The following is a 54012-nucleotide window of genomic DNA, read 5'->3' as shown; positions in this document are numbered from 1 at the left end:
GCCTGCACCGACCTCACCGCCTATGACCTGGCCGTGATGCATTCCGCCTGGTCGTTCGACGCCGCCGGCGCGCCGCTCGATCCTGCGATCGGCGCCGCGCTGCTGGCGGGCTATGCCGCGGCCGCGCCGCTCTCCGCCGCCGAGCGCGCCGCGCTGCCGCTGCTCGCGCGCGGCGCCTGCGTCCGCTTCCTGCTGAGCCGCGCGTGGGACTGGCTGCACACCCCCGCCGACGCGCTGGTGACGCGCAAGGACCCGCTCGCCTATCTCCACCGCCTCGCCTGGTACGAGGCCCATCCGGACTGTTTCCAATGACCGAACTCACCCTCGTCGAGATGTTCACCGACGGCGCCTGCAAGGGCAATCCCGGCCCCGGCGGCTGGGGCGTGGTGATCCGCAGCGGCGCGCACGAGAAGGAGCTCTCCGGCGGCGACTCGGTCACCACCAACAACCGCATGGAGCTGACCGCCGCGATCGAGGGGCTCAACGCGCTGACCCGCCCGTGCCGCGTCAAGCTGATGACCGACAGCCGCTACGTCATGGACGGGCTGACCAAGTGGATTCACGGCTGGCGCAAGAACGGCTGGAAGACCGCGGACAAGAAGCCGGTCAAGAACGCCGAGCTGTGGCAGGCTTTGCTCGCCGCGGCCGAGCCGCACCGGGTCGAGTGGGAGTGGGTCAAAGGCCACGCCGGCCATCCCGAGAACGAGCGCGCCGACCGGCTCGCCAGCGACGCGGCGGTGGCGGCGGGTCGCACCAAGCGGGCGTGACGGCCGGCGCGCGGCGGGTCGACGTCGCCCGCGATCCATCCGGGTCGTGCTCCGGCGAACGCCGGCGTCCAGGACCGCGAGGGAAGCGCTCGCTACGCCGTGGTCGGTGGCATGCGCGCGCACCGCTCCCGGCCCGCCCTCCGCCACCTGCCGCCTGACACCCGCCGCTGATCGCAAGCGCATTGACGGGTGAAGCGAAAGCCGCGAGCCGCGCCAGACCCTTGAGCCCCCTTGTTGGCCGCGCGCCGCCGACATCATCGAGAGAACGGTGCCCGTGCGCTTACCCTCCATCCTCGGCCTCCGCTCGCACGACCTCGCGGTCGACCTCGGCACGGTCAACACCCTGGTCCATGTCGCGGGGCGCGGCATCGTCATCGACGAGCCCTCGGTGGTGGCGGTCGAGGAGCGCGACGGCGTCACGCGCGTGCTCGCGGTCGGTGCCGACGCCAAGCTGATGATGGGCAAGACGCCCGAGCATATCCGCACCATCCGCCCGCTGCGCGACGGCGTGATCGCCGACCTCGACGTCGCCGAGCAGATGATCAAGCACTTCATCGACAAGGTTCACGGCGGACGCGGCCGGCTCCAGCGCCGCCCCGGCATGGTGATCTCGATCCCCACCGGTTCGACCCAGGTCGAGCGCCGCGCGATCCGCCAGGCGGCGCTGAGCGCGGGTGCCTCCGAGGTGCGGCTGATCGAGGAGGCGCTCGCCGCCGCGCTCGGCGCCGGGCTGCCGATCACCGCGCCGACCGGCTCGATGGTGGTCGACATCGGCGGGGGCACCACCGAGGTCGCGGTGCTGTCGCTGAGCGGCCTCGCGTACAGCAGCTCGGTCCGTGTCGGCGGCGACAAGCTCGACGACGCGATCGCCTCGCACGTCCGCCGCCGCCACAATCTGATGATCGGCGAGGCGACCGCCGAGCGGATCAAGCTGACGATCGGCGCCGCCAGCCGCCCCGGCGAGGAGGCGGACCGGCCGATGCGGGTCAAGGGGCGCGACCTCGTCAACGGCATCCCCAAGGAGATCACCATCACCGAGGGCGAGATCGCCGACGCGCTCGCCGACCTGGTCGGCCAGATCGTCGAGGCGGTGCTGCGCACGCTCGGCCATATCAAGCCCGAGCTCGCCGCCGACGTGGTCGAGCAGGGCATCGTCATGACCGGTGGCGGCGCGATGCTGACGCGACTCGACGAGGTGCTCAGCGCCGCGACCGGGCTGCCGGTGGTCGTCGCCGACTCGCCGCTGCTGTGCGTCGCGGTCGGCGCCGGGCTGGCGCTGGAGGACCCGCGGCTGCGCGACGCGCTGTCGCAGGGGTGATGGGGATGGGGGGCCTGTCGATCCTCCCCTGCGAGGGGAGGTGGCAGCCCGCAGGGCTGACGGAGGGGTGACCCGGGCGGCGAGGGCCGCGCCACTCACGACGGGCGACACCCCTCCGTCGCGCTCCGCGCGCCAGTGCGGGCGAGATGGTGTCCCCCGGACACCATCTTGGCTTGCCGGGGGCAAGCCAAAGCCCGCACTCCCCTTACAGGGAAGGATGAGGTAGCCACTGACGCTCGAGACGGCGCCCCCTCGGCAACGCTATGCGCCCCCCCTACCCGATCAGCAGCCGCGCGCCGAGCGCCGCCGCCAGCGCGGGGATCATCGTCACCGCCCCGACCTTGAGGAAGCGCCAGAAGCCGACGTCCTCGCCCTCGCGCCGGATCGCCTGCAGCCACAGGATCGTCGCGAGGCTGCCCGTGATCGAGAGATTGGGGCCGAGGTCGACGCCGATCAGCAGCGCGTCCACCACCAGCCGCGGCGGGTGCGCCTGCGCCACCGCGGTGCTGGCGACCAGCCCGGCGGGCAGGTTGTTCATCAGGTTGGAGACGAAGGCGAGCACCGTCCCCGCCAGCGCGGCGCCGCGCACCGGGTCGGCCGCGGTGGTGCGCAGCGCCGCGGCGACCTGCGCGATCACGCCGGTACGGTCGAGCGCCTCGACCAGCACGAACAACCCGGCGACCAGCGGCAGCACGCTCCACGAGACCTGCCGTGCCAGCGCCAGCGGCGAGCGCCGCGCCAGCGCGCCCACCAGCAGCAGCGTCGCCACGCCGGCGACGCAGGTCGGCAACCCGAGCGGCAGGTCGCGCGCCGACATCACCAGCAGCAGCAGCGCGGTCGCCGCGATCCCCGCCAGCGCGGTGCGACCGCCCGCGGACAGGGGCGTCCGCGCGACGTCGGTCGCACAGCTGCCGGTCAGCCGCGCGCGCTCGGCCCAGCGCAGCGCGACGAAGGGCACGCCGATCGCCGCGAGCGAGGGCAGCGCGAAGGACCCGAACCATTCGCCCAGCGGCGGCATCTTGCCGCCGTACAGGACGAGGTTGGCGGGGTTGGAGATCGGCAGCACGAAGCTGGCCGCGTTGGCGATCAGCGCGCAGGCGAACAGCAGCGGCAGCGGATCCGCTTTGGCCTTGCGCGCGGCGGCATAGACCGCGGGGGTCAGCACCACCGCGGTGGCGTCGTTCGACAGGAAGGTGGTCGTGACGATCCCGGTGGCATAGACCAGGGCGAACAGCCGCCGCGGCGAGCCGCGCGCGTGCGCCGCGGCGGCGGCGGCGACCCAGTCGAACAGGCCCTGCTCGCGCGCGGTCTCGCTCAGCAGCATCATGCCGATCAGGAAGAGGTAGACGTCGCCGCCCTTCGCCACTGCCCCCAGCGCCGCCTGCCAGGGCATCAGCCCCAGCGCCAGCAGCAGCGCGGCGCCCGCGACCGCCCAGATCGCCTCGGGCCAGCGGAACGGGCGCGCGATCACCGCCGCGGTGGCGGCGGCGCAGATCCCCCAGGTCGCCCCGACGCCGAGGATCACCGGTGCCGATCCAGGGGACGAGGCCGCGGCAGGTATCGAGCCGGCGCGGCGCGCCCGCGCGTGCCGGCGCGACGGCGCGCCCTTCCCGCGCCTCCGACGCTCCCGTCGTCCACGGCGATCAGCACGCCGCGACCGGCGCGGCCATGCGCGGGGTGTCGACGGTCATGCTGCACGCTCTCGGCATCGCGCATGTGTCGCCCGACACGAAGGCGGAGTCGATGCCCTCCGCCCGATCGGCGGCTGCGCGCCGACCCACGTCGGCCGGCCGATCGCCATGACTCGGCCCCCCTGCCGCGCGGCGACCGCCTGCGTGGCGCGCGGGCGGTCAGCGTCACCGTGCGCGTGCTCCGCTAGCGCGCCTGCTGCCGTCGTCATCACCACCTCCGGGTTCCGCCCCCCAACCCGGCGATCGTGCGAGATATCCGAACCGGCACTGATTTATATCAGGGAGACGCCTGCCTCACAGCGCGCGCGTGAGCAGCCGCGCCCGCCCGACCACGACGAGCGCGCGCGCCGCGACCCGCAGCGTCGGCCAGTCGGGATGGTCGCTGTGCACCGCGACGGTCGCGCCCTCGGGCACCAGTCGCTTGACCGCCAGTTCCTCGTCGCGGCGGATGACGTAGATCGCGCCGCCCGCGGGCGGGCGCCGGTCGGCGGTGTCGACGAGCAGCCGGTCGCCGTCGCACAGCGTCGGCGCCATCGACTCGCCCGCCACCGTGATCAGCGAGGCCGCCGCAGGGGCGATGCCGGCGGCGCGCAGCAGCGCGCGCGGCACCGGCTCGGCGCGGAGCAGGCGCTCCTCCGCGACCCGCCCGTGCCCCGCCGCGGCGCGCACCGCGAGCCACGGCACCGCCACGTCCTCCTCGCGCGGGGCGGCGCCGAGCGCGGCCTCGTCGAGCGCGAGAAAGTCGGCGAGCAGCCGCCGCTCGTGCTCGGGCAGTCGTCGCGGCGAGCCGCGCAGCACGAACTGGCTGAGATAGGCCTGGTTGCGCCCGATCATCCGCGACAGCGCGGAGAGCGCCACGCCGCGTTCGGCGGCGGCACGCGTGAGCGCCTGCTGCGGGGTCTCGGCCATGCGCGACCCTAGCCTGAGGAATTTTCCTCGACAAGTTGGAAAAGTGAGAACAGATGAGGAACAGGTGAGTCGAGGGAGATGTATCGATGAGTCTGTTGCTGGAGATCGAGCGCTACCTGCGCCGCACCGGGGTCGCGCCGACCACGTTCGGGCGGCGAACGGTCAACGACCCACGGCTGGTCCGCGACCTGCGGTGCGGCCGCGTGCCGGGCGAGCGGATGCGGCGGCGCATCGAGGCCGTGCTGCGCGCGGGCGCGCGATGAGCGCGGGGCGGCTGCAGCGCGCGCTGACTCGCTCGGCGGCACGGGCCGGCGCGTCGGTGGCGATCGAGCGGCATCGCGCGGTGGCGTGGCACAGCGCCACCTTCACCGGCGACCGCCACGAGCTGGTGCTGGCGGGTCGGGACGACCCGCGGCTCGACGCCTGGCTCGACTCGCTCGACGCCGAGTCGCTCGCGCTGCCGGGTCATGTGCTGGCGGAGCTGCGCGTAGTGGCGCGCGCGCGCGACGCGGGGGCGACGCACGCGCGGTTGGAGGGGGTGACGGTGGCGGCGGGGTGAGATCACGCCGCACCAGCGCGCGCCATCTTCGCGCGCCTCCCATCGTGCTCCCGCGCGCGCGGGAGCCCAGGGGTCGTCAGGTCATCATCGTTGCCCTGCCTGACCCTGGGTTCCCGCGTTCGCGGGAACACGTGCGATCAGAGGAGGCCGAGAGGACCCCGCCGAGCGGTCGTCGCCGCGCGGGATCGCGACTCCCTCACGCCACCAGGCGGCGCAGCCGTTGCAGGGTCTCGTCGAGCAGCAGCGGCTCCAGCGCCATCGCGCGCGGGGCGGGCGCCGCGCCGGCGGTGGCGCGCGCGAGGGCGGCGGGGTCGAACAGGCGTAGCGGCAGGTCGAGATCGCTCGGCAGCGGGCGCTCGGGCGGCGGCGTCAGCCGCACCGGCACTGCCTCCGCCGCGTCGCGTGCGCGCGCATGGCGCTCGTCGCGGCGCCGTAACCGGCGCCACGCGCCGGCGAGACCAGAGAGCGGGGCCGCGGCGAAAGGGGCGGCGGCGGAGCGGGTGAGGACATCGGCGACCATGCGCCTATCCCTAGCCAGTCAATGGTAAGTCTATGGTTAATGCGCTGAAAAGGCGAGCTCTCCGTTCGCCGGCGCCACCGCCACCTTGCCCTCGCGCCGCGGATCGTAGCCGCCGTCGAGCCGGCCATCGCGGACGATCACGCCGTGCAGCCCCGAGTCCTCGCCCTGCCCCGGCCGCACCGTCACGCCGCGCGCCGCGAGGCCCTCGCGCACCGCGGGTGCGAACTTGTCGGCCTCGCCCTGGAACGAGTCGCCGCGCGCGATCAGGTTGGGCAGCGCCAGTGCCTGCTGCATCGTCAGCCCCCAGTCGACCGCGCCGACCACCGCTTTGCCGACATAGGCGAGGATCGCGTTGCCCCCCGCCGAGCCGACCGCGCCGGCGAAATGGCGCCCGCGGTCGAGCAGGATCAGCGGCGTCATCGACGAGCGCGGGCGCTTGCCCGCGGCCACCGCGTTGGCCGCGGCGCGGCCGTCGCTGTCGCGCGGGCTGAAGGAGAAGTCGGTCATCTGGTTGTTGAGGAAGAAGCCGTCGACCATCCGCCCGGAGCCGAAGATCGACTCCACCGTCGTCGTCATTGACACGACGTTGCCGCGCGCGTCACCGACGACGAAGTGCGAGGTGCCGGTCGGCTCGAGCGTGCGGTCGACGCCGCGCGGTGCCGCGCCCTCGGGCTGGCCGGGCACCGGCGCTGCGCCGGCGCGCTCGCCGATCAGCCGCGCGCGGCGGTCGAGATAGGCGGGGGCGAGCAGCCCGGCGACGGGCACGTCGACGAAGGCGGGGTCGCCGACGTAGCGGTCGCGGTCGGCGTACATCAGCCGGCTCGCCTCGGCGAAGAGGAACCAGCCGCGCGGGTCGTCCGCGCCGTAGCGCGCCACGTCGGTGCGCTCGAGCAGGCCGAGCAGCTCGAGCAGCCCCACGCCGCTCGCGGGCGGGGGCGGCGCGCAGACCAGCAGCACGCGATAGGGCGCACACAGCGGCTGGCGCACCACCGGGCGATAGGCGGCGAGGTCGGCGAGCGTCATGCTCCCCGCGAGCGGCCCTTCGTGGACTCGCGCCACGATCCGCCGCGCGGTCGCGCCGGCGTAGAGCGCGGCCGGCCCCTGCGTGGCGAGCCTTCGGAGGAAACCGGCATAGGCCGGGTTGCGCAGCCGCTCGCCGGGGCGCAGCAGCCCGCCGCCCGGGCGCGCGAAATAGGCGAGCACGTCGGGCGCGTTCGACTCGGGGAAGCGCCCGCCCGCCAGGAAACGGCCGAGCCGCGGCGAGACCAGGAAGCCGTCGCGCGCGGTGCGCGCGGCGTCGCCGAAAAGGTCGCGCCACGGCAGCGCGCCGTGGCGGCGGTGCGCCTCGGCGAGCATCTTGACCGCGCCGGGCACGCCGGTGGCGCGCCCGCTCAGCACCGCGGTCGCGAAGGGCAGCGGCTTGCCGCCGTCGTCGAGGAACATGTCGGGCGTGGCGCCCGCCGGCGCGGTCTCGCGCCCGTCGTAGACGGTCACCTGCGTGCTGGCCGCGTCGTAATAGGTCATGAAGCCGCCGCCGCCCATGCCCGAGCTCTGCGGCTCGACCAGCGACAGCATCGCCTGCACCGCGATCGCGGCGTCCACCGCCGAGCCGCCCCGGCGCAGCACCGCCATGCCCGCGTCGGTCGCGAGCGGGTTGGCGGCGACGACGAAGAGCTGCGGCTGGGTTGCCGTCGCGGCGGGGGCGGGCGCGGAAGCGGTGGCCCCGGGCCGCGCCTCCTTCGCCGCGGGCGGCGGCGTCGCGCAGCTGCCGAGCAGCGCCGCCAGCGCCAGCGCGACGCTTGTCCCCCACGAGCTCGCGCGCGCTGCCATGGCCGTTCCTTCCGCTATCCGAGACGGCGCGGATAGCGGCGGTCGGCGGCAGCGTCCACCGCGCGGCTCAGCCCAGCGCGATCGCCCCCGCCGCGGCGAAGCCCGCGAGCGCGAGATAGCCGAGCACGCGCGCCAGCGACTCCTTGCGATAGTCGGCGTAGCGGCGGCGGTGGAGCCAGTAGCGCCCATCCTCGGTCTTCTCGAGCGCGCCGAACGCGATCATGCGGTCGAACTCCTCCGCGCCGAGGCGCGTCGCGGGCCGCTCGAACGCGGTCGCGGTGGCTGCGGTGGTCGCGCCGGCCGAGAGGAAATGCCACGCGATCTTCTTGCGCGCCTTCATGATCACCGTCGCGGCGATGGTGCCGGGCATGTTGAGTCTCCTATGTCGATCATCTCCCTCCCCTTCAGGGGAGGGTTGGGGTGGGGCGTCTCCGCGAGCGCGACGCCCGCGGCGCGGCCCCACCTCCGGCTCCTCCCCTGAAGGGGAGGGAGAACCTCAGCGTTTCCCCTGGTGGCGGATATTCCCCGGCCGCCCGCGGCGCTTGAGCACGCGCGGCGGGCGGCGCTCACTCTCCCTCTCTCGCGCGCGGCCTCCCCCTCCCCCGCCCGCGCCGCCGTAGCGCCCCTCGGGCAGCTCGAAGCGCAGCGCGCCCGAGACCGGGTTGGCCTCCGCCAGCCGCAACTCCAGCCGCTGCCCCTGCGCATAGGTCTCGCCGCTATGCTCGCCGACCAGCCGGCGAGACGCCTCATCATAGCGGAAATATTCGCCGCCCAGGTCGCGCACCGGCATCAATCCGTCGCCGCCGACGCCCTCCACCGTGGCGAAGAAGCCGAAGTTGGTCACGCCGGTGATCCGCGCCTCGACCAGCTCGCCGACGCGCTCCGCCAGATAGGCCGCGACATAGCGGTCGATCGTCTCGCGCTCGGCCTCCATCGCGCGGCGCTCGAGCTGGCTGATCGTCTCGCCGGCGCGCTCGAAATCCTCGTCGCCCGCCAGCCCGCCGGGGCCGAGCGCATAGGCGCTCACCAGAGCGCGGTGGACCATCAGGTCGGCGTAGCGCCGGATCGGCGAGGTGAAATGCGCGTAGCTGCCCAGCGCCAGCCCGAAATGCCCCTGGTTGAGCGGGGCGTAATAGGCCTGGGTCTGGCTGCGCAGGATCTGCTCCATGATCTCGGGGCGGAACTCGGCGTCGCCGACGCGCGCGATGATATGGTTGAAGGTGGCGGGGCGGATCACCTGGCCGAGCGCGAAGGCGACGTCGAAGGTGGCGAGATAGTCCTTCAGCGCTACCAGCTTCTCGCGCGCGGGCGCCTCGTGGACGCGGTACATCACCGGCGCCTTCTTCGCCTCGAGCGCCTTGGCGGCGGCGACGTTGGCGGCGATCATGTAATCCTCGATCAGCCGGTGCGCGTCGAGCCGCTCGCGCGGCGCGACCGACATGATCCGGCCCTTCTCGTCGAGCACGACGCGGCGCTCGGGCAGGTCGAGCTCGAGCGGCTCGCGCCGGTCGCGCGCCGCGGCGAGCGCGCGCCAGCAGTCCCATAGCGGCGCGAGCGCGGTGTCGGCGAGGGCGGAGTCCCAGGCAACCTTACCGTCAGGCTGGACGTGATCCGGCGTCCCTGTCGCCGCAGGCGCCTCGGCCGATGCGTTCGCGGCGGCATGGAGCGCGGCCTTCGCCGGGGTGACGGAGGTGGAGCGTGCCACGCGCGCGTCGATCGCGGCCTGTGCCTCCTCGTACGCGATGTTCGCCGCGAGCCGCACCAGCGCACGCGAGAAGCGCCAGCTCTTTAGAGCGCCGTCCTTGCCGATGCGCAGGTGGCAGGCGAGCGCGGCGCGGTCCTCGCCCGCCTTGAGCGAGCACACGTCCGCCGACAGGATCTCGGGCAGCATCGGCACGACGCGGTCGGGGAAATAGACCGAGTTGCCGCGCGCGCGCGCCTCGCGGTCGAGCGCACTCTTCGGGCGGACGTAGTAGCTGACGTCGGCGATCGCGACGATCGCCTGCCAGCCGCCCGCGTTGGCGGGATCGTCGTCGGGCGCGGCCCAGACCGCGTCGTCGTGGTCGCGCGCGTCGGCGGGGTCGATCGCGACGATCGGCAGGTGGGTGAGGTCCTCGCGCCCCTCGCCGAGCGGCTGACGCGCGACGCGCGCCGCCTCGTCGAGCGCCTCCTGCGCGAACACGTCGGGGATGCCGAGCCGGTGGATCGCGATCAGCGAGAAGCTGCGCGGCGCGAACGGGTCGCCCAACCGCTGCACCACGCGCGCGGTGATCCGCGGCGGGCGCCCGGCCTTCTCGGCCAGCACCAGGTCGCCCGCCGCGGCGTCGCCCGCGTCGGACACGGCGTACTCGCGCCGCTCCTTCTTCTCGACGCCCTGGAGCCACAGCCGGTCGCCCTCGCGTCGCAGCACGCCGATCAGCTGCTCGGCGGCGGGGGCGAGCACCTTCATCGGGTGCGCGGTCCAGCCGTGGCCGGTCTCCTCGGTGCGCGCGAGCAGCCGCTCGCCGACGCCCAGCGCGCCGCGCTTGCGCTCGCGCACGCGGATCCGCGGCACGGGCGCGTCCGACTGCCAGTTCTCCGGCACCGCCCAGACATTGCCGCCCTCGTCGACGTCGGCGACGCGCAGCACGGTCACCTTGGGCAGCCCGCCCATCTTGTGGAAGGCGCGGCCGGGGGCGGAGTCGATCAGCCCCTCGTCGGCCATGTCCTTGAGCAGCGCCTTGAGCGCGATCTTCTGCTGCGCGGAGAGGCCGAAGGCGCGCGCGATCTCGCGCTTGCCCGCGGGCGTGGTGGACGTGGCGATGAAGTCGAGCACCTGCTCGCGCGTAGGCAGGCCGGGGGGCGGTTTCTTTGGCACGCCGCGGAGATAGGGACTCGCGGCGGCCGGCGCCATGGATCTGTGCGGGGTCGGTCTAAGCCCCGCCATGCGGGGAGGACCTTGCGCCCTCACCCCAGCGCTTCCTCCAGGAAGTACCGCATCGCCGCCCAGCTGCGTCGGTCCGCCCGTTCCTCATAGGCGACGCCGGGCACGGTCGAGCCGCGCCGCGCCTCGTCGGTGAAGGCGTGGCCGGCGTTGCCATAAGCGTGAACCTGCCAGTCGGCCCCGGCATCGCTCAGTTCCTGCGCCAGCGCGGTGACCGCCTCGGGGGGCCCGAGCGGGTCGTCCCAGCCGTGGCATACCAGCACCTTGGCCGTGATCGGCGCGACGCCGGCATAGTCGGGCCGGTCGTACACGCCGTGGAAGCTCACCACGCCGCGCACGTCGAGCCCCGCGCGCGCCATGTCGAGCACGCACTTGCCGCCGAAGCAGAAGCCGATCGCGGCGGTGCGTGCGGCGTCCACCTCGGGTTGCGCCGTCAGCGCGGCGAGGCTGGCGGCGAGCCGGTCGCGCAGCAGCGCGCGGTCGGCGTTGAGCGCGTCCATGTAGCGGGAGATGTCGGGGCCGGGCGCGGCGCGGCGGCCCTCGCCGTACAGGTCGCAGGCGTAGGCGGCGTAGCCGAGCGCCGCGAGCGCCTCGGCCTTGGCATTGTCGGCCTCCTTCTGGCCGAGGATGTTGGGCACGACGAGCACGCCGGGGCGCGGGCCGGCGATCGAGTCGTCCCAGGCGAACACGCCGGCGAAACGGCCACCGGGACCGTCATGGAGGAGCGGGCGGCGGGTGATCGGCATCGCTGAGTCTCCGGGCGAGCGCGGTTGTCTCGCACGCGGCATGCGCTAGAGCGATGGCGGGCAGGCGACAAGCGGGAGCGAGCGTGGACGGACCGGCCGAGACGAGGCGCGACTATCAGGTACGGCGCGGCGACCCGGCCGAGCCCGCGATCGCGGCGCTGCTCGCCGCGCACGTCGCCGACCAGCGCGCGGGCACGCCGGCGGGCTTCTCCTTCGCGCTCGACGCCGCGCGGCTCGCGGCGCCCGACATCGCGCTGGTCGCCGCGTGGGACGGCGACGCGCTCGCCGCGGTCGGCGCGCTCAAGCGGCTCGACGATGGTACGGGCGAGGTCAAGTCGATGCGCGCCGCGCCGGCCTATCGCGGCCGCGGTGCCGGCCGCGCCATCCTCGCCGCGATCGTGGCGGCCGCGCGCGACGGCGGCCTGACGCGGCTCTACCTCGAGACCGGCACCACCCCGGCCTATGACGACGCGCTGGCGCTGTACCGCCGCGCCGGCTTCGCGCCCTGCGCCGCCTTCGCCGACTATCGGCCCAGCCCGCACAACCAGTTTCTCACGCTCGCGCTATAGCATTCTCTCACGCTCGCGCTCTGAAGGAGTCTTCCCCATGCCCACGCTCGTCCTGATCCGCCACGGCCAATCGGCCTGGAACCTCGAGAACCGCTTCACCGGCTGGTGGGACGTCGACGTCACCGAGCAGGGCGCCGCCGAGGCCCGCGCCGCGGGCGAGTTGATGGCGGCCAAGGGGCTCGACTTCGACCAGACCTTCACCTCGCTGCAGACGCGCGCGATCAAGACGCTCGACCTCGCGCTCGAGGCGATGGGTCGGCTGTGGCTGCCGGTGGAGAAGGACTGGCGCCTCAACGAGCGCCACTACGGCGGGCTGACCGGGCTCAACAAGGCCGAGACCGCGGCCAAGCACGGCGACGAGCAGGTCCACGTGTGGCGCCGCAGCTTCGACGTGCCGCCGCCGCCGATGGAGGCGGGCAGCGCGTTCGATCTCTCGGAGGACCGCCGCTACGCCGGGATCGACGTGCCCGCGACCGAGAGCCTCAAGGACACGATCGCGCGCGTCCTGCCTTATTGGGAGCAGCGCATCGCGCCGGCGCTGCGCGACGGCCAGCGCGTGCTGATCTCGGCGCACGGCAACTCGCTGCGCGCGCTGGTGAAGCATCTCTCGAACATCCCCGACGACGCGATCACCGGGCTGGAGATCCCGACCGGCCAGCCGATCGTCTACGAGCTCGACCAGCAGCTCGCGGCGACCGATCGCTACTATCTGAGCGAGCGCTGAGGCGCGCGGCACGCGTGAGATAAGCGCGGCCGATCGGTACGGCGCGCCCGCCGCCCTCTACGATGAGGGTGGCGGGCGGACCGTCGCCGTCCCGCGCCGGCAGCTGCCCGCCCGCTCCTTCCGGGTCGCGAGCAGAGGTGCCATGTTTCGCCTGACGTCCAAGCCCGCGGTGATCCGGCTGCTGCTGCTGATCGCCGCGATGCTGGTCCTCGCCGCGCTCGCCTACGGGCTGCGCATCCATGTCGTCGGCGACCCGCCGACCCGCGACCTCGGGACCGCCGGCGGCACCGCCACCGCCACCGCCGCCGCGCCGCGACCGGTGCCGGGCCCGACCCCGGTCCTCGTTCCGACCGCTGTCGCGATGGATCCGCAGGTGACGACGCATGGCGGCGCGGCGCGCGGCACCGGCGATGTCCCGGCTCGCTCCGCCGTCGCGGCGACCGACCTGCCCTGAGCGGCGCCGTCGTCGCATCGCCCAGCTCGCGCGATCGCCGGCCGTGTCGCGGTGAGTGCGCGAGCCCAGCGGCACGCGGACGGCCGTCGCAGGATGCACGCGACTCTCGGCTACGGCAGGAGCGCCATGTTGCGCCCGGCCCCGCCGCGCTGGAGCCGGCGTCGTCGCGCTGCCCCTCCTGCCCCTCGTGCCATCGCGCCGCGCCGACACAGTCGCGTGCCGCGCGCCCACGAAGCCGCTTCCCCCGTGCCGCGCTTTCGGCCTAAGCGAGCGGGCATGTGGCAGCTCTACCAGTTTCCTCTGTGCCCGTTCACGCGCAAGGTCCGCACGCTCCTGAACGAGAAGGACGTCGGCTACCAGCTGATGCGCGAGAATCCGTGGGAGCGGCGCGACGCCTTCATCGACATGAACCCCGCCGGCCAGACCCCGGTGATGACCGACAACGATCGCGGGCTGGTGCTCGTCGACTCGATGGCGATCTGCGAGTTCTTCGAGGAGACGGTCGAGCGCGTCGCGATGATCAACGGCACCGCCGCCAACCGCGCCGAGATCCGCCGGCTGGTCGCCTGGTTCGACACGCATTTCTACCGCGACGTGACCCAGCCGCTGCTCGACGAGCGGATGATCAAGCGGGTCGTGCACCGCACCACGCCCGACGCGTCGCGGCTGCGCGAGGCGATGAAGTCCTCGGTCGGCCACCTCGACTACATCGATTTCCTGCTCGATCATCGCAAGTGGATCGCGGGCGCGACGATCAGCCTCGCCGACCTCGCCGCGGCGGCGCAGATCTCGGTCGCCGACTATCTCGGCGGGATCGACTGGACCGGCCACGCGCACACCAAGGCGTGGTATTCGGCGTTCAAGAGCCGGCGCAGCTTTCGCCCGCTGCTCGCCGAGCGCATCACCGGGATCGAGCCGCCGAGCTACTACGAGAATCCGGACTTCTGATGCACGTCACGCACGACCCCGCCGCCGCCGCCGCGCCCGAGATCGCGTTCGACGACTTCCTCCGGGTGGACGTGCGCGTCGGCACGATCGTCTCGGCCGAGCCCTATCCCGAGGCGCGCAAGCCCGCCTACAAATTGGTGATCGACTTCGGTGCCGCGATCGGGCGCAAACGCTCGTCGGCGCAGATCACCGAACATTACGCGGTCGAGGAGCTGGTCGGGCGCCAGGTCGCCGCGGTGGTCAACTTTCCGCCGCGCCAGATCGGCAAGTTCCTCTCCGAGGTGCTGACGCTCGGCTTCCCCGACCGCGACGGCAAGGTGGTGCTGGTGGCGCCCAGCGAGCGCGTGCCCGACGGCGGGCGGCTGTTCTGATGCACCAGGCGGTCGGCGAGTTCGCGGTGGCGACGCGCGGCGCCGGGCTGGTCGAGATCACGCGCGAGGTGGCCGCGTGGCTCGACGACGAGGCGATCGAGACCGGGCTGCTCACCGTCTTCTGCCGCCACACCTCGGCCTCGCTGCTGATCAACGAGAATGCCGCCCCCGCGGCGCGCCGCGACCTGGAGCGCTGGCTGGCGCGCGTCGCGCCCGAGTCACGCGACTATGAGCATGACGACGAGGGCCCCGACGACATGCCCGCGCACCTGCGCAGCGTGCTCACCGGCGTGTCGCTGTCGATCCCGGTGGCGCGCGGCCAGATGGTGCTGGGGACGTGGCAGGGCATCTACCTCGCCGAGCACCGCGCCGCGCCGCATCGCCGCCGGGTGGCGCTGCACGTGATCGGCGCGTGATGCCTTAGATCCTCCCCGCGGAGTGAAGAGGAGTTGAACTCCCGCCCGAGGATGAAGCTAATCCTCTGTTAGTTCTGCGCTGATAGCGATATCACCCAGGATAATAACAGGGGAGAGCGCCGCATGGCGGGGGCGGGAACGGCGTTGGTCGGGCATGTCGGGCGCAAGCGGATGCGCTTCGCGCTCACCGACGCGGCCGGGCAGGTGCGCCGCGACAGCGTGCGCAGCTTCACCGCCGACACCACGGTCAGCATCTCCGGCGCGATCATGGACTTCCTGCGCGACGCCCGGCCGGACGCACCGCCGCACCGCTCCGCCTTCGCGGTGGCCGGGCTCCCGCGCGGCGAGACCGTGTCGATCACGCGCGGGCGCTGGTACGTGTCGCGCTCGGGGCTACGCGGCATGCTCGGGCACGCGCCGCTGATCCTCAACGATTTCGAGGCGGAGGCCTGGGCCTTCCACGGCGCCGACGTGCGCGCCGAGGAGCGTTTCGCCGGCGACGAGCCCTCGCTGCGCCGCGCCGGCACCTATTGCGTGCTCGGCATGACCTCGGGCCTGGGCGTCTCGGTGCTGAGCCGCGACGCCGCGGGCGCGGTGCGGGTACTCGCCACCGAGGCGGGGCACGGCGGTTTCATCGCGGTGAACGAGGAACTGGCGCGGCTCGCCGGCGAGATCTTCCCCGGCCGCTACCCGGTGGTGGCGGAGGACCTGCTCTCCGCGCCGGGGCTGGTGCGCCTGTACGAGACGCTGGCGCGCCGTCGCGGCACCGCGCCGCGCTGGACCAGCGCCGAGGACATCACGCGCGCGATGGCCTCGGACCCGCTCGCGGGCGAGGCCTGCACCTGGCTGTGCCGCGCCTTCTGGAGCTACGCCGGCCAGCTGACGATCATCTACGGTGCGTGGGACGGGGTGATCGTCACCGGTGGCGTCGCGGCGGCGCTGCGCCCCCTGCTGCGGCTGGCCGAGATGGCGCCGCTGTTCGCGGGAGGCGGCAAATACGCGCGGCTGCTGGCGAGCGTGCCGCGGGTCTATGCCGCGCTGGACGACGGCGAACTGGCCGGCGCGGCCGAGGCGCTGCGTCACCTGGGGTGAGCGGGGCGGCGAGGACCGTCGATACGCGCGCTCGCCTCACCTCTGCCCGTCATCCCCGCGCAGCCGGGGAGCCGGACGCGCCGTCCTGCCCGCCGCTGCCGCGACGGTCGCGCGTCTGGGTCCCTGCCGACGCCGGGATGACGGTGTGAGACGCGCGAGCGCCGCGCGACCTTGACGCCCGCTCCCCCGCTACGCCGGCTCGGCCAGCGTCAGGATCGACACGCCGATCGGCATCGGCACCCGCCCGACCAGGTGGCGCTCGACGCGAAAGATACGCTCGAACAAGGCGTTGAGCGGCGCCGCCGGGGGCGAGTCGTCGCTGTCGTCGCGCCCGGTCAGCCGCCCCGCCACGCGCGCCGCGGCGGCGAGCGGGAACAGCAGCGAGTTGAAATAGGTCAGCCCGCGCTCCTTCAGCCCGGCGGCGCGGATCGCGCGCACCAGCGTGGGCTTGGAATAGCGGCGGTGGTGGTGGTTCACCACGTCGTGCGCGCTCCACATCCACTGGTGCGCGGGCACCGCGATCAGGATCTTGCCGCCGGGCCTGAGGCACGCGCGCATCGCCGCCAGCGCGGCGACGTCGTCCTCGATATGCTCGACCACGTCGAGCACCGCGACCAGGTCATAGGCGCCGCGCTCCACGCCCGGCAGCTCGGGCAGCGGCGCGGCGCCGACCGCGCGGCCGAGCCGCTCGCTCGCGATCGCGCGCGCGGCGGGGTCGATCTCGATCGCGTCGACCGTGCCGAACTGCGCCAGCATCGGCAGGTTGTGCCCGGTGCCGCAGCCGATCTCGAGGATGCGCGCGTCCGCGGGCAGCCGCGCCTCGCGCGTGAGGAAATCGGCGAGCACGTCACGGCGCGCGCGATACCACCAGTGGGTCGAGTCGTGCTCCGCCATGCGGTCGTAGACGCGGCGGTCCATCAGCGATCAGCCTTCATGTTTACGCGAACACCCAGTTGCGCTGGAGCCAGAAGGTCAGCAGCGGCACCACCGACACCGCGGGCACCAGCGGCCACCACGTCGGTCCGTGAAAGAAGGGGCCGGTCACCAGCACCCAGGTGAACGCCTGCTGGAGCAGGAAGCCGAACAATTGCACCAGGAAGAAGCGTCGCGCGGTGCGCGCGCCGCGCGTGCCATGGCCGCGGAAGCTCACCGCGCCGTGCGCGAAGCGCCCGATGAAGGTCACGCTGAGGAAGGCGACCACCACGGCCAGGTTCGGGTTCATCACATAGGTGGCGAGCGGCCAGTAGACCGCGGCGTAGAGCGCGGTCATCACCCCGCCCGTCACACCGAAGCGCACCAGCTGCCAGAACATCTCGCGCTGTGCCGCACGCGGCGACGGCGAGACCGACGGTGAGGAGTGAGACGCTGCCAAAACCTTGCCCTTTGCGCCGCCGGGGCTAGACGCGGCTGCGGCTCTATCGCGCGCGGCGGCCGGAAGGAAGCGTTTTGGATATGCAGGGGCGGGACGCCGGGCCGGGTGAGCGCCACAGCGCGCGTGACTGGCTGGAGCGAGCGGCGCGCGTGATCGACCGCGACTGGTTGCGGCTCTCGCTGCTCGCCTGGGTGGCGATCGCGGCCTGGTTCGTGTGGAAGCGCTGGGCCGCGATCCACTGGCTGTCGCTCGGCGACACCGACGACAACATGCGGCTGATGCAGGTGCGCGCGCTGCTGAACGGCCAGGGCTGGTACGACCTGCGCGACTATCGGCTCAACCCGCCGGGCGGGTTCGACATCCACTGGTCGCGGCTGGTCGATCTGCCGATCGCGGGGCTGATCCTGCTGTTGCGTCCGCTGGTCGGCTACGCGGAGGCGGAGCGGCTGGCGTGCGGCATCGCCCCGCTGCTGCCGGCCGCGGTGACGCTGGTCGCGCTGGGCGCGACGCTGCGGCGGCTGGTCCACCCGCTCGCCTGGGCGCTGGCGCCCGCGCTGTTCCTCGCCACCAACGTGACGCTCGGCATGTTCCTGCCCGACCGGATCGACCATCACGGCTGGCAGCTCGCGATGCTCGCGGTGACCGTCGCCGGGCTGTGCGACCCGCGGACGGCGCGCGGCGGCGCGCTGGTGGGGATCGCCACCGCGGTGTCGCTGACGATCGGGCTGGAGATGCTGCCCTATGCCGCGATGTCGGGCGCGATCATCGCGCTCGCCTGGGTGATCGACCGCGGCGAGCGCGACCGGCTCGCGGTCTACGCGCTGACGCTCGCGGGCGGGAGCGCCGTGGGCTATGCCGGGTTCGCCTCCTACGCCAACCGCGTGCTGCGCTGCGACGCGCTCACCCCGGTATGGCTGTCGGTGGTGGTGCTCGCGGGCGGGCTGCTGCTGCTGCTCGCGCTGGGCGACCCGCGGAAGCCGGCGGTGCGGCTGGTGCTGGCGCTGGCGGCGGGCGCGGCGGTGGCGGCGTTCTTCGCGCTCGCCTTCCCGCAGTGCCTCGGCCGGCCCGAGCAGGTGTCGGACGAGCTCTACACCACCTGGCTCGCCAACGTGCGCGAGGCCAAGCCGATCTACCGCCACCCCCTGCGCATCGCGCTGCCGATCGTGACGCTGCCGATCATCGGGCTGATCGGCGCGCTGTTCGCGACATGGCGCGCGCGGCGTACGCCGGCGCTGCGCGGCTGGGCCTGCGTCGCGCTGTTCGGCGCCTTCGCCGCGCTGATGCTGCTGTGGCAGGCGCGCGCGGGACCGGCGGCGCAGCTGCTCGCCATCCCGGGCGCGGCGGCGCTCGCCTGGGCGACGCTGCCGTGGCTGCTGGCGCCGCGCTACTGGCCCGCGAAGGTGTTCGCGGCGGTGGCCGTGTTCGTGCTGGTGTCGGGCAGCTTCACCCAGCTGGCGATCGACTGGTTCCAGATCGACCGCCCGAGCGCCTATGTCCGGCGCGTCAACAAGGCGACCGGGCGGTGCATGACCATTCCCGCGATGGCGCCGCTCAACCGTCTGCCGCGCCAGACGATCTTCACCTTCGTCGATATCGGCCCGCGGCTGATCACGCTGACCCACCACGATGCCATCGCCGGTCCCTACCACCGCAACGGCGACGCGATCCTCGACGTCCACCACGCCTTCAAGGGCACGCCCGAGCGCGCGCGCGCGATCATGAAGCACCACGGTGCGACCTTGCTGCTGGTGTGCCCCGACATGGCGGAGTCGACCAACTATCGCGCCAAGGCGCCGGGCGGCTTCTACGCGCGGCTCGCACGCGGGGAGACGTTCGACTGGCTGGTGCCGGTGCCGCTGAAGAAGGGGTCGCCGTTCCGGGCGTTCCGGATCGAATAGGGGAGCGTCCCGTCGTTGCCCCCGTTTTCCCGCGAACGCGGGAACCCAGGGTCAAGCAGAACAACGGCCTGCGACGTCCCTGGCGTCTGAGCTCGCGCGGGCGCGGAGCACGATGGGGGTGCGTCGGAGCACCGCGCGGCCGACAGCCTGTCGGCGGCGTCGCGCCCGCGGAGAGGCCCCACCCCCAACCCCCTCCCCTGAAGGGCAGGGGAGCACGTCCCGGCCAGGCTCTCTCGCTCCCCTTCAGGGAAGCGCCGGGGTGGGGCGTCGCCGCGGGCGCGACGTGTGCCTTACGCGCCCACGCTCAGCGCAGCTGCTCGACCACCCCGTCGATCACGAACTGCACCGCCAGCGCCGCCAGCAGCACGCCGAGCAGCCGCGTGATCACCGCCTCGATCTTGGCGCCGAGCACGCGCATGATCGGCCCTGCCGCCAGCAGCGAGCCCAGCATCAGCAGCAGGTTGGCGCCCAGCGCCGCCATCACCACCGCCGAGCGCTCGAGGCCGTTGCTGCGCGCCATCAGCAGCATCACCGTCGCGATCGAGCCCGGCCCCGCGATCATCGGCATCGCCATCGGGAAGATCGAGACGTCGTCGGCCTCCTCGGCGGTGACCTTGGCGGCGCGGTCCTCGCGGCGCTGGGTGCGCTTCTCGAACACCATCTCGAGCGCGATCAGGAACAGCATCAGCCCGCCCGCGATGCGGAACGAGGCGAGCTCGATCCCGAGCGCGTGGAGCAGCGGCTCGCCCGCGAGCGCGAACAGCAGGAGGATTCCCGCCGCCACCACCACCGCGCGGATCGCCAACGCGCGGCGATGCGCCGGGGTCGCGCCCGCGGTCAGCCCGGCGAAGATCGGCGCGCAGCCGGGCGGGTCGATGATCAGGAACAAGGTGACGAAGGACGAGACGAACAGCTCGACCATCTCAGAGCGACGCGTCCACCGCCAGCCCGGCGCGGCGCGACGCCGCCACCACGGTGTTGCGTAGCAGCACCGCGATCGTCATCGGCCCGACCCCGCCCGGCACCGGGGTGATCGCCCCCGCCACCGCCGCGACGCGCGGGTCGACGTCGCCGACCAGCCCGCCCTCGACGCGGTTGATGCCGACGTCGATCACCGTCGCGCCCGGCTTGACCCACTCGGGCTGGACGAAGCCGGGGATGCCGACCGCGGCGACGACGATGTCGGCCATGCGCACGTGCGCCATCACGTCGCGGGTGCGGCTGTGCACCGTCGTGACCGTGCAGCTCTCCTGCAGCAGCAGCGCCGCCATCGGCTTGCCGACGATGTTCGAGCGGCCGATCACCACCGCCTCCAGCCCGGCGAGATGCGGGTGGACGTCGCGCAGCAGCATCAGGCAGCCGAGCGGGGTGCAGGGCACCAGCGCGTCGAGCCCGGTGGCGAGCCGCCCGGCGTTGAGCGGGTGGAAGCCGTCGACGTCCTTGTCGGGATCGACCCGCGCGATCACCGCGCGCTCGTCGATGTGGCGCGGCAGCGGCAGCTGCACGAGGATGCCGTCCACCGCCGGGTCGGCGTTGAGCCGGTCGACCAGCGCGATCAGCGTCTCCTGCGTCGTGTCGGCGGGGAGGCGGTGCTCGAAGCTCGCCATGCCCGCCGCCAGCGTCGCCTTGCCCTTGGAGCGGACATAGACCGAGGAGGCAGCGTCCTCGCCGACCAGCACCACCGCGAGTCCCGGCTGGCGCCCGGCGGCCTGGGTGAAGGCGGCGGCGGCGGTGGCGACACGGTCGCGCAGCGCGGCGGCGAAGGCTTTTCCGTCAATGAGGCGGGCGGTCATGACTCGGCCGCATAGAGCGAAGCGGCGCGCTGTGCCAGCGCCGCGGGGTCGCCCTCGATCGTCAATCGCTTGAGCCGCCCGGTCTGGCCCGCGACCAGCGCCACGTCGCGCTTTGCCACGCCGAAGTGGCGCGCCACCAGCGCGACCAGCGCCTCGTTGGCGGCGCCGTCGACCGGGGCGGCGGCGAGCCGCGCGGCGAGATGGTCGTCGGTGCCGGCCGCCAGCGAGTCGCGCCCGCCGCGCGGCGTCACGCGCACCGCGAGCGCGATCCCGTCCGCGGTCGCGCGCCAGGCGCTCAGACGGCGCCGCCCACCAGCACGCTCGCGGCGATGTTGTTGAGGATGATGTTGAGGATCACCAGCCCGAGCAGCACCACCATCGGCGCGAAGTCGATCCCGCCCGTGGCGGGCAGCAGGCGGCGGATCGGGCGGTAGAGCGGCTCGGTCAGCCGGTCGAGCCCGTCGTGCAGCCCGCGGATGAACGGGCTGGAGGTGTTGATGATGTTGAACACGATCAGCAGCGACAGGATGAACTGGATGATGATGATCCAGCGCACGAACGAGATCAGCACCTGCAGGATCTGGATGATGGTGAGCGTCAGCACGCGCGGCGTCTCCGTGATGGTGTGTCGGTCATATAGGGCACTGGCGCGGCCTGTGCCAGCGGGGTGTGGGACGGGGTCGGCAACCGAGGAGCGCCTCTCTGCCGAACCGTGCTCCGGCGGACGCCGGAGCCCAGGTTCGCACGTGAGGGCCTTCGTGGCTCTGGGCTCCTGCGTGCGCAGGAGCACAATGGTGCTCGAACCGCCGCGGTCTCTCGCCCGCCCCCTCACCGCCGGATCAGCGTGCCCGCGCCGCGCCGCGTGAAGATCTCGAGCAGCATCGCGTGCGGCACGCGCCCGTCGAGCACCACCGCGGCGTCGACCCCGGCCTCGACCGCGGCGACGCAGGTCTCCAGCTTGGGGATCATCCCGCCCCTGATCGTCCCCTCCTCGCGCAGCCGCTTGATCGCGGCGGGGTCGAGGTCGGTGAGCAGCTCGCCGTCGCGGTCGAGCACGCCGGCCACGTCGGTCAGCAGGAAGAAGCGCGCCGCGCCCAGCGCCGCGGCGATCGCGCCCGCCATCGTGTCGGCGTTGATGTTGTAGGTGTGGCCGTCGGCGCCGATGCCGATCGGCGCGATCACCGGGATGATGCCGTCGCGGCTGAGCGAGTCGATGATGCGGCGGTCGACCGCGACCGGCTCGCCGACGAAGCCGAGGTCGACCTTGCGCTCGATCCCCTGCAGCGGGTCGGGGTCGCGCCCGCCGACCTTCTCGGCCTGGACCAGCCCGGCGTCCTTGCCGGAGATGCCGACCGCGCGCCCGCCGGCGCGGCCGATCCAGCCGACGATCTCCTTGTTGATCGATCCGGCCAGGACCATCTCGGCGATCTGCGCGGTCTCCGCGTCGGTCACGCGCAGGCCGTCGACGAACCGCGACTCCACGCCCAGCCGCTTGAGCATGCTGCCGATCTGCGGCCCGCCGCCGTGCACCACCACCGGGTTGATGCCGACCGCCTTGAGCAGCACCACGTCCTCGGCGAAATCGGCCTGCGCCTCGGGCTCCCCCATCGCGTGGCCGCCGTATTTCACCACGAAGGTCTTGCCGGCGTAGCGCTGGAGGTAGGGCAGCGCCTCGACCAGCGTCTCGGCCTTGAGCGACGGGGGCACGGCAGCGATCGGGGCGGCGGCGGGGGTCGGATCGGTCATCCGCGGCGCCATAGCGGCGCGGGCGCGGGGGCGAAAGGTCAGCCGTCGAGCCGTCGGCCGAGCGCGACCATCAGGTAGATCAGCGGCGGCACCAGCACGATCGACAGCACCACCTTGGCCAGCATCTGCCCCGCCATCAGCCAGCCCACCGCGGAGAGGCCGAAGGCGATCGAGATGAACAGCACCGAGTCGACGATCTGGCTCAGCGCGCTGGCGGTGGCGGCGCGGAACCACAGGAGCCGTCCGCCCTCGCGCCCCTTGAGCCAGGAAAAGATCGTGACGTTGAGCGTCTGCGACACGCCGTAGGCGACGATGCCGCCCGCCCAGATCCACGGCGTCGCCCCCATCATCTGCTCGAACGCGGCGAGATGCGCGCGGTCCATCTCGGGCGCGGCCGGCAGCTCGAGCACCACCAGCGTCAGCACCATCGAGACGAGCAGCGGCACGAAGCCCAGCAGCACCAGCCTGCCGGCGACCTTCTGCCCGTGCAGCTCGGCCACCGCGCTGGAGGTGACCACCAGCAGCAGGAAGGCGAAGATCCCCGCCTCCACCGCGAGCGGCGGCAGCCCGACCAGCGGCCCCAGCGCCGAGATCGGCCCGAGCGACACCTGCTTGTTGCCGAGCACCCCGGCGATGCAGACCATCCCGCCGTAGAAGATCGACAGGCCGAACAGAGAGCGCGGGATCGGAGCGTGGGGTCGGGAGGCCATCGGGGAGCGTCGTAGCGGGCGCGGGTGGTATGGGGAAGGTGCCGCGAGGGCGACGAGTTTTGCGGGTCGGGAGGAACGAGCGCCAGCGCGGCAAGCGCCAGGCCCAAGATCCTTCCCGCTCGCGGGTGAGGGGACCGCCCGACGCAGCCGGGTGGTGGAGGAGGGCTGCCACAGGCGGGGCGCGTCGTGGCAGGCGTGGGCGGTCCGTATCGCGTCATCCCAAGCCCTCGACAGGCAGCGCCCGCGGACAGCCCCCTCCACCACCGCGCTGCTCGCGGCGGTCCCCCTCCCCGCCAAGCGAGGAGGATCTCAGCGCTTCGCATCCGAGGATCGGAGCTACTCGCCCCCAACCCGTTGCGAATCCGGCACACCCTCGCCGACTCGCGCGAACATGGCTGGCGGCGCGCGGCCACCGCTGTATGATCTGCCCCCGCGTGCGCGCCCTCGCCGCGCGCCCTCCACGCGGCTCACATCAAAGAAGACGAATGCAGAGAATCCTGATCGGTCTCGCGGGCATCGCGGTGATCCTGCTGCTCGCGGTGCTGCTCTCCGCCGACCGTCGCGCGATCCGGCCGCGCGTGGTCGGCAGCGCCTTCGCGCTCCAGGCGCTGATCGCGGTGATCGTGCTCTACTGGACGCCCGGCCGCGCCGCGCTCGCCGGCGCCTCGGCCGGAGTCGCCGCGCTGCTCGGCTACTCGCAGCGCGGCACCGAGTTCCTGTTCGGCAACCTCGCCAGCCCCGCGGTGGGCGGGCAGAGCTTCGCCATCGCCGCGCTGCCGGTGATCATCTTCTTCGCCAGCCTGGTGTCGATCCTCTATTATCTCGGGGTGATGCAGCTGGTGGTGCGCTGGCTCGGCGGCGCGATCGAGAAGCTGATCGGCACCAGCAAGGTGGAGAGCCTGTGCGCCGCCGCCAACATCTTCGTCGGCCAGAGCGAGTCGCCGCTGGTGATCCGCCCCTATCTCGCCGGGCTCACCCCGCCGCAGGTCTTCACCGTGATGACCAGCGGGATGGCGGGCGTGGCGGGGACGATCCTGGCGGCCTATGCCTCGATGGGGATCAGCATCGACTATCTGCTCGCCGCCAGCTTCATGGCGGCGCCCGGCGGGATCCTGATGGCCAAGATCATCATGCCCGACCGTCGCCTCCCGCCCGAGGGCGAGCTGGCGCTGGGCGACGTGCCGGGCGTGCCGCGCGAGGTCGCGCTGGCGGACCATCGCCGCACCGCCGCGGGGATCGGGCCCGCGGCGCTGCCGAGCGAGGCGGCGCACCCGGTCGCGGGCGAGCCGCTCCCCGACGCGACGCACGACGAGGAGAAGCCCGCCAACCTCATCATGGCGGCGGCGCAGGGCGCGCAGACCGGCGTGAAGCTGGCGGTGGCGGTGGGCGCGATGGTGCTCGCCTTCGTCGCGCTGGTGGCGCTCGCCAACGGGCTGCTCGGCGGCGTCGGCGGCTGGTTCGGCCAACCCGAGCTGAGCTTCCAGGGGCTGCTCGGCTATGTCTTCCAGCCGGTGATGTTCCTGCTCAACGTGCCGTGGCGCGAGGCCGGCATCGCGGGCGGACTGTTCGGCGAGAAGATCGTGCTCAACGAGTTCGTCGCCTATATCGACCTCGGCAAGCAGGCGGCGCAGCTCAGCCCGCGCACCATCGCGATCGTCACCTTCGCGCTGTGCGGCTTCGCCAACTTCTCGTCGATCGCGATCCAGATGGCGGTGACGGGCAGCCTCGCGCCCAACCAGCGCCCGACGATCGCGCGGCTCGGCCTGCGCGCGCTGGCGGCGGGGAGCCTGGCGAACCTGATGAGCGCCGCGCTGGCGGGGCTGCTGATCGGCTGAGGGGCCGTTCCGTAGGCTTCGGAGCGGCGAGAGCGAAAAAAGGAATGTCCCCTCCCCTTGAGGGGAGGGTCGGGGGTGGGGCGCTTCCATGAGCGTCGCGTCAGCGGAGCGCCCCCACACCAACCCCTTCCCTGAAGGGCAGGGGCTAGAATCACGCTATATAAAGGATCGGGGAAGATCCTCCCCCGTCCTGCCCCTACCCCTTCATCGCCTCGAGCAGCAGCTTGACGTCCTGGCTGCGGCCGCGCGGCAGGATCAGGATGTCGTTGCCGCTCGCGACCACGATGAGATCCTCCACCCCGACCATCGCCACCTTGGCGCCGTCGCTGCGCACCAGGCAGTTGCGCGTGTCGAGCATGATCACCTCGCCCGCGACGACGTTGCCGCCGGCGTCGCCCGCGCTGATCGCGTGCAGCGCGTCCCAGCTGCCGACGTCGCTCCAGCCCATCGCCACCGGCACGACCGCGACCCGCTCGGCCTTCTCCATCACCGCATAGTCGATCGAGTCGGAGGGCGAGGCGGCGAAGGCCTCGGCGTCGGGATAGATGCGCGCGCCGTCGCGCCGCGCCGCCTCGAGCGAGCGCTTCACCGCCGCCAGGATATCGGGCCGGTGCGCCTCCAGCGCGGCGAGATAAGCCTCGGCGCAGAACAGGAAGATGCCGCCGTTCCAGGCATGGTCGCCCGCCGCCACCATCGCCTCCGCGACGTCGCGCTGCGGCTTCTCGACGAAGCGCGCGACGCGGTGGACGCCGGCGGCGATCTCCTCGCCCACCTTGATGTAGCCATAGCCCGTCTCGGGCGCATCGGGGGTGATGCCGAAGGTGACCAGCCAGCCCTGCTCGACCAGCGGCAGCGCGGCGTGGATCGCGGCGTGGAACGCCTCGCGGTCGGCGATGACATGGTCTGAGGGCATCACCAGCAGCGGGCTCTTGCCCTTCGCCACCAGCGCGGCGAGCGCGATCGCGGGGGCGGTGTTGCGGCCGGCAGGCTCGAGGATCAGCGCGCTCGGCGCGGCGCCGATACCGGCGAGCTGCGCCTCCACCTCGTCGGCGTGGGCGGCGTTGGCGACCACCACCGGCGCGGCGAAGGCGTCACCGTGCGCGCGTGCGGCGGTGAGCTGGAGCATCGTCTCGTCCGCGGTCAGCGCCAGCAGCTGCTTGGGCTTCTCGGGCCGCGACATCGGCCACAAGCGGGTACCCGATCCACCCGAGAGGATCACCGGCACGATCTCGGTCAACGTCTTTCCCCTTCCCCGGGGCGCACGCGTCGCCCACTTCGTCCGTGACAACACCTCGGCAGGCGCTCGGGTCCTCTACGGTCCTTTGTGCGGTGCGGCAATCTGCATTAACCGCGTAACTGTTCCACTTTCGCCCGTTCTCCGACTCGCGGCGGATCGGGTCTTAACGGAATTGCCATTGCCTCGGTCGCGACTGCCGACGCCCGCTCAGCGAGTCACCGCCCAGGCCCAGCAGGCGGCGAGCCCGGCGCACCCGATCAGCAGCTGGGGCACGCGCAGCCGCGCGAAATGCGCCGGCGCGTTGCCGCGCAGCGCGGCGCGGCGGTCGAGCAGCGCCGCCAGCGCATAGCCCGCGGCGAGCAGCGCGACGGCGGTGGCCGCATACGGTACCAGCAGCGCCAGCCCCGCGACCGTGACATAGGCCACGGCCGCGGCGATCTCGACCGCGGTGGAGGCGTCAGGGCGCGCGAAGCCGAAACCGCGCCGCACCCCACCGATGAAGGACAGGATCAGCGCGCCCCAGATGATCGCCAGTCGCACCGCGAGCACGCCCCAGGGCGCGGGCAGCACCCAGGTACCGACGCCGGCGGCGACGAGCGGGAGCATGGGGCCATAGCCGAAGACGAGGCTGTCGATCGGGATGGACCGGTCGGTGGAGTTCGGTGCGCGCGTCGCCATCGTCCCCGAACGCGCGAGCGCGCGATCAGTCGCGCGCGAACCTCTCGTCGGCGGGCAGCACGATCCCGGGCGACGGGAGCGCCACGTCGCGGCACGCGGGCACCGTGTCGATCCACCCTCCCTCGACGCGCTGGCGCAAACGGCACGGCTCTTGCTGATGGTGGGCCGTATCCTTCCACCAGCGCCCGGAGCCTGTCTTGACCACGATCGCGAGCCTGCTGCTGACCACCGCCCCGGGCGCGCTGGCGACCCCCGGCGCGCCCGCCGGCGAGTCGCTCGCCGCCGCGGCGGGCGGTCGCGCCAGGCTCGCGGTGGCGAGCGGCACCTTCCTCGATCTCGTCGCACCCGCGCTCGACGTCGCGGCGGCAGCCGCGGGCGGCGAGCGGCAGGCGCTTGCCGTTCCCGGCAGCGACTTGCCGCTCTCGCCCGGCGGGCTGGTGCCCGACGCGGCGGGTCCGACGGGCGAGGCCGCACTCGCCTGGCTCGCCGACGCGACCGGGTTGGACGTGCCGCCCGCGCCCTCCCTCGCCGACGCGGTCGCGGCGCCGGCGACACCGCGTCACACCCTGCCGCTGCCGTCCGGCGCCGTACTCGGTCGCACCGCCGCGGTGCGGCGCGCGATCGCGCCCGAGCTGCCCGCGCCCGCGCCGGCGCCGGCGAACGAGGCGACCGCGGCCTCAACGCCGTCGCGCCCGTCGGACCCCGCGTCGACGGCGGAGGAAACGGCGACGGCGGAGCCGATCGCGGGAGAGACCCCGGCGACGGTGCCGAGCGAGCTGCCGCCGGCGACGCCCGTCGTGGCAGCGGACCCGCCGCCACCTGTGCCGCTGCCGGTCGCGCTCGCGCCGGTCGCGGTAGCAGTGACCACCGACGCTGCCGTGATGCCCGCCGCGACGGAAATCGCCGCGCCGGCGCGCGCCGCCATGACCCGCGAGGCGGCGCCTACCCCCTCTCCCATCCCGCGCGACTCGGTCGCGGCCGAAGCTCGGCCGGGCAGCGCTCTGCCCGCCGGGGCGGCACCCACGACGGCGGCGACGCCGGCACCGGCGACGCCGACGGCGCAGCCGCAGGCGGTCGCCGCCGCCGACGTGCGCGCCGGCCGCGGCGGTTCGCCCACCCCCGCGGCCGAGTCGATCGCGGCGGCGCCGCCGCGCGACGCGGCAGGTGACGCCGCCCCGAGGCGCGCCACCGCGCCCGCGCCCGGCGCTGCCGCGGGGTCGCCGCTCGGCACGCCAGCCGCCGCCTCGTCCACCCCTCGGTCGCCGTCCGCATCCGATGCGGCCGGGCCGAGCGCTGCGACGACGCCGCCGGGCGACGCGACCGCGACCGTCAGCGCCGCGACCGACGCCGGCGCCGCGCCCTCACGCGCGACCGCGCGCCGCCCCGACTCGATTGACGCCTCATCGGGCCCCAACGGCGCCGCGCGACCGGCGCCGGCGCCGGTCACCGTGGCGGACGAGATCGCCCCGCGCGTCACCGCGCCGGCACCGTCCTCGATCGCGGTCGCCCCATCCGCCGCTGCGCCGTCGAGCGAGCCGGCCGGCGTTCGGCGAGCGCCGCAGCCCGCCGTCGCGACCGAGACCGCTCCCGCCGCGGCAGCGCGCGGCAGCGAACGCGCGCCGATGACGAGCCCCACCCCGCGCGCGGCCAACTCCCCCGCCGCATCGTCGACGGCGCGTCCGTCCGCCGCCGCCGCCCCGGTCGCCGCCGCGACGCCGGCCGCGCCCGCCGCCAGCGTCGCGCCCGTCATCGCGGCGGCGGCGCCGGCGCGGGTCGACGCACCGCTGGCGCTGACCACGCCCGCGCCGCTCGCCCCGGCGCCCGTCGCCGCGTCCGCCGCCGCGCCGGCCGACTTGGCCACGACCGCCGCGCCCGAGCCGGTCGCCACGCCAGCGCTCGACCCGGCCCAGCGCCCAGCTCCCGCCGCGGCCGCGACGCCGCCAGCGACCGTCCCCGCCGCGCCGGCGCCCGCGATCGCGAGCGCGGCGCGCACCTTCGCCGACGCGATCCACCGCGCCGTCACCGCCGACGAGCGCGCCGCGCCCGCCGAGCCGCTGCCGACCGCGCAGCTCGCCCAGCCCGCGACCGGCGCGATCACCGCCGCCGCGGTCGCCGCGCCGCAGCCCGCCACCCAGCAGCCACTCGACGTGACGCACGGGCGCTGGCCCGAGGCGATGATCCACCGCATCGAGATGCTGCGCGACATGGCCAACGCCAACGACGTGCGCATCCGGCTCGTCCCCGACGCGCTCGGCGCGATCGACGTCTCGCTGCGGCGCGACGGCGAGACGGTGCAGGTCCAGCTCGTCGCCGAGCAGCCGCAGACCCGCGCGCTGCTCGCCGAGGCGCAGCCGCGCCTCCAGGAGATGGCCGAGCAGCGCGGCATCAAGCTCCAGCACGGCGGCGGCGCGACGACGGGGAACGGCAGCGGCAGCACGCCGCAGCAGCAGGGCCAGGCGTCGTCCGGCGGGTCGCCGGCGTCGCAGACCGCCGCCGGCCAGTCGCACGGCAGCCACGCCGGCCAGCAGCCCGATCGCCAGCAGCCGCAGGCGCAGCAGCAGCGCGCGCCGCGTGCCCCCGCTTCCGCCCGCCGCGTCGCCGACGCGGCCTCCACCGACGACCGTATCGCCTGAACCGAGGGAATGACCGATGAGTGACACCGAAGCTGCCGCGCCCAAGAAGAAGGGCAAGATGAAGACGATCCTGGTCGGCGTCGTCGGCGTCGTCGTCCTGCTGGGCGGCGGCGTCGGCGCCGGCCTGTACGCCGCCAACTCCGGCCTGGTCGGCGGCGTCGGCGCGCACCCCGCGCTCAAGGAGGATCCCAACAAGCCCCATCTCGTGCCCAAGAGCGAGCAGAAGCGCGCCGGTGAAGGCGGCGAGGGTGGCGAAGGCGGCGAGGGCGGCCATGGCGGCGGCGAGAGCGCCGAGGGCGGCGAGGCCAAGAGCGAGGACCACGGCGCCCCCACCCCCGAGGGCGCCGGCGGCGAGCCCTACGCCTCCAACTATTACGCGATGGACAAGGAGTTCACCTCCAACCTCCAGGACTCGGTGCATTTCGTCCAGGTCGGCATCGCGGTGTCGACGCCCTATGACGACAAGGTCATCAACAACCTGAAGACCAACGACATCGCGATTCGCTCGGCGATCCTCATGACGCTCGGCGACACCACCGAGGACCAGGTCTTCACCAGCGCGGGCAAGCAGCAGCTCCAGAAGCGGCTGGTCGCGTCGATCAATCAGACTCTGCGCGAAAAAGAGGGATTCGGCGGCATCGCTAACGTCTACTTTACCAACTTCGTGGTTCAGTGACCTGGCATGGTTAACGAGCCCGACCTCTCCGACTTCGGCCTGGAGCCCGACGCCACCGAGCGGCGCGGGCGTGGGCGCACCGACTCTCCCGTCGGCGTGACCAACCTCGGCGCCGGGTCGGGGGCGGCGGGCAAGCTGCATCCCTTCGGCGACCTCCACACGCTGCAGCATCTCTCGGCGCGTGCCGCGCGCGGGGTGCGCCAGGTGTTCGAGGGCTATTGGCGCAGCGAGACGCGCACCTGGGCGGAGCCGCTCGAGGTGCTGCGTCTCGCCGACTATCGCGCCGCGCGCGGCGACAAGCTGACCGCCTATCTGCCGCTGACGATGGACGGGCGCCCGCTGCTGGTGGTGCTTGACTCGCAGTTCGTCGCCGAGCTGCTCGACCTGTTCTTCGGCGGCACCGGCGACGTCTCGCCGACGCTGGCGCTGGAGTTCACCCCGGCCGCCGACGTGCTGGCGCAGCGGGTCGCCGCCGCGATGGCGCGCACGCTGCAGGGCGCGTGGGAGCCGCTGGCGCGCGCGCGTTTCGGCGCCGAGCGGTGCGAGCTGGGCTCCAACCTGATCCAGGGGATCGAGGGCGACGACGTCGTGATCTCCACCCGCTTCGGCCTCGCGCGCGGCAGCGCCAAGCCGCTGTTCGTCGACGTGCTCTACCCCGTCGCCACGCTCAAGCCGCACACCGTCGCGCTCACCGGCAAAGTGGTGGCCAAGCCCGCCGAGGTCGACGCCGAGTGGCGCACCCAGCTCACCCGCGCCGCGATGGGCGTGCGGCTGCCGGTGCGCTCGGTGCTGGCCGAGCCGACCATCTCGCTCGCCAAGCTGATGGACCTCAAGGAAGGCGACGTCATCCCGATCAGCTTCGGCCCCGACGTGCCGATCGTGATCGGCGGCGTCGCGCTCGGCATGGGCACGGTCGGCACCTCCAACGGTCGCGCCGCGATCCGCATCTCCAAGCTCGAAGGACCCCTGCTATGAACGACATGACGAGCGGCTTCACGATCGACGCGGCGGTCGCCGCCAACCTGCGCATGCTCCAGGACGTCGACGTCAAGCTGACGGTGGAGATCGGTTCCACCACGCTGTCGCTGCGCGAGCTGCTCGCGCTCGGCGAGGCCAGCGTGATCGAGCTCGACCGCCAGGCGGGCGAATTGCTGGATGTTCTGGTTAACGGCACGTTGATCGGACGCGGCGAAGTCGTCACGGTGGGTGACCGCTTCGGGGTGAAGATGACCGAGCTGGTCGCACCCGAGAAGCGGGGCTGAAGGGCGACGCGCGTATGATGTGGACCTATATCCTCAAGCTGGTGGTGCTGCTGCCGCTGGTCTGCGGCTTGATGATCGGGTGCCTGTATCTGTGGCGGCGGCTCGAGACGCGGCTGCCGGGCAAAACCGCGACCCGGATGATCGCGGTGCGCGAGACGATGATGATCTCGCCGGGGCTGCGACTCGCGGTGATCGACTTCGAGGGCAGCCGGCTGCTCGTCTCGGTCGGGCGCGGCGGCGTGACGCTGGTCGACAAGACGCCGGCAGGAGCCGAGGGCGCCGCCGCGCCGGCCGACCCGGTCGAGGCGGCGCGCGCGCTGGCGCGGGAGTTCCGCCGGTGAGCGGGGATGATCTCGCGATCGCTGCCCTCTCCTTCCGTCATCCTGAACTCGTCTGACGCTGGGAAGGAGGATGCGGATGCCGATGATGCAACAGAATTACACCGTCACGCGCACCGGCGGCACCGCGGCGCTGATCCGCGCGCGCGCCGCCCGGCGCCAGCACTACTGGCGCGTGCTGCTCGCGCTCGCCGCCATCGCGGTCCTGCTGTGCGTCGCCTTCCCGGCGCTGGCGCAGACCGGGCCGGCCGCGCCGCCCCCCGGCGCGCCCGCGGCACCCGCGCCCGGCGTCGGCGACGCGGTCGACCGCGCGCTCGGCCAGCTCTCGCGCGGGGACGCCTCGAGCACGCCCGGCAACGGCTCGCTGTCGCTGTCGCTCCAGGTGCTCATCATCATGGGGCTGCTCACGATCCTGCCCGGGATCGTGCTGATGATGACGAGCTTCACCCGCATCATCATCGTGCTGTCGATCCTGCGCCAGGCGATGGGGCTGCAGCAGACCCCGCCCAATCAGGTGCTGATCGGCCTGTCGCTGTTCCTCAGCTTCTTCGTGATGGCGCCCGCGATCAACCAGATCAACACGACCGCGATCCAGCCCTATTCGCAGGGGCGCATCGGCGGCACCCAGCTGATCCAGGCCGCCGGCGCGCCGCTCCACGCCTTCATGGAGAAGCAGACGCGGGTGAAGGACGTCACCATGTTCGCCGAGATGGCGAAGTCCGGTCCCTATGCCAGCCCGCGCGACATTCCCTACTCGGTGCTGCTCCCGGCCTATGTCACCTCCGAGCTGAAGACCGCCTTTCAGATCGGCTTCCTCGTCTTCCTGCCCTTCATCGTGATCGACCTGGTGGTGGCCACCGTGCTGATGGCGCTGGGCATGGCGATGCTGAGCCCGACGATCATCTCGCTGCCGTTCAAGTTGCTGCTGTTCGTGCTGGTCGACGGCTGGGCGCTGACCATGGGGAGCCTCGCCAACAGCTTCGCCACCTGACGCGATGGTAGAGGTGCGTTAACCAAGTTACGCCATAGGTCGCCGCGTCCGCCGTCCCGCCCGGGATGGCGCAATAGAGAAGCCCGTATGCAGCCGCTCGTCGACGCCGATTACTTCCTGACCGTCGCCAACCAGACGATGTGGGTGCTCGCGCTCGCCGCCGCGCCGATCCTGATCCCGGCGCTGCTGTCGGGGCTGATCCTCGGCATGGTCCAGGCCGCCACCTCGATCAACGAGCAGACGCTGAGCTTCGTCCCCAAGCTGATCGTGGTGGCAGTGTCGATCATGGTGTTCGGGGCGATGATCCTGGGGCTGCTGAGCGACTTCACCACCGAGATCTTCGCGCGCATCCCCGATCTGGTGCGGTGAGCGCCTAGCCGTGCTCCTTTCTCCTTCTTCTCTTCCGTTCCCCGGCGAAGGCCGGGGCCCAGGTGGGGGACGTTTCGTGCCAGCCACAGCGCTCCACCCAACTGGACCCCGGCCTTCGCCGGGGAACAAGCGTGAGGGGGACCGGTGTCGCTTGCCCGGGCGCCGTGCTCCTGCCTGCGCAGGAACAGCGGCTCCACGGACGGCGCGCTAGATGCTCGGCTTCGGCCTCGCCATCGAGCCCCAGCTGTGGGCGATGATCTTCGTGATGATCCGCGTCGGCGCGGCGTTCGTCGCCGCGCCCGTGTTCAGCAACGTGTCGGTGCCGCTCACCGTGCGAGTCGCGCTGTCGGGCGCGATCGCGGTGCTGGTGCTCGGCACCACGCCCGTCCAGGTCCCACAGACGGTGTTCGCGCTCGCCACCTTCGTCGCGGTCGCGGCCGAGGCGCTGGTCGGGCTGGCGATCGGCTTCGTGCTCCAGATCGCCTTCGCCGCGCCGCTGGTGGCGGGCGAGATCATCGGCGGCTCGATGGGGATCGGCTTCGCCAACATGATCGACCCCAATTCGGGCCGCTCCAGCCCCGCGGTCGGCCAGTTCCTGTCGATCATGATGACCTTGCTGTTCCTCTCGCTCGACGGTCATCTGGTGCTCGTCGACCTCGTGGTGCGCAGCTATCGCGCGCTGCCGCCCGGCGCCCCCTGGCTCGCCGCCGGCCAGCTGCGCGACATCGCGCTGTTCGGCAGCTACGCCTTCGTCGCCGGGCTGCTGCTGGCGCTGCCGGTCGGCTTCCTGCTGCTGTGCCTCAACCTGGTGATGGGGATGGTGTCGCGCTCGGCGCCATCGCTCAACCTCTTCTCGGTCGGGCTGCCGGTCAGCCTCGCCGCCGGCGTGATCAGCCTCGCGATCGCGCTGCCCGCGATGGGTGACTATATGCAGGTGATCGTGCGCGAGGGCCTCGCCGCCGCGGAGAGCCTCGTGCTCGCGGGGGCGCGCTGATGTCGGAGGGCGGCGACAAGACAGAAGCCCCGACCGACAAGCGTCGCAAGGACGCACGCGAGAAGGGCGACATCCTCAAGAGCCGCGACCTCGCCACCGCCCTGGTGGTGCTGGCGGGCGTGGCGTGGCTGATGTTCTTCGGCCCCGCGCTGCTGGCGGCCTGCCGCGGCGTGATGGCCTCCAGCCTCACCTTCGGCCGCGCCGACGTCGAGGATTTCGCGCCGTGGCGGCCGCTGGTCGAGGCGGGCTGGAAGCTCGCCATGCCGCTCGGCACGCTGTTCGCGATCACCATCGCCGCGGCGGTGGTCAGCCAGGCGGGGCTGGGCAGCTTCGGCTTCAACGGTTCGCTGCTCGCGCCCAAGGCGTCGCGCATCAACCCGGCCTCTGGGCTCAAGCGCATCATCGGCATGTCGGGCTGGATCGAGCTCGGCAAGTCGCTGCTCAAGGTGATCCTGCTCGGCTCGATCGGCACCTGGATGGTGTGGAAGACCGCGCATTTCAGCTTCGGCCTCGCCGCCTCGAACCTGCCGGTGGCGCTCGCCGGCCTGGGCGCGACGATGACCAACGTGCTGCTCGTCATGGCCATGGGGCTGGTGGCGATCGCGTTGTTCGACGTGCCGACGCAGATCCTCCAGCTGCTGCGCAAGCTGCGCATGACCAAGCAGGAGGTGCGCGACGAGCACAAGGAGAGCGAGGGCAACCCCGAGATGAAGGGGCATCTGCGCGCCAAGCAGCGCGCGATGCTCTCGGGCGGCATGCGCCAGGCGCTGACCGAGGCGCACGTGGTGCTCACCAACCCAACGCACTTCGCGGTGGCGCTGCGCTACGACCGCGGGCGCGACCAGGTGCCGGTGGTGGTGGCCAAGGGCCGCAACGCGACCGCGCTGGCGATCCGCGAGGCGGCGGGCGAGATGAAGCTGCCGATCCTCGAATATCCCGCGCTCGCCCGCGCGGTCTATTACACCAGCCGCGAGGGCCAGGAGGTGCGCGACGACCTGTACGTCGCGATCGCCACCGTCCTCGCCTTCGTCTTCGGGCTCAACGAGCGCGCCGGCGGGCGCCTGCCGCCGGTCGACGTGCCGCTCACCGCGCGGTTCGACGAGAACGGCAAGAAACAGGGGTAAATTTCCGCCGGCAGCGGTCGTTTAGAGAGGCATCATGGCGACGACGATCAGCAGCACCAGCAGCAGCACGGCGACGACCGGCACGACGTCGACGACCAAGACGTCGTCGACGTCGTCGGTCAACCAGTCGGCGGCCAACTCGGTCCTCACCTCGCTCGGCTCGGGCTCGGGGGTGGACACGGGCTCGCTCGTCACCCAGCTGGTCGACGCGCAGTTCGCGCAGAAGCGCGCGCAGCTGACCTCCAAGAGCGACACGCTCACCGCGCAGATCTCGGGCGTGGCGACGCTGAAGAGCACCATCTCGGACTTCACCAAGGCGCTCGAGAACCTCGTCGAGGGCGGCACGCTCGCCACCCAGCCGAACAGCTCGGTGAGTGGCGTCGCCACCGCCAGCCCGGTCGCGGGCGCCTCCGCCTCGGGGCTCAACAGCAGCGTCACCGTCAACGCGCTCGCCACCGCGCAGATCGCCACCAGCGCCAAGATCCCCTCGCCGTCGAGCGCCACCTTCGGCACCGGCACGCTGACGCTGACGCTCGGCACCGCCACCACCAGCGGCGGCGCGATGACCGGCTTCACCGCGGGCACCAACGCCGACGGCAGCGCGAAGGCGTTCGCGATCTCGATCGACTCGAGCAACAACTCGCTGTCGGGCATCGCCGCCGCGATCAACGCCAAGAAGGCGGGCGTCACCGCCACCGTGATCAACGACGCCGACGGCGGCGCCTATCTCTCGCTCAAGGGCACCACCGGTGCGACCCAGGCCTTCACCCTGGCGGCGAGCGACTCGAGCGGCGCGCTGGCGCAGTTCGACACCGGCTTCGGCACCACCAACAAGACGACCGTCTCCAGTCAGGCGGGCAACGCCAAGCTGGTGGTGGACGGCGTGTCGGTCGAGCGCGGCAGCAACGAGGTCAGCGACCTGATCGCGGGCGTGAAGCTGAGCCTCACCGGCACCGGCACCACCAATCTCACCGCGACCCGCCCGGACAGCGCGCTGTCGAGCGCGGTGAAGGACTTCGTCGACACCTACAACCAGGTGCTGGGCGTGGTGAAGGAGCAGACCGACGCTATCAACGGCCAGCTCCGCGCCGATCCCGCCGCCAAGACGCTGCTGCGCACGCTCCAGGGGCTGACCAGCCGCGTGCTGCTGCCCGGCGCCGCCGCGGGTACGCCCGCGACGCTGGCCGCGATCGGCGTCCGCACCACGCGCACCGGCGAGCTCGAGGTCGACGACAACGCGCTGACCAGCGCGTTGAAGAACGCGCCCGAGGCGGTCGAGGCGATGTTCACCAAGAGCAGCAGCGCGGGAACCGGGCTGTACGCGGCGATGAAGTCGCTCGACCTCAACACCGGCAGCACGATCTATGGCCTGGGCGCCTCGTCGATGCGCTTCCTCCAGGCGCAGTCCGACCTGGGCAAGCAGAAGAGCACCGTCGACGATCAGGCGACCAAGATGACGGCGCGGCTGACGCAGCAGTTCTCCAGCATGAACGCGCGCGTCTCCGCCTACAAGGCCACGCAGTCGTTCATGCAGCAGCAGATCGACAATTGGACGAAGTCGACGGGTTGAGCGAGAGATAGACGACGATGGCCTATGCTTCCGCCCTGCTGCGCGATCCGGCGCGCACCTATCGCGAGATCGACCTCGCCGGCCGCACCGCCGCGGCCGACGGGCCGGCGCTCGTCCAGCTATTGTACGAGGAGCTCACCCAGGCGCTGCGCGTCGCCGCCTGGGCGGCGGACAACCGCCAGTTCGCCACGCGCAGCGAGCGCGTGACGCGCGCCACCGCGATCCTGTTCGCGCTGGAGGCGAACCTCGACTTCGATCGCGGCGGCGACGTCTCGCGCACGCTGGCGCGCTTCTACGCCGGCTGCCGCCGTCAGGTGGTGGACGCCAGCATCGGCACCGATGGCGAGCCGTTCCGCGCGGTGGCCGGCGAGCTGGAGGAGATCGCCGCGGCGTGGCGGATGGCCCGCGCGGCGTGAGGGGGTGCATCTAGCTCCTCCCCTTCGGGGGAGAGGCTGAGGTGGGGCTTTCCCAGGAACGCGGCGTGTGCGGAAGCGCCCTACCCAGGAGCCTCTCCGAACGAGGGCGGTGAGTGGCCGATCGTCCCCCTCACCGCAGCAGGTCGCGATACTCCGGGTGGCGCTCGATGAAGGCGCGGACGAACGGGCATTGCGGCACGACGCGCAGGCCCTGGTCGCGCGCCGAGTCGAGCGCGGCGCGGATCAATCGCGAGCCCACGCCGCGCCCCTCGATCGCGGGCGGCACCAGCGTGTGCGTGAAGACGATCGTGTCGCCCTCGAGCTGATAGGCCGCGACCGCGCGCTCGCCCGCCACGGTGAGCTCGAACTCCTGCTCCGAGCGGTTGTCGCGAACGCGCTCGACGCTCACTGCCCGGGTGCCGCCGCGGGCGCGTCGGGGGCGCGCGCCACCGGCGCGGCGGGCGTGGCCTGGGCCTCCACCGCGGTCGCGGCGCCGTCGGCGGGCTCTCGCTCGCAGCCGGCGATCAGCGCCGCCGCGCCGAAGGTGAACAGCGCGAGATTGGGACGCGGGGTCATCGTTCCTCCTTTGATCACGCCGGCACTACGCCCCTCCCCCCTGCCCCGTTCCCCCTGGCCCGTTCCCGTAACCGTTCCGCGCCACCCCGGTTGCGGCGCGCCGCGCGCGCGCCTAGGTCGGGCGCGCCCATGGCGCTCGACCCGCTTCCCCAGCTCCAGACGATCTTCGGCTTCCCCGCCTTCCGCGGCGTGCAGGAGCAGGTCGTCACGCGCGTGCTCGCGGGCGAGCGCACGCTCGCGGTGATGCCGACCGGCGCGGGCAAGTCGCTCTGCTACCAGCTGCCCTCGGCGATGCTGGAGGGGACGTGCGTGGTCGTCAGCCCGCTGATCGCGCTGATGCACGACCAGCTCCGCGCCGCCACCGCGGTCGGCCTGCGCGCCGCCACGCTGACCAGCGTCGACGAGAACAAGGCCGAGACTCGCGGGCGCTACCTCGATGGCGCGCTCGACCTCTTGTACGTCGCGCCCGAGCGCGCCTCCACCGCCGACTTCCGCGACCTGCTCGAGCGCGGCCGCCCCGCTTTGTTCGCGATCGACGAGGCGCATTGCGTCAGCGAGTGGGGGCATGATTTCCGCCCTGACTATCGCCTGCTGCGTCCCTTGCTCGACGCCTTCCCCGAGGTGCCGCGGCTGGCGCTGACCGCCACCGCCGACGCCCACACGCGCGCCGACATCCTCGACCAGCTCGGCATCCCGCACGACGGCATGATCGTCGCGGGGTTCGACCGGCCCAACATCCGCTACGCGATCCGCCCCAAGGACAACACCACGCGCCAGATCGCCGACGTGGTGCGCGACACGCCGGGACCCGGCATCGTCTACGTCCAGACCCGCGCCGCGACCGAGAAGATGGCGGCGCAGCTCACCGCGATCACCGGGCGCCCGGTGCGCGCCTATCACGCCGGGCTCGACCCGTCGGTACGCGCGCGCAACCAGGCCGATTTCGTCGCCTCCGAGGACATGGTGATGTGCGCCACGGTCGCCTTCGGCATGGGGATCGACAAGCCCGACGTCCGCTTCGTCGCGCACGCCGGCCTGCCCAAGTCGATCGAGGCCTATTACCAGGAGACCGGCCGCGCCGGGCGCGACGGCGACCCGGCGGTGGCGCACCTCTTCTGGGGCGCGGAGGATTTCGCGCGCGCGCGGCAGCGCATCGGCGAGGTGGAACAGCACCGCCAGCCGGGCGAGCGCCAGCGGCTCGCCGCGCTCGGCGCGCTGGTGGAGACCGCGGGGTGCCGCCGCGCCATCCTGCTGCGCCACTTCGGCGAGCACCCGCCCGAGCGCTGCGGCAATTGCGACAACTGCCTGTCGCCCCCCGCCGCGCTCGACGCCACCGAGACGGCGCGCAAATATCTCTCGGCGGTGTTCCGCACCGGGCAGATGTTCGGCGCGACCTATATCGAGCAGGTGCTCACCGGCCAGTCGAGCGAGCGCAGCCTGATGAACGGGCACGAGCAATTGTCGGTGTGGAACATCGTCGACGGCGAGGAGGTGGCGCTGCTCAAGCCGGTCGGGCGCGCGCTGCTGCTCAAGGACGCGCTGCGTACCAACCATCACGGCGGGCTCGAGTTCGGCCCGGCGGCGCGCGCGCTGCTCAAGGGCGAGGCGACGCTGCCTCTGGTCGAGCCGCCCAAGCGCGAGCACCGGCGCGGCGCGCGCGCGGGCGCGGGCGCGACGCCCAACCCGGTCGACGATCCGGTGTTCGAGGGGCTGCGCGCGTGCCGGCGCGAGCTGGCCAAGGAGGCGGGGGTGCCGCCGTACGTGATCTTCCACGACTCGGCGCTCCGCGAGATGGCCGCGCTGCGCCCGACCTCGCTCGCCGCGCTGGGGCGGATCGCGGGGGTGGGCCAGCGCAAGCTCGACGCCTACGGCCAGGCGTTCCTCGACGTGCTGAAGGGGGCGGGGTGAGGCGCTGAGTTGCGCCGCGACGGGAGACCTAAATCCTCCCCGCTCGCGGGGAGGATCTCGCCCCTCACCCAACCGTCGCTATTCCCCCCTCGCCGTCGCGCCCGTTTGTCGCTAAGGCGTCGCTCTCCCGCGGCGGGACGATCGGGATCAGTGACGCGGCGATCCGGCCAGGCTAGAGGCACGTTCCTATGTTGCGCATCATCGACGAGACGATCGCGGTCGCGCCGCAGATCCGGCCCGAGGACCTGCCCGCCATCGCCGCCGCCGGCTACACCGCCGTCGTGAACAACCGGCCCGACGGCGAGGAACCCGGCCAGCCCGAGGGCGAGTCGATCCGCGCCGCGGCGGAGGCGGCGGGGCTGCGCTACACCGCGATCCCGATCACCCATGCCGGCTTCTCGCTGCCGCAGGTCGAGGCGATGACCGCGGCGCTGGCCGCGGCGGGCGGCCCGGTGCTGGCCTACTGCCGCTCGGGCACGCGCTCGTGCAACCTCTGGGCGCTCGCCGGCGCGGCGCGGGGTGACGACGCCGACGCGCTCACCGCCAAGGCGGCCGCCGCGGGCTACGACCTCACCAACCTGCGTCCCCTGCTCGACGCGGTGGCGCGGCGCGGCTGAGCCGGCGCGATGGGGCTGGCGGCATGGCTCGGCTTCGGCCGGGCGCACCGGATGATGCGATCGGTCGAGGAGGCGATCGAGGCGGTCGGCGTCGCGCTGCCGCGCTTCGCCGCCTTCGACGCGGTGATCGCCGAGGACGGCCGCGCCGCGCTGGTGATCGACACGACCGGGGTGATCGCGCTGGTGCTGGTGCGCGGCGCGCGGGTGCGCGCGCGGGTGATCGAATGGGCGATGGTGCGCCAGACTCACGCGGGCATCCTGGTCGAGACCGGCGACCGCGGCTTCGGCGACGTGCTGCTGGCGGGGGTCTCCGCGATCGACGTGCGCCGCCTCGGCATGCCGCCCTTGCCGCAGCGCGAGCCCGCCACGATCGTCGGATCGCTCGAGACCGCCTGAGCGCGCGTCCGGGGGGCGGCGTAGGCAGCTCCTCCTTCCTTGGAAGGGTTGCTCTGCGCAGGTTCGTACCGCTCGTCCGCAGCTGTTCTACCGCGCACGCGGGAACTCGGGGCCACGCCGAACAACGGCCCGCGACGCCTGGGCTCCCGCGTGCGCGGGAGCACAAGCGGGTTCCCGCCTGGGTAACGCTGCGGGGGTGATCACTGCTAGCCGTTGTGACCCGCGATGACCGAGCGCGACCCAATCGTCTCCGTCACGCGGCGCGGCGCGGCACCGGCTGGTTGAGCCACTCCAGGTCGAATGCCGCGGCGAACTCCAGGCCGGCGCGACCTTCGTCGTCGACCCAGCGCACCGTCGCCGCCAGCGCCAGCCCGTCGTCGAGCTCCAGCGCCACCGGATAGCCGATCGCGGCCGCGGGCAGGTCGACGCCGTCGACCATCGCGCCCGCCGGCGAGATGTTGCGCACGCGCACCTCGGCGCGCTCGCCCGCCAGCTCGAGCCGCGCCGACCGCAGCACGCGGTGGCGCGGGGCGCGGCTGGTCTTGTGCCCGATCGGCATGGCATAGCCCGCGGCCGCGGCGAGCTGCGCGCGCACGTCGTCGGCGCGCGCGGGGCGGCCGTAGACATAGCCCTGGATATGGCTGCACCCCAGCCCGCGGATCAGCACGATCTCGTCCTGCTGCTCGACCCCCTCCGCGGTGGTCTCCATGCCGAGCGTCTCGGCCAGGCTGACGATCGCGCGGATGATCGCGGCGTTGCGGTTGCCCGGCTGGATCGCGCCGCGCACGAAGCTCTGGTCGATCTTGATCTTGTCGAACGGCGCCTTGCGCAGATAGCCCAGGCTGGAATAGCCGGTGCCGAAGTCGTCGAGCGCGAGCCGCACGCCCAGCGCCTTGAGCGCGCGGAACATCTGCTCCGACGAGGCATCCTCGTTGAGGAACACGCCCTCGGTGATCTCCAGCTCGAGCCGGTGCGCCGCCAGCCCGGTCGCGGCGAGCGCGCCTGCCACCAGCGCCGGCAACTTGGGGTTGGCGAACTGGATCGGCGAGACGTTGACCGCGACGCGGACGTGATCGGGCCAGGTCGCCGCCTCGGCGCAGGCAGTGTCGAGCACCCAGGCGCCGATCGCCTCGATCAGCCCGCACTCCTCGGCCACCGGGATGAACTCGGCCGGGCTCACCGCGCCGCGCTGCGGATGGTCCCAACGGATCAGCGCCTCATAGCCCATGATGCGCGCGTCCGCGGTGGACACCACCGGCTGGTAGCTGAGGTGAAACTGGCCCGCGGCGAGCGCCTGGCGCAGGTCGTCCTCGAGCCGTTTGCGCTTCTGCGCGCCGTGCAGCAGCTCCTCGCGATAGAAGCGGTGCACGCCGCGCCCGTCGGCCTTGGCGGCGTAGAGCGCGAGGTCGGCGTTGCGCACCAGCTCCTCCTGCGCCGCGCCGTCGGCGGGGGCGATCGCGACGCCGACCGAGCAGCCGATCGACAGCGTCGAGCGATCGATGTGATAGGGCAGCGACAGCGCCGCGATCACGCGCTGCGCCAACGCGGCGAGCCGGTCGCGGTCGCCCTCGTTCGGGACGATCACCTTGAACTCGTCGCCGCCGAGCCGCCCGACCAGGCCGGCGTCGCCGATCGTGCGCTGCAGCCGCTGCGCCACCTCCTTGAGCAGTTCGTCGCCGACCTGATGACCCAGCGTGTCGTTGACCGCCTTGAAGCGGTCGAGATCCAACAGGAACAGCCCAGTCGGGTTGGTGCCGCCCGCCTGCGCCTGCGCCAGCGTCTGCTCCAGCGCGAGCCGCATGCGCTGGCGGTTGGCGATGCCGGTGAGCGCGTCGAACAAGGCGAGCCGCTTGATCTCGGCCTCGGCGCGGCGCTGCTCCGTCAGATCCGAGCCGGCGCCGATGAAGCCCTGGAAGCGATCGAGCTCGTCGCGCGCGGGGCGGCCCGAGATCGACCACCAGCGCTCGGCGCCGCTTCCCCCCGCGGCGGGGCGGACCGAGTAGTCGGTGAACGAGGTGCGCGACGAGAGGTGGAAGCTCAGCGTCCGCTCGGTCTCGACCCAGGCCGAGTCGACGCGGAACACGTCGGTGAGCGGCGCGCCGATCGGCTCGATGCCGAGCGCGCGCAGCTCGCGCGCGACCTTCTCCGACAGATAGGTGAGCCGGCCGCGCCGGTCGCTCTGCCAGAACCAGCCGGGGCCATGCGCCTCGAACTCGGCGACGAGGCGGCTGTCGCGCCGCTCGGCGTCGCGGCGCTGGCGTCGCTCGACCAGCGCGCGCTGGCGGACCAGTGCGCCGCGCACCACCGCGAGCGCGACCGGCGCGGCGCCGCCGAGCGCGAGCGCCGACGGCAGCGGCGCGGCGCCGGTGAGCGCCACCGCGGCGAGCGCGAGCGTCACCACCAGCGCGAGCGTGGCGGCGCGCAGCGGCTGGAGCGCGAGCGCGAGCGCCAGCGTCGCGGCGCCGCCTGCGACGGCGGCGGCGGGGAGCAGCGGCGGCGGCAGCGCCGCGGCGGCATGGGCACCGAGCGCGAGCGCCAGCGCGATCGCGCTCCCGCCGGCGGCGACGGTGGCGATGCGCCAATGTGTCGGGCTCGCCGCGGCCCGCGGGTGCGCCGCGACGGCCCAGCAACCGAGCGCGAGCAGCGCGGCGGGCGCGGTGCGCCCTGCCAGCGCGGTCACGGCGGGCACGCCGGGCGCGAGCAGCAGCAGCGCGAGCGGCGCGAGCAGCAGCACCGTCGCGGCGGCGGGCCACAGCACGGCGCTGGCGGCGAGCGCGGCGCGACGCGACTCTTCGACCAGCGCATCCGATACCGGCGCCAGCCCGAGCGCCTCGACGAGCGCACGCGCGCCGCTGGGCGGTTCGTCTCGATCGGTGGCGGGCAGGCGCATGAGGCTGTCCTAGCCGGACATCCTTGCGTTTTCCTTTGCGCCCCGCGGCGGATGCGAACCGCCGCGAAGGTTCGACAATGCCCATGACGCACCCGTTCTCTCGCGGAGGCCGTGCACGCACCGAACGGAATGACGGTTCAACGTCCGCGACTCTCAGGCCATCGACGTTCGGCTGATCCTTTCCTGCACTGGGGAACCGATCCTGCCGACCCAGATGCTGACACCGCCCCAGGCGTCCCGAGGAGCGAGCCCGGCCCGCCAGTTGCCCCGCTACCACCACCGTCGTACAGCCGCGCGCATGACGACGATCCGCGAAGCCGACCTGATCGAGAGCGTGGCCGACGCGCTCCAGTTCATCAGTTACTATCACCCGATGGATTACATCCGCGCGCTGGGCGAGGCCTATGCCGCGGAGCAGAGCCCCGCCGCCAAGGACGCGATGGCGCAGATCCTCACCAACAGCCGGATGTGCGCCGAGGGGCACCGCCCGATCTGCCAGGACACCGGGATCGTCACGGTCTTCGTCAAATGGGGCCAGGACTGCCGGCTGGAGAGTCAGCGCTCGCTCCAGGAGGTGGTCGACGAAGGCGTGCGCCGCGCCTACCTTCACCCCGAGAACAAGCTGCGCGCCTCGATCCTGGCCGACCCGGCCTTCACCCGCCGCAACACGCGCGACAACACGCCGTCAGTGCTCCACGTCGAGATGGTGCCGGGCGACAAGGTTCATGTCGACGTCGCCGCCAAGGGGGGTGGCAGCGAGAACAAGTCCAAGTTCAAGATGATGAACCCGAGCGACTCGATCGTCGACTGGGTCCTGGAGATGCTGCCGCAGATGGGCGCGGGCTGGTGCCCGCCGGGGATGCTCGGGATCGGCATCGGCGGCACCGCGGAGAAGGCGATGGTGCTCGCCAAGGAATCGCTGATGGGCCAGATCGACATGGCCCAGCTCAAGGCGCGGGGGCCGCGCAACGACCTGGAGGCGCTGCGGATCGAGCTGTTCGACAAGGTCAACGCGCTCGGCATCGGCGCGCAGGGGCTGGGCGGGCTCTCGACCATCCTCGACGTCAAGATCCTCGACTGGCCGACCCACGCCGCGTCCAAGCCGGTGGCGATGATCCCGAACTGCGCCGCGACGCGCCACGCGCATTTCACGCTCGACGGGTCGGGCCCGGTCTATCTCGAGGCGCCAAAGCTCGCCGACTGGCCGCAGGTCGACTGGCAGCCCGACAGCGCCGCGATCCGCGTCGACCTCGACACGCTGACCCCCGAGGTGGTGCGGACGTGGAAGCACGGCGACCGGCTGCTGCTCAACGGCAAGATGCTCACCGGCCGCGACGCCGCGCACAAGCGCATCGCCGACATGCTGGCGCGCGGCGAAGAGCTGCCGGTCGAGTTCAAGGGCCGCGTGATCTATTACGTCGGGCCGGTCGATCCGGTCGCCGAGGAAGTGGTGGGGCCGGCGGGGCCGACCACGGCGACGCGGATGGACAAGTTCACGCGCATGATGCTCGAGCAGGGCCTGCTCGCGATGGTCGGCAAGGCGGAACGCGGCCCGGCCGCGACCGAGGCGATCCGCGACCACCAGAGCGCCTATCTGATGGCGGTCGGCGGCGCGGCCTATCTGGTCGCGCGCGCGATCAAGGGCAGCAAGGTCGTCGGCTTCGCGGACCTCGGGATGGAGGCCATCTACGAGTTCGAGGTGAGCGACTTCCCCGTCACCGTCGCGGTCGACGCGGAGGGGCAGAACGTCCACCAGCTCGCGCCCTTGGTGTGGCGCGAGAAGATCGCGCGCGAGGGGTTGTTGCAGCCGGCGTGAGCCGGGCGGCGATACCGTCGCGGTGAGACCGTCGCTGATCAGCCGGCGTTCACGTCATCCCGGCCTTAGACGCTTTGCACCGCACCGCCCGGGCCTTGCTTCTCGTCATGAGAGAGGGCGTAGGAGGCGGCGATCGGGCGTCGACGCGAACGAGCCCCACCCCTTCAGGGGAGGGGTTGGGGTGGGGCTTCTCCGCGAACACCGCGCTTGCGGCAGCACCCCGCCCCCGCCTCCTCCCCTGAAAGGGGAGGGGAGCTTAAAGGCCCGCTCTTCAGAGCACGCACCATCGCTGTATTGGCCTCTGGGTGCGGGTGCACCGGTGCCGCCTCACGATCGGGATGACGGGGGTGGCATGCCCGGCACGAGGCTCTCGCCCTTCCCATCCGTCCACACCGCCACTAACGACACCGCCATCACCAAGGCGGGCCACCCTGAGGCTAAGAACGACACGCAATAGCGGTAAGGCGATCTCTCACCATAAGGGGGATCCATGGCTCAGTTCGCTCTCCTCGCCGCGGCCGCCGCGCTCGCCGGCGCGGTGCCGACCCGCGCGCCCGAGCCGGCGCAGCAGCAGCAGGAGTCGGGCGAGGACATCGAGGTGCGCGGCGAGCGCCTGCCGGCCGCGTCGCTGACGCGCTCGACGCTGCGGCTCGTCGACGTGCCACAGTCGATCACCGTGGTCTCCGCCGAGACCTTCCTGCGCCAGGGTGCGCTCTCGATCGCCGACGCGGTCCGCTACGCCGCCGGCGCGGCGAGTTCGACCGCGCGCGACACGCGCTTCGACTGGGTGCGCGTCCGCGGGGTCGAGCCCTCGCTGCTGCGCGACGGGATGCGCGATCGATATGGCGTCTTCGCCAGCATCGCCCCCGACCCCTATGGCTTCTCGCAGGTCGAACTGCTGCGCGGCCCGGCCTCGATGTTGTTCGGTCGCGGCGCGATCGGCGGCGTCATCAATCTCGCGACCAAGACCCCGCAGCTGCAGGACCGCGCCGCGCTACAGGCGATCGCCGGCAGCCACGGTCGCGCCGAATGGCTGGCCGACATCGAGACGGTCGCGGGCGCGACGCTGGGCGCGCGGCTGGTGCTGCACGCGCGCGAGGCGGGCACCTATGTGCCGCACGTCCCCGACGACCGCCTGCTCGTCGCGCCCTCGCTGGCGTGGCATCCCGGCGGCGGCACCGAGCTCACCCTGCTCGCCAGCTACCAGCGCGACCACACCGGCTCGATCTCGAACTTCCTCCCGGTGATCGGGACGATGCGCGACAATCACGGGCGCGCGCCGCTGCCGCCTTATCTGTTCCTCGGCGTGCCCGGCGACGACCGCTACGACGGCACGTCGCGCCAGGTCGGCGCGATCGCGACGCAGCGGCTGGGCGAGGCGGGGCACCTCACCGTCCGCGCGCGCTACACCTCGGGCGACGTCGAATATCGCACCCATTATCCGAACAGCTACCCGCGCCCGACCGCCCCCTATCTCCCCGACGGCACGTGGCGGCACATCCCGCTGCTGAGCTACGGCGCGCACGGCGCGCTCCACGTGCTGGCGGGCGACGCCAGCCTGGGGTGGAGGCTCGTCACCGGGCCGCTCACGCATCAGCTGCGCGCCGGCGCGGACTATGGCTGGCACGACGCCTATCGCCGCTTCGGCCTCGGCTCGCAGCTGGTCGACCTCTACGCGCTCGATCGCGGCGCGATCCGTCCGGCGGCGCGGGTGCGCCCGCTGCTGCAATCGGAGGCGGACCGCCAGCTCGGCCTCTACGCGCAGGACGAGCTGCGGCTGTGGGACCGCGCCACGCTGGTGCTGGGCGCGCGCCACGATCGCGTGGACACCGACCATGCCGCGGTCCAGCGCGGCCCCGGCAGCACCGCGATGTCGGGCGCGCGCCTCGATCACGCCACCACGTTGCGGGTCGGGGCGTCGGCCGACATCGGCGGCGGCGTCACCCCCTATGTGAGCTACAACGGGAGCTTCGAACCGATCGCCGGGCTCACCGCGGCGGGTACGCCGTTCGTCCCCAAGACCGGGCACCAGCACGAGGCCGGGATCAAGTGGCAGCCCGACGCGGCGACGCTGGTGACGCTGGCGGCCTTCCGCATCGCCGAGCAGCACCGGCCCGTGCCGGACCCCGACCACCCCACCGAGCAGATCCAGGCGGGGACGATGCTGATCCGCGGCAGCGAGATCGAGGCGCGGCGCACCCTGCCCGGCGACTATGAGGTGAGCGTCGCCTATGCCACCGATCATCTCTCCGGCGAGGGCGCCGCGTTCGACGCCGCGCCGCGCCACCTCGCCTCGCTGTGGCTGACGAAGGCGTTCATCCCCGGCGCGGGGACGTGGCGCGTCGGCGGCGGCGTGCGCTACGTCGGCGAGCAGGTCTCACGCAACGCGACCTGGACGCTGGTGACCCCCGCGGGCACGCTGGTCGACGCGGTGACCGAGTACCGGCTCGATCGCTGGCACGTCGCGGTCAACGCCACCAACCTGCTCGACCGGCGCGGCTATTCCAGCTGCCTCGCGCGCGGCGACTGTTTCGCCGCGGCGCCGCGCGACGTGCGCGTGTCGCTGGGGGTCGACCTGTGACCGGCGCCGCGGCTCAGTCGCGCCGGAACAGCACCGCCTCGCCCGCCCCGGCGGTGACGCGCCAACCCTCCGCCGCCAGCGCGTCGCGGTGGCGCGGGGTGACGTACAGCAGCCGCACGTCGCGCTCGGGCGGCAGCGCCTTCAGCCGGCGCGCCACCGCGCGGACGATCGCCTCCTCGAACGGGTTGAAGAGATAGACGAGCAGGTCACCGTCGGGGAGCGCGACCGCGGTGGCGTCGCCCAGCAGCGCGGTCGCGCGCGGGTCGCCGCGGCGCGCGAGGTTGCGCGTCGCGGTGGCGTGCAGCTCGGCGGCGAACTCCACCCCGGTGACGGCGCGGAACGGATAGTCGCAGGCGAGCAGCAGCGCGCGCCCCTTGCCCGAGCCGAGGTCGAGGAAGTGGAAGCGCGACAGGTCGCCGTCGACCAGCGCCATCGCCGCCGCGAACACGTCGGGGTCGGAGGCGACATGGTCGATGCCGTAGCGCGCGTTGGGGCTGTCGATCGCGAGCGTGTAGAGCCGCTGGACGCCGCGGGTGTCGCTGTCATGGGCCGAGTCATAGGCGGCATCGCGCGCGGCCTTCGCCGCGAGATAATCGCCGAGCCCGCGATCGGCGCGCGCGCGCCGCAGCAGCCGCCGCGCCGCCTCGAGCGGCCCCTCGTCGGCGACGATCGCGCCGAGCCGACGCGCCGCCTGACCGAACCGTGCGAGCCTGCCCAACCTCCCCCCCTTCACCTGCGCCAGATATGAGAAGAGGTTGCCGGACCCCGCCGAAGCGGCGCCCGACAACCCCTAAACATGGTCAGCGGCCGGAGAGCTCCAGCCCGGGAGACCATGCAGGCCTCCGACAGAATGACCTACCTCGTTGTCTGGGGGAGGATACCCCCCGAGGCAGACCGTACCGTCAGAAGCGCGTCCCCCGAACGAACTGAACCGACCCCATTGCTGAACCATGAGACATCGGATCACCTCCTTTCGCTGGTTGATAACGAGCGCGGCCCTCGCGAACCGCACGATCAATGTGAGCCGCGCGCGACTCGGATACAAGTCTTGTGTTGCGGGACCGAATGTACGATTCTCGCACGCTCGGTTTTCGGCTTCGAAAGCCGCGCCTGAAGGATCCTCCCCTGCGAGGGGATGATGAGGTGCAGTCCCTTACCCGCGGCAATCCTCGATCACGCGCGCCAGCTCGGCCCAGGGCGGCAGCACCAGCGGCGCGATGCCCGGCTGCTCCAGCGTGAAGCGGCCGCGGCTGAACACCATCGCGTCGAGCAGCCGGTCGCTCGCCGCGAGCGCCACGGCCGCGCCACCCGCCACCGCGGTCGCGGGCAGCGTCCGCGTCGTCGCGCTGGTGCGCATCGTGACGGGCGCGGCGACGCCGCCGATCCGGGTCAGCGTCACCGTGCGAGCGGCGCGGTCGCAGCGCGCTGTGGCGACCGCGGTCGCGCCGGTGCCGAAGCTGGCGACCGGGCCGGCGGCGTCGCGCGTGTAGCGCCAGGTCCCCGGCGTGCGCGGCCAGTCCTGCCAGTCCGCGGCGAGCGGTGCGGGCGCGGGCGGCAGGGCGGGCGCAGGAGCGGGAGTCGGCGCGGGGGCGGGCGGCGGCGGGGTCACCTGCGGCACGCAGCCGGCAGCGAGCACCAGCGCGGCGGTGAGCGGCGCCAGGCGCGCGCGGGAAGCAAAGTATCGGGCCACGACCGGGGCCTATGCCGGAAGCGGCGGGCCTGCTCAACCGCGCGCGGAACCGCGGCCCGGCGCGGGCGGTTCTCGGCTGATAACGATTGTTGATGGAGTCACCGATGGCCGACGACGCGCCCACCCAGATCCTCGTCCAGTCGAATCTGGCGGAGACGATGAAGGTGGACAGCCGCGACGGCGACCATCTCGGCGCGGTCCACGCCTTCATGGTCCACAAGGCGTCGGGGCGCGCGACCCACGCGGTGCTCAGCCTCGGCGGCTTCCTCGGCATGGGCAAGAGCTTCTACCCGTTGCCGTTCGCGCTGCTGCAGTTCGATCCGGTGCGCGACCGCTACGTCGTGACGATCGACCGCCGTCTGCTCGAGGGCGGGCCGAGCTGGGCCAACAACGCCCCGGTGTTCGACCAGGCCTATGCCGACCGCGTCGCCAGTTACTACCAGGTACGCGGCGAGAATCTCGCCGCCGAGTGAGGAGAGTGGGCGTGAGCGAGCACGAGCGCGACGACGCGGTGGAAGAGACCGTCGAGGAACTGCTGACTGACCCGGATGCGCCGGAGCACGGCAAGCACCCGCAGCCGCCGCAGACGATCGACGCCGAGCCGAGCGGAGAGGAGCGCTAGAGAGCGCGGGCCGCCACTCCTGCGCCCGCAGGAGCGAAGGGCCTCGATAAGAGGCGGTCGCGGCTCCGCGCTCCGGCTTGCACACGAGCGCGGAACCAATCTGAGCGCCCCCGAACCGCACGCACGCGAAAAGAGCCGCCGGCGCGTCGCCCGCGGCTCCCGCGATCAACCGGAGACGGGCGGCACGGCCACCCGCGCCGCTTACTTGATCTTGGCTTCCTTGAACGCGACGTGCTTGCGCACGACGGGGTCGTACTTGTTGAAGCTCAGCTTCTCGGTCTTGGTGCGCGGGTTCTTCTTGGTGACGTAGAAGAAGCCGGTGTCAGCCGAGCTGACGAGCTTGATCTTGACGGTGGTCGGCTTGGCCATGACCGGTTCCTAAGCGAATGAAACAAGAAAGCGGCGAAGCTCGCCTCGCCGCGTCAGACGCGGGCGCTTGGCGCATGTGGCGCGCGGAGTCAAGCGCGGGGCGGCATTAAGCATAAGGTAAGGGACGCGGGCGCAGGATGCGCGGGTCGGGACTCACCCGGGCAGGATCACGCGCATGAACGACATGGATATCCTCGCGATCAAGGCGCATCTGGCGCGGCGCATCGCCGCGATCGACTGGCGCGCCGGCCCGGCGCGGCTCGCGCCCGAGCTCGACGGCATCCGCGTCGCCGCCGAGCAGCACCGGCTGCTGCCGGTGGCGACGGTGGCGCAGTCGCTCGGCACCGCGATCGGGCGCGGCGAGCGCGGCGTGCTGGTGCACGACTGGCTCGGCCTGCTCGGCGAGGCGGTGGCGAGCGGCGCGCAGGACGAGGCGACGTCGCGCGCCTTCGCCGCGGCCTGTGCGGTGCGGCTGGCGGCGTAGCGCGCCGGCGGCCTACTTGATCCTCCCTGCACGGCGCGGAGGGGGACGATCTTGCCTCCCCCGCTTGACCGGACCCATTCGCGCCCCACATCGTTTCGCTCACGATCAGTGAAACGACGGAGCCGCTCGTGGCCGATACCAATCCCGCCCTCGACACCCCCACCGACCTGCAGCGCAACGACACCCGCAGCGTCGCCGACGCGCTCAACGCCGCGCTCGCCGACAGCTACGCGCTGTACCTCAAGACCAAGAACTTCCACTGGCACGTCTCGGGGCCGCACTTCCGCGACTATCACCTGCTGCTCGACGACCAGGCGGCGCAGATCCTCGGCGCCACCGACGCGATCGCCGAGCGCGTGCGCAAGACCGGCAACACCACGCTGCGCTCGATCGGCGACATCGCGCGGCGGAGCTCGATCCGCGACAATGACGCCGATTTCGTCGCGCCCGAGCAGATGCTGGCGGAGCTGCGCGACGACAATCTCACGCTCGTCCAGCGCTTCCGCGACGTCAAGGAAGCCGCCGAAGAGGCCAAGGACAATGCCACCAGCGGCATCGTCGACGACTGGACCGACCAGGCCGAGGAGCGCGCCTGGTTCCTGTTCGAGGCCAGCCGCAAGGCCTGACCCCCGCCGATCGTAGAAGGAGCCGAGCGATGCTGAAACTGGCCGTGATCTTCCTCGTCGTCGGGCTGCTGCTCGGCGCGCTCGGCTTCGGCGGCATCGGCGGCGCCTTCGTCGGCATCGCCAAGATCCTGTTCTTCATCGCGCTGGCGCTGTTCCTGATCTTCCTGGTGCTGGGCATCACCGCGGGGAAGAAGGTGAAGGACACGCTGGACTGAGGCGCGCGGGGCGGATCGAGCGTTAGCGCCTCATGCACGCCTTCGCCGCGCTCCTCGACTCGCTGATCTACACACGCGGGCGCAACGCCAAGCTCAAGCTAATCGGCGACTATCTCCGCGCCACGCCCGACCCCGATCGCGGCTGGGCGATGGCGGCGCTGACCGGTGACCTCGACCTGCCAGCGGTCAAGCCGGCGCTGATCCGCGCGCTGATCGAGTCGCGCGTCGACCCCGTGCTGTTCCGGATGAGCCGCGACTATGTCGGCGACACCGCCGAGACGGTGGCGCTGCTCTGGCCGGTGCCGGATGTGCCGCCGACCGACGTCACGCCGCTGACCGTCGGCACCGTGGTCGACCAGCTGATGCATCTGTCGCGCTCGGACGCGCCCGCCGCGCTCGCGGCCATGCTCGACCGGCTCGACGCCGAGGAGCGCTTCGCCTTGCTCAAGCTGGCCACCGGCGCGCTGCGCGTCGGCGTCTCGGCGCGGCTCGCGAAACAGGCGCTGGCCGACGCGTTCCGGCTCGACGTCGAGGCGGTGGAGGAGGTGTGGCACGGGCTCGCGCCGCCCTACCCCAGCTTGTTCGCCTGGGCCGAGGGGACCGGCGCGCAGCCGACCCCGGCGGACGTGCCGGTGTTCCGCCCCTTCATGCTGGCGCACCCGCTCGAGGACCTGCGCGTCGACCTGGCCGATTACGCGGCCGAGTGGAAGTGGGACGGTATCCGCGTCCAGCTCGTCCATGTCGCGGGCGCGACGCGGCTCTACAGCCGCACCGGCGACGACGTCACCGCCGCCTTCCCCGACGTGGCCGCGGCGTTCGCGACCTACGGCGTGGTCGACGGCGAGCTGATGGTGCGCGGCGACGCGCAGGGGGCGCGGCTCGGCGAGAGCGAGGGCGAGGGCGCGGGCAGCTTCAACGCGCTGCAGCAGCGGCTCGGGCGCAAGGTCGTTTCCGCCAAGATGCTGGAGGAAGCGCCCGCCTTCGTCCGGCTCTACGACATCCTGTTCGAGGGCGCCGAGGACCTGCGCGCTTTGCCCTGGACCGAGCGGCGCGCGCGGCTGGAGGCGTTCGCGGCGCGGCTCGACCCGACCCGCTTCGACGTCAGCAGCGTGATCGCGGCGGCGGATTTCACCGCGCTCGAGGGCATCCGCGCCGGCGCGCGCGACGCCGCGATCGAGGGCGTGATGCTCAAGCGCCGCGACTCGCCTTACGTGGCGGGGCGCCGCGCCGGATTGTGGTACAAGTGGAAGCGCGACCCGCTCACCGCCGACTGCGTGATGATGTACGCGCAGCGCGGCAACGGCCGGCGCTCGAGCTGGTACAGCGACTATACGTTCGGCTGCTGGACCGACGAGGGCGAGCTGCTGCCGGTGGGCAAGGCCTATCAGGGCATCACCGACCAGGAGATCGCGCAGCTCGACCGTTTCGTGCGCCAGCACACGCTCAACCGCTTCGGCCCGGTGCGCGAGGTGGAGAAGTCGCTGGTGCTGGAGGTGGCCTTCGACTCGATCCACGAGTCGAAGCGGCACAAGTCCGGGCTGGCGATGCGCTTCCCGCGGATCGCGCGGATCCGTACCGACAAGCCCGCCGCCGAGGCCGATACGCTCGCCGGGCTGCGCAAGCTGGTGACGTGAGGGGGGGGGGGGGGGGGGAGCCCCACCCCTTCAGGGGCGGGGCTGGGTTGGGGGCGCTCCGCCGGCGTAGCGTCCGTGAATCGACCCAACCCCCCGACCCCTCCCCTGA

Annotated in this window: 59 protein-coding genes (1 of these 59 cut by a window edge); 36 read left to right on the top strand and 23 right to left on the bottom strand. The window is 72.7% G+C overall.

What is annotated here, in order from left to right:
- The 3 genes from thrB to FHY05_RS16700 all read left to right on the top strand — a co-directional run.
- A protein-coding gene (gene thrB, locus FHY05_RS16710; RefSeq protein WP_183945581.1) for a homoserine kinase crosses the window boundary here: on the top strand, positions 1-312 show its final stretch. 642 nt of this gene lie to the left of the window's left edge; only the last 312 of its 954 coding nucleotides appear in the window; the start codon falls outside the window, past its left edge; its stop codon occupies positions 310-312.
- The gene (rnhA, locus tag FHY05_RS16705; RefSeq protein WP_183945580.1) at positions 309-767 is read left to right on the top strand and encodes a ribonuclease HI; all 459 of its coding nucleotides are present in this window, start codon (positions 309-311) and stop codon (positions 765-767) included. Before thrB ends, rnhA begins: the two co-directional genes overlap by 4 nt.
- 274 nt (positions 768-1041) lie before the next feature.
- Positions 1042-2085, top strand: a complete 1044-nt coding sequence (locus FHY05_RS16700; RefSeq protein WP_311732509.1) for a rod shape-determining protein — start codon at positions 1042-1044, stop codon at positions 2083-2085.
- A gap of 274 nt (positions 2086-2359) precedes the next feature.
- Here the strand turns inward: FHY05_RS16700 and FHY05_RS16695 are convergent, their stop codons facing one another.
- Together FHY05_RS16695 and FHY05_RS16690 are read right to left on the bottom strand one after the other, a co-directional pair.
- Positions 2360-3610: an arsenic transporter gene (locus FHY05_RS16695; RefSeq protein WP_183945579.1), complete on the bottom strand. Its 1251-nt coding sequence runs from the start codon at positions 3608-3610 to the stop codon at positions 2360-2362.
- Between the two features lie 460 nt (positions 3611-4070).
- Entirely contained in the window at positions 4071-4685 is a 615-nt protein-coding gene (locus FHY05_RS16690) for a S24 family peptidase (protein WP_183945578.1), read from the bottom strand.
- A gap of 86 nt (positions 4686-4771) precedes the next feature.
- Between FHY05_RS16690 and FHY05_RS16685 the strand changes: the two genes are divergently transcribed.
- Together FHY05_RS16685 and FHY05_RS16680 are read left to right on the top strand one after the other, a co-directional pair.
- A complete protein-coding gene (locus FHY05_RS16685) occupies positions 4772-4948 on the top strand; it encodes a hypothetical protein (RefSeq protein ID WP_183945577.1) in 177 nt (58 codons plus the stop codon).
- Positions 4945-5244 carry a hypothetical protein gene (locus tag FHY05_RS16680; protein WP_183945576.1) on the top strand — a complete coding sequence of 100 codons (300 nt, stop codon included), beginning with the start codon at positions 4945-4947 and terminating at the stop codon, positions 5242-5244. The genes FHY05_RS16685 and FHY05_RS16680 overlap by 4 nt, the downstream gene beginning before the upstream one ends.
- A 196-nt stretch (positions 5245-5440) precedes the next feature.
- Here the strand turns inward: FHY05_RS16680 and FHY05_RS16675 are convergent, their stop codons facing one another.
- The 5 genes from FHY05_RS16675 to FHY05_RS16655 all read right to left on the bottom strand — a co-directional run bounded on the left by FHY05_RS16675 (position 5441) and on the right by FHY05_RS16655 (position 11263).
- Positions 5441-5764, bottom strand: coding sequence for a hypothetical protein (locus tag FHY05_RS16675; RefSeq protein ID WP_183945575.1), 324 nt, complete (start codon positions 5762-5764; stop codon positions 5441-5443).
- A gap of 36 nt (positions 5765-5800) precedes the next feature.
- Positions 5801-7594, bottom strand: coding sequence for a gamma-glutamyltransferase (ggt, locus tag FHY05_RS16670; RefSeq protein WP_183945574.1), 1794 nt, complete (start codon positions 7592-7594; stop codon positions 5801-5803).
- A gap of 67 nt (positions 7595-7661) precedes the next feature.
- Complete coding sequence (locus FHY05_RS16665; RefSeq protein ID WP_183945573.1) at positions 7662-7964, bottom strand: hypothetical protein; 303 nt, start codon at positions 7962-7964, stop codon at positions 7662-7664.
- A 126-nt stretch (positions 7965-8090) separates the two neighbouring features.
- Positions 8091-10487 (bottom strand): ribonuclease R family protein, encoded by a 2397-nt coding sequence (locus FHY05_RS16660; protein WP_183945572.1) that lies wholly within the window; start codon positions 10485-10487, stop codon positions 8091-8093.
- Positions 10488-10540: 53 nt separating this feature from the next.
- Entirely contained in the window at positions 10541-11263 is a 723-nt protein-coding gene (locus FHY05_RS16655; RefSeq protein WP_183945571.1) for a dienelactone hydrolase family protein, read from the bottom strand.
- An 83-nt stretch (positions 11264-11346) separates the two neighbouring features.
- Here FHY05_RS16655 and FHY05_RS16650 point away from each other — a divergent pair, with 83 nt between their 5' ends.
- The 7 genes from FHY05_RS16650 (at position 11347) to FHY05_RS16620 (ending at position 15837) form a co-directional block, all read left to right on the top strand.
- Positions 11347-11832 (top strand): GNAT family N-acetyltransferase, encoded by a 486-nt coding sequence (locus FHY05_RS16650; protein ID WP_311732508.1) that lies wholly within the window; start codon positions 11347-11349, stop codon positions 11830-11832.
- A gap of 37 nt (positions 11833-11869) precedes the next feature.
- Complete coding sequence (gene gpmA, locus FHY05_RS16645; RefSeq protein WP_183945569.1) at positions 11870-12556, top strand: 2,3-diphosphoglycerate-dependent phosphoglycerate mutase; 687 nt, start codon at positions 11870-11872, stop codon at positions 12554-12556.
- A gap of 142 nt (positions 12557-12698) precedes the next feature.
- Positions 12699-13010, top strand: coding sequence for a hypothetical protein (locus tag FHY05_RS16640; protein WP_183945568.1), 312 nt, complete (start codon positions 12699-12701; stop codon positions 13008-13010).
- A 276-nt stretch (positions 13011-13286) separates the two neighbouring features.
- The gene (locus tag FHY05_RS16635) at positions 13287-13958 is read left to right on the top strand and encodes a glutathione S-transferase family protein (protein WP_183945567.1); all 672 of its coding nucleotides are present in this window, start codon (positions 13287-13289) and stop codon (positions 13956-13958) included.
- The gene (locus tag FHY05_RS16630; protein ID WP_183945566.1) at positions 13958-14329 is read left to right on the top strand and encodes a tRNA-binding protein; all 372 of its coding nucleotides are present in this window, start codon (positions 13958-13960) and stop codon (positions 14327-14329) included. Before FHY05_RS16635 ends, FHY05_RS16630 begins: the two co-directional genes overlap by 1 nt.
- Positions 14329-14745, top strand: coding sequence for a secondary thiamine-phosphate synthase enzyme YjbQ (locus FHY05_RS16625; RefSeq protein WP_183945565.1), 417 nt, complete (start codon positions 14329-14331; stop codon positions 14743-14745). Before FHY05_RS16630 ends, FHY05_RS16625 begins: the two co-directional genes overlap by 1 nt.
- Before the next feature lie 123 nt (positions 14746-14868).
- Entirely contained in the window at positions 14869-15837 is a 969-nt protein-coding gene (locus tag FHY05_RS16620; protein ID WP_183945564.1) for a glucokinase, read from the top strand.
- Positions 15838-16026: 189 nt separating this feature from the next.
- Here the strand turns inward: FHY05_RS16620 and FHY05_RS16615 are convergent, their stop codons facing one another.
- Both FHY05_RS16615 and FHY05_RS16610 read right to left on the bottom strand, forming a co-directional pair.
- On the bottom strand, positions 16027-16755 hold the full coding sequence (locus FHY05_RS16615) for a bifunctional 2-polyprenyl-6-hydroxyphenol methylase/3-demethylubiquinol 3-O-methyltransferase UbiG (RefSeq protein ID WP_183945563.1): 729 nt from the start codon (positions 16753-16755) through the stop codon (positions 16027-16029).
- A gap of 19 nt (positions 16756-16774) precedes the next feature.
- Complete coding sequence (locus FHY05_RS16610; protein ID WP_183945562.1) at positions 16775-17149, bottom strand: GtrA family protein; 375 nt, start codon at positions 17147-17149, stop codon at positions 16775-16777.
- 140 nt (positions 17150-17289) lie between these two features.
- Here FHY05_RS16610 and FHY05_RS16605 point away from each other — a divergent pair, with 140 nt between their 5' ends.
- The gene (locus FHY05_RS16605; RefSeq protein ID WP_260181644.1) at positions 17290-19107 is read left to right on the top strand and encodes an AcrB/AcrD/AcrF family protein; all 1818 of its coding nucleotides are present in this window, start codon (positions 17290-17292) and stop codon (positions 19105-19107) included.
- Between the two features lie 304 nt (positions 19108-19411).
- Here the strand turns inward: FHY05_RS16605 and FHY05_RS16600 are convergent, their stop codons facing one another.
- From FHY05_RS16600 to FHY05_RS16575, 6 genes are all read right to left on the bottom strand, one after another.
- A complete protein-coding gene (locus FHY05_RS16600; RefSeq protein WP_183945561.1) occupies positions 19412-20029 on the bottom strand; it encodes a MarC family protein in 618 nt (205 codons plus the stop codon).
- 1 nt (position 20030) lies between these two features.
- Entirely contained in the window at positions 20031-20900 is an 870-nt protein-coding gene (folD, locus tag FHY05_RS16595) for a bifunctional methylenetetrahydrofolate dehydrogenase/methenyltetrahydrofolate cyclohydrolase FolD (protein WP_183945560.1), read from the bottom strand.
- On the bottom strand, positions 20897-21169 hold the full coding sequence (locus tag FHY05_RS16590; RefSeq protein WP_409321842.1) for a DUF167 domain-containing protein: 273 nt from the start codon (positions 21167-21169) through the stop codon (positions 20897-20899). The genes folD and FHY05_RS16590 overlap by 4 nt, the downstream gene beginning before the upstream one ends.
- Before the next feature lie 26 nt (positions 21170-21195).
- Positions 21196-21504 carry a YggT family protein gene (locus FHY05_RS22630; RefSeq protein WP_132910187.1) on the bottom strand — a complete coding sequence of 103 codons (309 nt, stop codon included), beginning with the start codon at positions 21502-21504 and terminating at the stop codon, positions 21196-21198.
- A 224-nt stretch (positions 21505-21728) separates the two neighbouring features.
- Positions 21729-22646, bottom strand: a complete 918-nt coding sequence (gene argB / locus FHY05_RS16580; protein ID WP_183945558.1) for an acetylglutamate kinase — start codon at positions 22644-22646, stop codon at positions 21729-21731.
- Between the two features lie 38 nt (positions 22647-22684).
- Complete coding sequence (locus tag FHY05_RS16575; protein WP_183945557.1) at positions 22685-23356, bottom strand: queuosine precursor transporter; 672 nt, start codon at positions 23354-23356, stop codon at positions 22685-22687.
- A 485-nt stretch (positions 23357-23841) separates the two neighbouring features.
- On the opposite strand from FHY05_RS16575, the gene FHY05_RS16570 reads away from it, so the two are divergent.
- A complete protein-coding gene (locus tag FHY05_RS16570) occupies positions 23842-25191 on the top strand; it encodes a NupC/NupG family nucleoside CNT transporter (protein WP_183945556.1) in 1350 nt (449 codons plus the stop codon).
- A gap of 196 nt (positions 25192-25387) precedes the next feature.
- Here FHY05_RS16570 and FHY05_RS16565 read toward each other — a convergent pair whose 3' ends face one another.
- Positions 25388-26428, bottom strand: coding sequence for a mannose-1-phosphate guanylyltransferase/mannose-6-phosphate isomerase (locus tag FHY05_RS16565; protein ID WP_221191266.1), 1041 nt, complete (start codon positions 26426-26428; stop codon positions 25388-25390).
- Between the two features lie 207 nt (positions 26429-26635).
- On the bottom strand, positions 26636-27106 hold the full coding sequence (locus FHY05_RS16560) for a DUF3429 domain-containing protein (protein WP_183945555.1): 471 nt from the start codon (positions 27104-27106) through the stop codon (positions 26636-26638).
- 197 nt (positions 27107-27303) lie between these two features.
- Between FHY05_RS16560 and FHY05_RS16555 the strand changes: the two genes are divergently transcribed.
- The 11 genes from FHY05_RS16555 to FHY05_RS16505 all read left to right on the top strand — a co-directional run bounded on the left by FHY05_RS16555 (position 27304) and on the right by FHY05_RS16505 (position 37479).
- The gene (locus tag FHY05_RS16555) at positions 27304-29739 is read left to right on the top strand and encodes a flagellar hook-length control protein FliK (RefSeq protein WP_183945554.1); all 2436 of its coding nucleotides are present in this window, start codon (positions 27304-27306) and stop codon (positions 29737-29739) included.
- Between the two features lie 16 nt (positions 29740-29755).
- The gene (fliL, locus tag FHY05_RS16550) at positions 29756-30415 is read left to right on the top strand and encodes a flagellar basal body-associated protein FliL (RefSeq protein ID WP_183945553.1); all 660 of its coding nucleotides are present in this window, start codon (positions 29756-29758) and stop codon (positions 30413-30415) included.
- A gap of 6 nt (positions 30416-30421) precedes the next feature.
- The gene (locus FHY05_RS16545) at positions 30422-31390 is read left to right on the top strand and encodes a flagellar motor switch protein FliM (RefSeq protein WP_183945552.1); all 969 of its coding nucleotides are present in this window, start codon (positions 30422-30424) and stop codon (positions 31388-31390) included.
- Entirely contained in the window at positions 31387-31677 is a 291-nt protein-coding gene (fliN, locus tag FHY05_RS16540) for a flagellar motor switch protein FliN (protein WP_132908390.1), read from the top strand. Before FHY05_RS16545 ends, fliN begins: the two co-directional genes overlap by 4 nt.
- A gap of 14 nt (positions 31678-31691) precedes the next feature.
- On the top strand, positions 31692-32018 hold the full coding sequence (locus tag FHY05_RS16535; protein WP_183945551.1) for a flagellar biosynthetic protein FliO: 327 nt from the start codon (positions 31692-31694) through the stop codon (positions 32016-32018).
- Between the two features lie 76 nt (positions 32019-32094).
- Positions 32095-33006, top strand: coding sequence for a flagellar type III secretion system pore protein FliP (fliP, locus tag FHY05_RS16530; protein WP_260181643.1), 912 nt, complete (start codon positions 32095-32097; stop codon positions 33004-33006).
- 87 nt (positions 33007-33093) lie between these two features.
- The gene (fliQ, locus tag FHY05_RS16525) at positions 33094-33375 is read left to right on the top strand and encodes a flagellar biosynthesis protein FliQ (protein WP_183945550.1); all 282 of its coding nucleotides are present in this window, start codon (positions 33094-33096) and stop codon (positions 33373-33375) included.
- A gap of 211 nt (positions 33376-33586) precedes the next feature.
- A complete protein-coding gene (gene fliR, locus FHY05_RS16520) occupies positions 33587-34369 on the top strand; it encodes a flagellar biosynthetic protein FliR (protein WP_183945549.1) in 783 nt (260 codons plus the stop codon).
- Complete coding sequence (locus FHY05_RS16515) at positions 34369-35493, top strand: flagellar biosynthesis protein FlhB (protein WP_183945548.1); 1125 nt, start codon at positions 34369-34371, stop codon at positions 35491-35493. The genes fliR and FHY05_RS16515 overlap by 1 nt, the downstream gene beginning before the upstream one ends.
- Before the next feature lie 34 nt (positions 35494-35527).
- Positions 35528-37063, top strand: a complete 1536-nt coding sequence (fliD, locus tag FHY05_RS16510; protein ID WP_183945547.1) for a flagellar filament capping protein FliD — start codon at positions 35528-35530, stop codon at positions 37061-37063.
- Between the two features lie 17 nt (positions 37064-37080).
- Positions 37081-37479: a flagellar protein FliS gene (locus tag FHY05_RS16505; RefSeq protein WP_183945546.1), complete on the top strand. Its 399-nt coding sequence runs from the start codon at positions 37081-37083 to the stop codon at positions 37477-37479.
- 130 nt (positions 37480-37609) lie between these two features.
- Here the strand turns inward: FHY05_RS16505 and FHY05_RS22625 are convergent, their stop codons facing one another.
- Together FHY05_RS22625 and FHY05_RS22620 are read right to left on the bottom strand one after the other, a co-directional pair.
- Complete coding sequence (locus FHY05_RS22625) at positions 37610-37888, bottom strand: GNAT family N-acetyltransferase (protein ID WP_183945545.1); 279 nt, start codon at positions 37886-37888, stop codon at positions 37610-37612.
- Positions 37885-38055 (bottom strand): hypothetical protein, encoded by a 171-nt coding sequence (locus tag FHY05_RS22620; RefSeq protein WP_183945544.1) that lies wholly within the window; start codon positions 38053-38055, stop codon positions 37885-37887. The genes FHY05_RS22625 and FHY05_RS22620 overlap by 4 nt, the downstream gene beginning before the upstream one ends.
- A gap of 129 nt (positions 38056-38184) precedes the next feature.
- Here FHY05_RS22620 and recQ point away from each other — a divergent pair, with 129 nt between their 5' ends.
- The 3 genes from recQ to FHY05_RS16480 all read left to right on the top strand — a co-directional run bounded on the left by recQ (position 38185) and on the right by FHY05_RS16480 (position 40976).
- Entirely contained in the window at positions 38185-39963 is a 1779-nt protein-coding gene (gene recQ / locus FHY05_RS16490) for a DNA helicase RecQ (RefSeq protein ID WP_183945543.1), read from the top strand.
- Positions 39964-40151: 188 nt separating this feature from the next.
- The gene (locus FHY05_RS16485; RefSeq protein WP_183945542.1) at positions 40152-40580 is read left to right on the top strand and encodes a TIGR01244 family sulfur transferase; all 429 of its coding nucleotides are present in this window, start codon (positions 40152-40154) and stop codon (positions 40578-40580) included.
- Positions 40581-40589: 9 nt separating this feature from the next.
- Positions 40590-40976 carry a hypothetical protein gene (locus FHY05_RS16480; RefSeq protein ID WP_183945541.1) on the top strand — a complete coding sequence of 129 codons (387 nt, stop codon included), beginning with the start codon at positions 40590-40592 and terminating at the stop codon, positions 40974-40976.
- A 253-nt stretch (positions 40977-41229) separates the two neighbouring features.
- On the opposite strand, the gene FHY05_RS16475 is transcribed toward FHY05_RS16480, so the two are convergent.
- On the bottom strand, positions 41230-43866 hold the full coding sequence (locus tag FHY05_RS16475) for an EAL domain-containing protein (RefSeq protein WP_183945540.1): 2637 nt from the start codon (positions 43864-43866) through the stop codon (positions 41230-41232).
- Positions 43867-44164: 298 nt separating this feature from the next.
- Here FHY05_RS16475 and FHY05_RS16470 point away from each other — a divergent pair, with 298 nt between their 5' ends.
- Together FHY05_RS16470 and FHY05_RS16465 are read left to right on the top strand one after the other, a co-directional pair.
- Positions 44165-45682 (top strand): fumarate hydratase, encoded by a 1518-nt coding sequence (locus FHY05_RS16470; protein ID WP_183945539.1) that lies wholly within the window; start codon positions 44165-44167, stop codon positions 45680-45682.
- Between the two features lie 490 nt (positions 45683-46172).
- Positions 46173-48263: a TonB-dependent siderophore receptor gene (locus FHY05_RS16465; RefSeq protein WP_183945538.1), complete on the top strand. Its 2091-nt coding sequence runs from the start codon at positions 46173-46175 to the stop codon at positions 48261-48263.
- A 13-nt stretch (positions 48264-48276) separates the two neighbouring features.
- On the opposite strand, the gene FHY05_RS16460 is transcribed toward FHY05_RS16465, so the two are convergent.
- Together FHY05_RS16460 and FHY05_RS16455 are read right to left on the bottom strand one after the other, a co-directional pair.
- Positions 48277-48981: a class I SAM-dependent methyltransferase gene (locus tag FHY05_RS16460; RefSeq protein WP_183945537.1), complete on the bottom strand. Its 705-nt coding sequence runs from the start codon at positions 48979-48981 to the stop codon at positions 48277-48279.
- Between the two features lie 435 nt (positions 48982-49416).
- A complete protein-coding gene (locus FHY05_RS16455; protein ID WP_183945536.1) occupies positions 49417-49953 on the bottom strand; it encodes a hypothetical protein in 537 nt (178 codons plus the stop codon).
- A 104-nt stretch (positions 49954-50057) separates the two neighbouring features.
- Between FHY05_RS16455 and FHY05_RS16450 the strand changes: the two genes are divergently transcribed.
- Complete coding sequence (locus FHY05_RS16450) at positions 50058-50426, top strand: PRC-barrel domain-containing protein (RefSeq protein ID WP_183945535.1); 369 nt, start codon at positions 50058-50060, stop codon at positions 50424-50426.
- An 11-nt stretch (positions 50427-50437) separates the two neighbouring features.
- Positions 50438-50575: a hypothetical protein gene (locus FHY05_RS16445; protein WP_183945534.1), complete on the top strand. Its 138-nt coding sequence runs from the start codon at positions 50438-50440 to the stop codon at positions 50573-50575.
- A gap of 201 nt (positions 50576-50776) precedes the next feature.
- Here FHY05_RS16445 and rpmG read toward each other — a convergent pair whose 3' ends face one another.
- Positions 50777-50944 carry a 50S ribosomal protein L33 gene (gene rpmG, locus FHY05_RS16440; protein WP_022687989.1) on the bottom strand — a complete coding sequence of 56 codons (168 nt, stop codon included), beginning with the start codon at positions 50942-50944 and terminating at the stop codon, positions 50777-50779.
- Between the two features lie 175 nt (positions 50945-51119).
- Between rpmG and FHY05_RS16435 the strand changes: the two genes are divergently transcribed.
- The 4 genes from FHY05_RS16435 (at position 51120) to FHY05_RS16420 (ending at position 53903) form a co-directional block, all read left to right on the top strand.
- Positions 51120-51428 carry a hypothetical protein gene (locus FHY05_RS16435; protein WP_183945533.1) on the top strand — a complete coding sequence of 103 codons (309 nt, stop codon included), beginning with the start codon at positions 51120-51122 and terminating at the stop codon, positions 51426-51428.
- A 128-nt stretch (positions 51429-51556) separates the two neighbouring features.
- Positions 51557-52054, top strand: coding sequence for a Dps family protein (locus tag FHY05_RS16430; protein ID WP_183945532.1), 498 nt, complete (start codon positions 51557-51559; stop codon positions 52052-52054).
- Between the two features lie 29 nt (positions 52055-52083).
- On the top strand, positions 52084-52269 hold the full coding sequence (locus FHY05_RS16425) for a DUF1328 family protein (protein ID WP_183921926.1): 186 nt from the start codon (positions 52084-52086) through the stop codon (positions 52267-52269).
- 32 nt (positions 52270-52301) lie between these two features.
- Entirely contained in the window at positions 52302-53903 is a 1602-nt protein-coding gene (locus FHY05_RS16420) for a cisplatin damage response ATP-dependent DNA ligase (protein WP_183945531.1), read from the top strand.
- The last annotated feature ends 109 nt before the right edge of the window (positions 53904-54012 follow it).

The sequence above is a fragment of the Sphingomonas sp. BK580 genome (assembly GCF_014194975.1).
Classification (GTDB): domain Bacteria; phylum Pseudomonadota; class Alphaproteobacteria; order Sphingomonadales; family Sphingomonadaceae; genus Sphingomonas.
The sequence above is the reverse complement of the archived record's forward strand: the minus strand, read 5'-3'. Positions and strand labels throughout refer to the sequence as shown.

What these genes read in the sequence shown, in the direction of transcription:
- rnhA (WP_183945580.1), top strand. Translation starts at nt 309, where the DNA reads ATGACCGAACTCACCCTCGTCGAGATGTTCACCGACGGCGCCTGCAAG.
- FHY05_RS16570 (WP_183945556.1), top strand. Translation starts at nt 23,842, where the DNA reads ATGCAGAGAATCCTGATCGGTCTCGCGGGCATCGCGGTGATCCTGCTG.
- FHY05_RS16655 (WP_183945571.1), bottom strand. Translation starts at nt 11,263, where the DNA reads ATGCCGATCACCCGCCGCCCGCTCCTCCATGACGGTCCCGGTGGCCGT.
- recQ (WP_183945543.1), top strand. Translation starts at nt 38,185, where the DNA reads ATGGCGCTCGACCCGCTTCCCCAGCTCCAGACGATCTTCGGCTTCCCC.
- FHY05_RS16680 (WP_183945576.1), top strand. Translation starts at nt 4,945, where the DNA reads ATGAGCGCGGGGCGGCTGCAGCGCGCGCTGACTCGCTCGGCGGCACGG.
- FHY05_RS16475 (WP_183945540.1), bottom strand. Translation starts at nt 43,866, where the DNA reads ATGCGCCTGCCCGCCACCGATCGAGACGAACCGCCCAGCGGCGCGCGT.
- FHY05_RS16485 (WP_183945542.1), top strand. Translation starts at nt 40,152, where the DNA reads ATGTTGCGCATCATCGACGAGACGATCGCGGTCGCGCCGCAGATCCGG.
- FHY05_RS16535 (WP_183945551.1), top strand. Translation starts at nt 31,692, where the DNA reads ATGATGTGGACCTATATCCTCAAGCTGGTGGTGCTGCTGCCGCTGGTC.
- fliN (WP_132908390.1), top strand. Translation starts at nt 31,387, where the DNA reads ATGAACGACATGACGAGCGGCTTCACGATCGACGCGGCGGTCGCCGCC.
- FHY05_RS16625 (WP_183945565.1), top strand. Translation starts at nt 14,329, where the DNA reads ATGCACCAGGCGGTCGGCGAGTTCGCGGTGGCGACGCGCGGCGCCGGG.
- fliD (WP_183945547.1), top strand. Translation starts at nt 35,528, where the DNA reads ATGGCGACGACGATCAGCAGCACCAGCAGCAGCACGGCGACGACCGGC.
- FHY05_RS16470 (WP_183945539.1), top strand. Translation starts at nt 44,165, where the DNA reads ATGACGACGATCCGCGAAGCCGACCTGATCGAGAGCGTGGCCGACGCG.
- fliL (WP_183945553.1), top strand. Translation starts at nt 29,756, where the DNA reads ATGAGTGACACCGAAGCTGCCGCGCCCAAGAAGAAGGGCAAGATGAAG.
- FHY05_RS16640 (WP_183945568.1), top strand. Translation starts at nt 12,699, where the DNA reads ATGTTTCGCCTGACGTCCAAGCCCGCGGTGATCCGGCTGCTGCTGCTG.
- fliR (WP_183945549.1), top strand. Translation starts at nt 33,587, where the DNA reads ATGCTCGGCTTCGGCCTCGCCATCGAGCCCCAGCTGTGGGCGATGATC.
- FHY05_RS16505 (WP_183945546.1), top strand. Translation starts at nt 37,081, where the DNA reads ATGGCCTATGCTTCCGCCCTGCTGCGCGATCCGGCGCGCACCTATCGC.
- FHY05_RS16560 (WP_183945555.1), bottom strand. Translation starts at nt 27,106, where the DNA reads ATGGCGACGCGCGCACCGAACTCCACCGACCGGTCCATCCCGATCGAC.
- FHY05_RS16630 (WP_183945566.1), top strand. Translation starts at nt 13,958, where the DNA reads ATGCACGTCACGCACGACCCCGCCGCCGCCGCCGCGCCCGAGATCGCG.
- fliQ (WP_183945550.1), top strand. Translation starts at nt 33,094, where the DNA reads ATGCAGCCGCTCGTCGACGCCGATTACTTCCTGACCGTCGCCAACCAG.
- FHY05_RS16420 (WP_183945531.1), top strand. Translation starts at nt 52,302, where the DNA reads ATGCACGCCTTCGCCGCGCTCCTCGACTCGCTGATCTACACACGCGGG.
- FHY05_RS16575 (WP_183945557.1), bottom strand. Translation starts at nt 23,356, where the DNA reads ATGGCCTCCCGACCCCACGCTCCGATCCCGCGCTCTCTGTTCGGCCTG.
- FHY05_RS16690 (WP_183945578.1), bottom strand. Translation starts at nt 4,685, where the DNA reads ATGGCCGAGACCCCGCAGCAGGCGCTCACGCGTGCCGCCGCCGAACGC.
- ggt (WP_183945574.1), bottom strand. Translation starts at nt 7,594, where the DNA reads ATGGCAGCGCGCGCGAGCTCGTGGGGGACAAGCGTCGCGCTGGCGCTG.
- FHY05_RS16635 (WP_183945567.1), top strand. Translation starts at nt 13,287, where the DNA reads ATGTGGCAGCTCTACCAGTTTCCTCTGTGCCCGTTCACGCGCAAGGTC.
- FHY05_RS16600 (WP_183945561.1), bottom strand. Translation starts at nt 20,029, where the DNA reads ATGGTCGAGCTGTTCGTCTCGTCCTTCGTCACCTTGTTCCTGATCATC.
- FHY05_RS16685 (WP_183945577.1), top strand. Translation starts at nt 4,772, where the DNA reads ATGAGTCTGTTGCTGGAGATCGAGCGCTACCTGCGCCGCACCGGGGTC.
- fliP (WP_260181643.1), top strand. Translation starts at nt 32,095, where the DNA reads ATGCCGATGATGCAACAGAATTACACCGTCACGCGCACCGGCGGCACC.
- FHY05_RS16435 (WP_183945533.1), top strand. Translation starts at nt 51,120, where the DNA reads ATGAACGACATGGATATCCTCGCGATCAAGGCGCATCTGGCGCGGCGC.
- FHY05_RS16605 (WP_260181644.1), top strand. Translation starts at nt 17,290, where the DNA reads ATGCAGGGGCGGGACGCCGGGCCGGGTGAGCGCCACAGCGCGCGTGAC.
- FHY05_RS16615 (WP_183945563.1), bottom strand. Translation starts at nt 16,755, where the DNA reads ATGGACCGCCGCGTCTACGACCGCATGGCGGAGCACGACTCGACCCAC.
- FHY05_RS16450 (WP_183945535.1), top strand. Translation starts at nt 50,058, where the DNA reads ATGGCCGACGACGCGCCCACCCAGATCCTCGTCCAGTCGAATCTGGCG.
- FHY05_RS22620 (WP_183945544.1), bottom strand. Translation starts at nt 38,055, where the DNA reads ATGACCCCGCGTCCCAATCTCGCGCTGTTCACCTTCGGCGCGGCGGCG.
- FHY05_RS16610 (WP_183945562.1), bottom strand. Translation starts at nt 17,149, where the DNA reads ATGTTCTGGCAGCTGGTGCGCTTCGGTGTGACGGGCGGGGTGATGACC.
- FHY05_RS16620 (WP_183945564.1), top strand. Translation starts at nt 14,869, where the DNA reads ATGGCGGGGGCGGGAACGGCGTTGGTCGGGCATGTCGGGCGCAAGCGG.
- FHY05_RS16660 (WP_183945572.1), bottom strand. Translation starts at nt 10,487, where the DNA reads ATGGCGCCGGCCGCCGCGAGTCCCTATCTCCGCGGCGTGCCAAAGAAA.
- gpmA (WP_183945569.1), top strand. Translation starts at nt 11,870, where the DNA reads ATGCCCACGCTCGTCCTGATCCGCCACGGCCAATCGGCCTGGAACCTC.
- FHY05_RS16480 (WP_183945541.1), top strand. Translation starts at nt 40,590, where the DNA reads ATGGGGCTGGCGGCATGGCTCGGCTTCGGCCGGGCGCACCGGATGATG.
- folD (WP_183945560.1), bottom strand. Translation starts at nt 20,900, where the DNA reads ATGACCGCCCGCCTCATTGACGGAAAAGCCTTCGCCGCCGCGCTGCGC.
- FHY05_RS16425 (WP_183921926.1), top strand. Translation starts at nt 52,084, where the DNA reads ATGCTGAAACTGGCCGTGATCTTCCTCGTCGTCGGGCTGCTGCTCGGC.
- rpmG (WP_022687989.1), bottom strand. Translation starts at nt 50,944, where the DNA reads ATGGCCAAGCCGACCACCGTCAAGATCAAGCTCGTCAGCTCGGCTGAC.
- FHY05_RS16675 (WP_183945575.1), bottom strand. Translation starts at nt 5,764, where the DNA reads ATGGTCGCCGATGTCCTCACCCGCTCCGCCGCCGCCCCTTTCGCCGCG.
- argB (WP_183945558.1), bottom strand. Translation starts at nt 22,646, where the DNA reads ATGACCGATCCGACCCCCGCCGCCGCCCCGATCGCTGCCGTGCCCCCG.
- FHY05_RS16515 (WP_183945548.1), top strand. Translation starts at nt 34,369, where the DNA reads ATGTCGGAGGGCGGCGACAAGACAGAAGCCCCGACCGACAAGCGTCGC.
- FHY05_RS16665 (WP_183945573.1), bottom strand. Translation starts at nt 7,964, where the DNA reads ATGCCCGGCACCATCGCCGCGACGGTGATCATGAAGGCGCGCAAGAAG.
- FHY05_RS16465 (WP_183945538.1), top strand. Translation starts at nt 46,173, where the DNA reads ATGGCTCAGTTCGCTCTCCTCGCCGCGGCCGCCGCGCTCGCCGGCGCG.
- FHY05_RS16545 (WP_183945552.1), top strand. Translation starts at nt 30,422, where the DNA reads ATGGTTAACGAGCCCGACCTCTCCGACTTCGGCCTGGAGCCCGACGCC.